The 46,392-nt window shown below is 64.0% G+C and carries 45 protein-coding genes and 1 riboswitch; of the genes, 29 read left to right on the forward strand and 16 right to left on the reverse strand.

Features of this window, described 5'->3' with window-relative positions:
• Positions 1-128: 128 nt before the first annotated feature.
• From ABWV23_RS21105 to ABWV23_RS21130, 6 genes are all read right to left on the reverse strand, one after another.
• The gene (locus tag ABWV23_RS21105) at positions 129-869 is read right to left on the reverse strand and encodes a TSUP family transporter (RefSeq protein ID WP_353351529.1); all 741 of its coding nucleotides are present in this window, start codon (positions 867-869) and stop codon (positions 129-131) included.
• 5 nt (positions 870-874) lie between these two features.
• The gene (locus ABWV23_RS21110) at positions 875-1,900 is read right to left on the reverse strand and encodes a carbon-nitrogen hydrolase family protein (RefSeq protein WP_353351442.1); all 1,026 of its coding nucleotides are present in this window, start codon (positions 1,898-1,900) and stop codon (positions 875-877) included.
• 38 nt (positions 1,901-1,938) lie between these two features.
• Positions 1,939-3,837, reverse strand: a complete 1,899-nt coding sequence (locus ABWV23_RS21115; RefSeq protein WP_353351444.1) for a TRAP transporter permease — start codon at positions 3,835-3,837, stop codon at positions 1,939-1,941.
• Between the two features lie 33 nt (positions 3,838-3,870).
• Positions 3,871-4,947 (reverse strand): TAXI family TRAP transporter solute-binding subunit, encoded by a 1,077-nt coding sequence (locus ABWV23_RS21120; protein WP_353351446.1) that lies wholly within the window; start codon positions 4,945-4,947, stop codon positions 3,871-3,873.
• A 223-nt stretch (positions 4,948-5,170) separates the two neighbouring features.
• A complete protein-coding gene (locus tag ABWV23_RS21125; protein ID WP_353351448.1) occupies positions 5,171-6,136 on the reverse strand; it encodes a pyridoxamine 5'-phosphate oxidase in 966 nt (321 codons plus the stop codon).
• A 4-nt stretch (positions 6,137-6,140) separates the two neighbouring features.
• Positions 6,141-6,743 (reverse strand): glutathione S-transferase family protein, encoded by a 603-nt coding sequence (locus tag ABWV23_RS21130; protein WP_353351450.1) that lies wholly within the window; start codon positions 6,741-6,743, stop codon positions 6,141-6,143.
• 130 nt (positions 6,744-6,873) lie between these two features.
• Here ABWV23_RS21130 and ABWV23_RS21135 point away from each other — a divergent pair, with 130 nt between their 5' ends.
• The gene (locus ABWV23_RS21135) at positions 6,874-7,791 is read left to right on the forward strand and encodes a LysR family transcriptional regulator (RefSeq protein WP_353351452.1); all 918 of its coding nucleotides are present in this window, start codon (positions 6,874-6,876) and stop codon (positions 7,789-7,791) included.
• A 28-nt stretch (positions 7,792-7,819) separates the two neighbouring features.
• Here the strand turns inward: ABWV23_RS21135 and ABWV23_RS21140 are convergent, their stop codons facing one another.
• Positions 7,820-8,716, reverse strand: coding sequence for a LysR family transcriptional regulator (locus ABWV23_RS21140; RefSeq protein ID WP_353351454.1), 897 nt, complete (start codon positions 8,714-8,716; stop codon positions 7,820-7,822).
• Between the two features lie 154 nt (positions 8,717-8,870).
• Between ABWV23_RS21140 and ABWV23_RS21145 the strand changes: the two genes are divergently transcribed.
• From ABWV23_RS21145 to ABWV23_RS21175, 7 genes are all read left to right on the forward strand, one after another.
• Complete coding sequence (locus ABWV23_RS21145; RefSeq protein ID WP_353351456.1) at positions 8,871-9,944, forward strand: phenylacetaldoxime dehydratase family protein; 1,074 nt, start codon at positions 8,871-8,873, stop codon at positions 9,942-9,944.
• A 96-nt stretch (positions 9,945-10,040) separates the two neighbouring features.
• A complete protein-coding gene (locus ABWV23_RS21150; RefSeq protein ID WP_353351458.1) occupies positions 10,041-11,102 on the forward strand; it encodes a TRAP transporter substrate-binding protein in 1,062 nt (353 codons plus the stop codon).
• 95 nt (positions 11,103-11,197) lie between these two features.
• The gene (locus tag ABWV23_RS21155) at positions 11,198-11,719 is read left to right on the forward strand and encodes a TRAP transporter small permease (protein WP_353351460.1); all 522 of its coding nucleotides are present in this window, start codon (positions 11,198-11,200) and stop codon (positions 11,717-11,719) included.
• Positions 11,712-12,995, forward strand: coding sequence for a TRAP transporter large permease (locus tag ABWV23_RS21160; RefSeq protein ID WP_353351462.1), 1,284 nt, complete (start codon positions 11,712-11,714; stop codon positions 12,993-12,995). Before ABWV23_RS21155 ends, ABWV23_RS21160 begins: the two co-directional genes overlap by 8 nt.
• A 679-nt stretch (positions 12,996-13,674) precedes the next feature.
• Positions 13,675-14,538, forward strand: a complete 864-nt coding sequence (gene yghU / locus ABWV23_RS21165; protein ID WP_353351464.1) for a glutathione-dependent disulfide-bond oxidoreductase — start codon at positions 13,675-13,677, stop codon at positions 14,536-14,538.
• 32 nt (positions 14,539-14,570) lie between these two features.
• Complete coding sequence (locus ABWV23_RS21170) at positions 14,571-15,248, forward strand: glutathione S-transferase family protein (protein WP_353351467.1); 678 nt, start codon at positions 14,571-14,573, stop codon at positions 15,246-15,248.
• Positions 15,249-15,366: 118 nt separating this feature from the next.
• Positions 15,367-16,605 (forward strand): YbfB/YjiJ family MFS transporter, encoded by a 1,239-nt coding sequence (locus ABWV23_RS21175; protein ID WP_353351469.1) that lies wholly within the window; start codon positions 15,367-15,369, stop codon positions 16,603-16,605.
• A 266-nt stretch (positions 16,606-16,871) separates the two neighbouring features.
• Here ABWV23_RS21175 and ABWV23_RS21180 read toward each other — a convergent pair whose 3' ends face one another.
• The 7 genes from ABWV23_RS21180 to ABWV23_RS21210 all read right to left on the reverse strand — a co-directional run bounded on the left by ABWV23_RS21180 (position 16,872) and on the right by ABWV23_RS21210 (position 23,097).
• A complete protein-coding gene (locus tag ABWV23_RS21180) occupies positions 16,872-17,456 on the reverse strand; it encodes a HutD/Ves family protein (RefSeq protein ID WP_353351471.1) in 585 nt (194 codons plus the stop codon).
• 164 nt (positions 17,457-17,620) lie between these two features.
• Positions 17,621-17,746: a hypothetical protein gene (locus ABWV23_RS21185; RefSeq protein ID WP_353351473.1), complete on the reverse strand. Its 126-nt coding sequence runs from the start codon at positions 17,744-17,746 to the stop codon at positions 17,621-17,623.
• A 63-nt stretch (positions 17,747-17,809) separates the two neighbouring features.
• Entirely contained in the window at positions 17,810-19,198 is a 1,389-nt protein-coding gene (lpdA, locus tag ABWV23_RS21190) for a dihydrolipoyl dehydrogenase (protein ID WP_353351475.1), read from the reverse strand.
• Between the two features lies 1 nt (position 19,199).
• Positions 19,200-20,459 (reverse strand): dihydrolipoamide acetyltransferase family protein, encoded by a 1,260-nt coding sequence (locus ABWV23_RS21195; protein WP_353351477.1) that lies wholly within the window; start codon positions 20,457-20,459, stop codon positions 19,200-19,202.
• Position 20,460: 1 nt separating this feature from the next.
• A complete protein-coding gene (locus ABWV23_RS21200) occupies positions 20,461-21,477 on the reverse strand; it encodes an alpha-ketoacid dehydrogenase subunit beta (RefSeq protein WP_353351479.1) in 1,017 nt (338 codons plus the stop codon).
• Between the two features lies 1 nt (position 21,478).
• Positions 21,479-22,732 (reverse strand): 3-methyl-2-oxobutanoate dehydrogenase (2-methylpropanoyl-transferring) subunit alpha, encoded by a 1,254-nt coding sequence (locus ABWV23_RS21205; RefSeq protein WP_353351481.1) that lies wholly within the window; start codon positions 22,730-22,732, stop codon positions 21,479-21,481.
• 56 nt (positions 22,733-22,788) lie between these two features.
• Positions 22,789-23,097 carry a hypothetical protein gene (locus ABWV23_RS21210; RefSeq protein ID WP_353351483.1) on the reverse strand — a complete coding sequence of 103 codons (309 nt, stop codon included), beginning with the start codon at positions 23,095-23,097 and terminating at the stop codon, positions 22,789-22,791.
• A 102-nt stretch (positions 23,098-23,199) separates the two neighbouring features.
• Between ABWV23_RS21210 and ABWV23_RS21215 the strand changes: the two genes are divergently transcribed.
• The 8 genes from ABWV23_RS21215 to cobJ all read left to right on the forward strand — a co-directional run bounded on the left by ABWV23_RS21215 (position 23,200) and on the right by cobJ (position 32,525).
• Positions 23,200-23,670, forward strand: coding sequence for an Lrp/AsnC family transcriptional regulator (locus tag ABWV23_RS21215; protein WP_353351485.1), 471 nt, complete (start codon positions 23,200-23,202; stop codon positions 23,668-23,670).
• A gap of 486 nt (positions 23,671-24,156) precedes the next feature.
• Positions 24,157-24,381: riboswitch (cobalamin riboswitch) on the forward strand.
• Positions 24,382-24,471: 90 nt separating this feature from the next.
• Positions 24,472-24,879, forward strand: a complete 408-nt coding sequence (locus ABWV23_RS21220; protein ID WP_353351487.1) for a DUF1636 family protein — start codon at positions 24,472-24,474, stop codon at positions 24,877-24,879.
• 3 nt (positions 24,880-24,882) lie between these two features.
• Positions 24,883-25,941 (forward strand): cobalamin biosynthesis protein CobW, encoded by a 1,059-nt coding sequence (gene cobW / locus ABWV23_RS21225; RefSeq protein ID WP_353351489.1) that lies wholly within the window; start codon positions 24,883-24,885, stop codon positions 25,939-25,941.
• Between the two features lie 8 nt (positions 25,942-25,949).
• Entirely contained in the window at positions 25,950-29,252 is a 3,303-nt protein-coding gene (cobN, locus tag ABWV23_RS21230; protein ID WP_353351491.1) for a cobaltochelatase subunit CobN, read from the forward strand.
• The gene (locus ABWV23_RS21235; RefSeq protein WP_353351493.1) at positions 29,249-30,382 is read left to right on the forward strand and encodes a ferredoxin-like domain-containing protein; all 1,134 of its coding nucleotides are present in this window, start codon (positions 29,249-29,251) and stop codon (positions 30,380-30,382) included. Before cobN ends, ABWV23_RS21235 begins: the two co-directional genes overlap by 4 nt.
• The gene (locus ABWV23_RS21240; protein ID WP_353351495.1) at positions 30,383-31,012 is read left to right on the forward strand and encodes a precorrin-8X methylmutase; all 630 of its coding nucleotides are present in this window, start codon (positions 30,383-30,385) and stop codon (positions 31,010-31,012) included.
• Complete coding sequence (cobI, locus tag ABWV23_RS21245; RefSeq protein WP_353351497.1) at positions 31,009-31,776, forward strand: precorrin-2 C(20)-methyltransferase; 768 nt, start codon at positions 31,009-31,011, stop codon at positions 31,774-31,776. Before ABWV23_RS21240 ends, cobI begins: the two co-directional genes overlap by 4 nt.
• Entirely contained in the window at positions 31,773-32,525 is a 753-nt protein-coding gene (gene cobJ, locus ABWV23_RS21250) for a precorrin-3B C(17)-methyltransferase (protein WP_353351499.1), read from the forward strand. Before cobI ends, cobJ begins: the two co-directional genes overlap by 4 nt.
• On the opposite strand, the gene ABWV23_RS21255 is transcribed toward cobJ, so the two are convergent.
• A complete protein-coding gene (locus ABWV23_RS21255; RefSeq protein WP_353351501.1) occupies positions 32,498-33,253 on the reverse strand; it encodes a cobalt-precorrin-6A reductase in 756 nt (251 codons plus the stop codon). The two genes, cobJ and ABWV23_RS21255, sit on opposite strands and share 28 nt — an antisense overlap.
• Between ABWV23_RS21255 and cbiE the strand changes: the two genes are divergently transcribed.
• The 11 genes from cbiE (at position 33,252) to ABWV23_RS21310 (ending at position 44,113) form a co-directional block, all read left to right on the forward strand.
• A complete protein-coding gene (cbiE, locus tag ABWV23_RS21260) occupies positions 33,252-34,448 on the forward strand; it encodes a precorrin-6y C5,15-methyltransferase (decarboxylating) subunit CbiE (RefSeq protein WP_353351503.1) in 1,197 nt (398 codons plus the stop codon). The genes ABWV23_RS21255 and cbiE overlap by 2 nt on opposite strands.
• Positions 34,445-34,825 carry a cobalamin biosynthesis protein gene (locus ABWV23_RS21265; protein ID WP_353351505.1) on the forward strand — a complete coding sequence of 127 codons (381 nt, stop codon included), beginning with the start codon at positions 34,445-34,447 and terminating at the stop codon, positions 34,823-34,825. The genes cbiE and ABWV23_RS21265 overlap by 4 nt, the downstream gene beginning before the upstream one ends.
• The gene (gene cobM / locus ABWV23_RS21270) at positions 34,822-35,631 is read left to right on the forward strand and encodes a precorrin-4 C(11)-methyltransferase (protein ID WP_353351507.1); all 810 of its coding nucleotides are present in this window, start codon (positions 34,822-34,824) and stop codon (positions 35,629-35,631) included. Before ABWV23_RS21265 ends, cobM begins: the two co-directional genes overlap by 4 nt.
• A complete protein-coding gene (locus tag ABWV23_RS21275; RefSeq protein WP_353351509.1) occupies positions 35,624-36,940 on the forward strand; it encodes a cobyrinic acid a,c-diamide synthase CobB in 1,317 nt (438 codons plus the stop codon). The genes cobM and ABWV23_RS21275 overlap by 8 nt, the downstream gene beginning before the upstream one ends.
• The gene (gene cobA, locus ABWV23_RS21280; protein WP_353351531.1) at positions 36,940-37,659 is read left to right on the forward strand and encodes a uroporphyrinogen-III C-methyltransferase; all 720 of its coding nucleotides are present in this window, start codon (positions 36,940-36,942) and stop codon (positions 37,657-37,659) included. The genes ABWV23_RS21275 and cobA overlap by 1 nt, the downstream gene beginning before the upstream one ends.
• Before the next feature lie 133 nt (positions 37,660-37,792).
• Positions 37,793-38,470, forward strand: coding sequence for an energy-coupling factor ABC transporter permease (locus ABWV23_RS21285; RefSeq protein ID WP_353351511.1), 678 nt, complete (start codon positions 37,793-37,795; stop codon positions 38,468-38,470).
• Between the two features lie 75 nt (positions 38,471-38,545).
• Positions 38,546-39,310, forward strand: coding sequence for a precorrin-6A synthase (deacetylating) (cobF, locus tag ABWV23_RS21290; protein ID WP_353351513.1), 765 nt, complete (start codon positions 38,546-38,548; stop codon positions 39,308-39,310).
• Positions 39,311-39,548: 238 nt separating this feature from the next.
• Positions 39,549-40,556 carry an ABC transporter substrate-binding protein gene (locus ABWV23_RS21295; RefSeq protein ID WP_353351515.1) on the forward strand — a complete coding sequence of 336 codons (1,008 nt, stop codon included), beginning with the start codon at positions 39,549-39,551 and terminating at the stop codon, positions 40,554-40,556.
• Positions 40,557-40,641: 85 nt separating this feature from the next.
• A complete protein-coding gene (locus ABWV23_RS21300) occupies positions 40,642-41,682 on the forward strand; it encodes an ABC transporter ATP-binding protein (protein ID WP_353351517.1) in 1,041 nt (346 codons plus the stop codon).
• Positions 41,679-43,361, forward strand: a complete 1,683-nt coding sequence (locus ABWV23_RS21305; RefSeq protein WP_353351519.1) for an ABC transporter permease subunit — start codon at positions 41,679-41,681, stop codon at positions 43,359-43,361. Before ABWV23_RS21300 ends, ABWV23_RS21305 begins: the two co-directional genes overlap by 4 nt.
• The gene (locus tag ABWV23_RS21310) at positions 43,361-44,113 is read left to right on the forward strand and encodes a DeoR/GlpR family DNA-binding transcription regulator (protein WP_353351521.1); all 753 of its coding nucleotides are present in this window, start codon (positions 43,361-43,363) and stop codon (positions 44,111-44,113) included. Before ABWV23_RS21305 ends, ABWV23_RS21310 begins: the two co-directional genes overlap by 1 nt.
• A gap of 303 nt (positions 44,114-44,416) precedes the next feature.
• Here the strand turns inward: ABWV23_RS21310 and ABWV23_RS21315 are convergent, their stop codons facing one another.
• Positions 44,417-45,466, reverse strand: a complete 1,050-nt coding sequence (locus ABWV23_RS21315; RefSeq protein WP_353351523.1) for an ABC transporter substrate-binding protein — start codon at positions 45,464-45,466, stop codon at positions 44,417-44,419.
• A gap of 177 nt (positions 45,467-45,643) precedes the next feature.
• Here ABWV23_RS21315 and ABWV23_RS21320 point away from each other — a divergent pair, with 177 nt between their 5' ends.
• Together ABWV23_RS21320 and ABWV23_RS21325 are read left to right on the forward strand one after the other, a co-directional pair.
• Positions 45,644-45,931 (forward strand): hypothetical protein, encoded by a 288-nt coding sequence (locus ABWV23_RS21320; RefSeq protein WP_353351525.1) that lies wholly within the window; start codon positions 45,644-45,646, stop codon positions 45,929-45,931.
• Positions 45,928-46,371: a DUF1636 family protein gene (locus ABWV23_RS21325; protein WP_353351527.1), complete on the forward strand. Its 444-nt coding sequence runs from the start codon at positions 45,928-45,930 to the stop codon at positions 46,369-46,371. Before ABWV23_RS21320 ends, ABWV23_RS21325 begins: the two co-directional genes overlap by 4 nt.
• Positions 46,372-46,392 lie beyond the last annotated feature (21 nt).

Raw genomic sequence — 46,392 nt, forward strand, 5'->3', positions numbered from 1 at the left:
GCTTTTCCCGGGCTGGTCATCGGTTGAGTTCGACTTCAACCTCTTCGGTTAGGGGACAACGCCTTTCATGATGCCGGAAAAAATCCGCGGCGGCCGGTTTGGTCGCCGCAGGTTGACAGCGGTCGCTTTCAGAAGGCGCGCACCAGACACACCACCCCTGACAGGATAACCAGGGACAGGGCAATTCGCTGGCCGAATTGAGCATTGATATGCTTGTGCAGTTGCTCGCCAAGATGCCCCCCGAGCAGAACCGGCGGCAGCAGGAGGGCGGACAACCAGAAAAGATCCGCACTGACCTGCCCTTTGGGGATCGCGACGGCAAGCGAGACACAGGCCAACGCCGAAAAGGTGATGATCAGCATGGCGCGGCGGGTTGCGGCGGTCAGGTCGGCCTGACCGAGGAAGTAGATCGCCACGGGCGGCCCGGGCATGCCGACGCTGCTGCTCAGGGCACCGGCGACCATGCCGCAGGCGACATTTGCCGGGCGGCTGGCCCTGAAGCTGAGCATGTTCGGCGCAAACCCCAGGATCCCCGCAGCCGCTATGACAACAAGGCCCAGCACGAACAGGACCAGATCAGGATCGGCACGCATCAGCATCCATGCCCCCAGCGGGGCGGTGACCACCCCGCCAAGTGCCAGTTGCCCAAGCATTGGCCACTCGATCCTCTCACGGAATTCAACCACCGCAGGCACGCCAAGCGCGACCTGAAGCAGCAGAATGATGATCACCAGCTGTTGCGGCGACAGGACCAGCGACAGGAGCGGCGCGCCGAGCAAAGCGAAGCCGAACCCTGTCAACCGTCTCGCAGCCGCCGCAACCAGCACGGCCAGCGCGGCGAAGGCAAGTTCGGGTGCAGGCAAGAGCATTGAACTCACTCGGCCGCTTCGAATTGCTGAACGGGTTGGATGTCCTCGTTGCGCTCGGTCCTTGGTCGGCCCGTGATGTGCAAAGGTGCCTGACGATCCTGGTTGAGCTCGACGCGAAACACGTCGTGGCGGTTGTAGTAGCCCGCCATGTCGTGATGTTGTTTCAACTCGGTCAGCGCGGCGATGTCGACATCGGCCATTACGAGGCCCTCGGAGCTGCCCAGTACGCCGCCGGGGGTCGAGCCATCGGGGGCCACGATCATCGACGACGCGCCAGAGCATTTTCGGATCAGTGCCTCGGCATCCGCGTCACCGTCACAAATCGCCGCGATCCCCGCGTCGTCCAGCAGCGCAGAGGACACGACCGTGAATGTCTTGGCCTCAAAGCTATGGGCGGCGGCGCGAATGCGGATCGCTTCGGCAAGATCATAGGGCGCGCCATTGCCCGGATCGCGAAACGGCCAGACCGAGGGGTAGCAGGCGCAGTGGACCTGCTCGCCCTGCGCCATCAACGCATAGCGGGCCAGCGGATTTCCGTTTTCACCGCAGATCAGCCCGCCGACACGGCCAAAGGGCAGTTCCTCGACATGCAGGCCATTGCCGTCGCCCCGGCTCCAGACCAGCTTTTCGTAGAAGGTCGGCACCAGCTTGCGGTGGTGGATACGGATCGCACCGTCGGAACCAATGAGGACCGCGCTGTTCCACAGACAGCCTTCGGAATAGCTGGCGCGTTCGGAGAAGCCCATCCAGACGGCAATGCCCGCGTTGCGCGCCGCATCCTGAAGCCGGGCGATCTCCGGGCCGTCGATACGCAGCGAGGCGGCGGCGAAGCGGGCGAATTTCGCATGGGCATCAATGGGCCGCAGGAAGGCGTGCCAGATCGGGAACCCGGGCAGGAAGCTTTCGGGGAAAGCGACCAGTTCGGCCCCATCCTTTGCCGCCAGATTGATGTAACGGATAGCTTTCTGTACGCCGGCTTCGATATCGAAAAAGGTCGAAGCGACGTGCGCCGCTGCGAGACGGGTGGTCATGGGTTTAGCCCCTTGTTCAAGTTATGATTATGGAAGTTTCAGACAGTGTAGGTCAGGCCACGACGGCGCAAACCGCGTAGACCCCAACCGAAAAGAACCACGACGGGAAGCATCCCGATGACGGTCCAGCCCGTGGCGGCATAGGCCACAAGCGCCCCGGGGCCGGCCAGCAGGAAGAGCCGCCGCACCGCCGCATCCAGCGGGCGGGAGAGCGCGCCGTAAAGCGCCCCGGCGCCCAGCACCGTCGCGGCGAGGTAACACAGGATCGCCACCCAGCCCTGCGCAGTCAGCGTGGCAGGGTCAAGCAGGCTGGGGAACGCCACGAACAGGAAGGGCAGCAGGAGTGCCATGGCGCCGATCCGCGCGGCCTCGAACGCTGTGGACAGGAAACCAGCCCCGGCGATGCGGGCACCGACCAGAACGCCGACGGCCACAGGCGGAGTCAGGGCCGAGAAGATGGCGAAGTAGAAGCCGAACATGTTGGCCGCCAGCGGCGAGATGCCGGCGTCGATCAGGCTCGGAACCACGATGATCGCAATCAGCGCATAGGCGGCGGGCGTGGGCAGGCCCATTCCGACAAGCATGCAGACAACCATTCCGATCAGGAGGGTTACAACCATGTTGCCAGCGCCCAGGTCCGCGATCAATGCACCGGCGCTCACGCCAAGACCGGTGCTTGTCAGCGTCTGCACGACCAGACCGATCGCGGCCAGGATGATGGTCAGTTGCGACGCCGTATCAAACCCGGCGCGCAACCCGTCGCGGATGTTGGTCAGCACAGGGCGCAGCATGGCGGGGCGGACAAAGGCCAACCCGGCCGCCACGACCGATCCCCAGAACCCGGCCATGGCAGGCGAATAGCGCAGGACGAGCAACGTGATCAGCACGGCAAAGGATGCGACAAAGGCGGGCACGACCCAGAGAATGCGCGTCACGTCAATTTCCTGGCGCAGTTGTTGCAGGCCCTTGTGGCCGCCGATCATCGCATAGATGCTGACGATGATGGCGAACATGTAGAGCAGGCCGGGGATCAGCCCCGCCATGACGATATCGAGATAGGAAACCCCGAGGATCACCGCCATCATGAAGGCCCCAAGCCCCATGATGGGCGGCAAGAGCTGGCTCCCGGTCGAAGCCATGATCTCGATCGCGGCAGCCTCTTCGCCGGAAAACCGGCTTTTCTTCATCGCCGGGATGGTCATCACGCCCGACAGGGCAATGTTGCTGACGGCCTGACCGGTGACCATGCCGATAAAGGTGCTGGCCAGCACGGCGCTGTAGGCCATGCCGCCGCGCAGACGGTTGCCGATCAGCGCGCCGATTTCGCCAAAGATCTCGATAACGCCGATGGCATGCAGCACCCCGCCATAGATCAGCAGCATGAAGATCATGTCGGCCGAGAGCGGCGCATAGGACAGGACGCCGCGCGGCCCGCCAATACCGGACAGGAAGCTGACCGAGACGTTGAAGGGCTGCATCCGCGCCTGCATCACCTCGGGAAACATGCGACCGAACAGCATGTAGACGGTCATCGCCAGACAGATCAGCGCAATCGCCGCGCCCCAGACCCGCCATGCCGCCAACAGCACCGAAAAGATCATCACCAGCCCCATGTTCAGCGCGGCTTTCGACACGAAAGGCTGCGTGATTTCAAGGGTTTCGGCATTAATGAAGAAGTAGCTTCCCGCCGACACGCCGCCCAGCATCACCACCGTCCCGACGACCCTGTCGGTCAGGGTGCCGAGAGCTGTGTCGCGTTCCGGTGCCCGGGCGATGAGGCGCAGGGCGGTGTAACCAAGGATGGCGGTGGTGAAGAGCGTATAATGCTGCATCGCGCCGAAGGAATTGCTCCAGACGGACAGCGCGACATAGCAGAGCAACATCGCCCCGAAGAGAAATGACAAGCGTTGCAGGAACGTATTTTCAGGAACTGTCATGACAGGCCTCTCCGTGGCGATGGACGCGTGAAATCAGTCGGTGACCAGACCGAATTCGCGATAGGCGCGCATGGCGCCGGGGTGGATCAGGTCGGGGTTGGTACGTGCGACCTCGGAGATGGTCTCCGGCTCCCAGATCTTGGCGATGGCGCTGTACTCGCCGATGGTCGGACCGGATTCGATCCAGAGCTTGGTGAACTCATAGGCCAGTTCTTCGGGGAAATCCTTGTGAGCCGAGATCAGCGCGACGTTGCCAAAGCTGGTCAGTTCTTCGGTCTGACCGGAGAAGGTGCCGGGCTCGACCGTCTGGATCTTGAACGGTGCGCCCGTCTCGTCAATGTAGGCTTGGATCAGCTCGGGATCGATGTCGACGTAGTGATAATCGCGCCCGGAGCTTTGGAGCGTTTTGAACGGACCGGCCTCCAGCGTATAGCTGAAATCAAAGTTGGAATGCGCGGCCAGCGTGCCGATGTCAGCCCGCCCGTCGAGCAGGGCGTCGATGTTCTGGCTCGGACCCAGCGCATCAAAGGACTTCAGCTTTTCCGTGGTGCCCCATGAATCGAGCATCATTTTCTGGTGCATGCCCCATTCATTCATGGTCAGCAGGCCGACGGCGACACGCTTGCCCTCGAAATCGTCGACGCTCTGAATGTCTTCATCGAAGGTGACGAAAACATTGGTTGTATTGCTCAGCGCACCGATGATGCGGAAATCGCGCACCGCCTCGATCGGGGCCGCAAAGAAGGGCGCGATGCCCTCGGCGGCGGCCCACTCCACCACCATGCCCGAACCGATCAGGGTGTTTTCCCAAAGGTCGGGTTGCGACGCTAGATAGCGCACGTTGTAGGTGAAGCCGGGAGTTTCCACCGCCTGAGGCAGGACCTTGTCGGTAAAGTCGGCGGCATAATTCTGCATCGTCGCAAAGGCCAGATAGGGTCCGGCTCCGGTCGGGGCCAGCAGGATATCCACCTCGGTGGGATCTGCGATTGCTACGCTGCCAAGACCGACCAGGAGAGCTGTCAAAGCGGAGGCTGAGTGAAGGTGCAAGTGGCGCATGAGGGGCGATCCTTTTGAAGTGAGATGCAGGAACAGCATAAGGACCGGCGCCATAGTCAAAAAGAATATATTAACTGTGAAGCATATAGGTTAAATCTATTTTGTATAAGCCGCTGGATTGTCGCGTATTTTCTCCACGCTCACTGAATCGGGCAAGCCACCTGTTGGTAGAATTGGGCTTCTCGGGGGGGCGGACGACCTGACTGAACGGGAGCCGGGACCGCGCGTTTCAGCGGCGGAGCACAGCTGGCGCTGCAACGCGACCCGCAACGCCGGGTCAGCGCAGTGGGACGTTCGCGGCGGCTCCGGGCAGTGGTGTGTCACGTGACATCTCGACCCTGTCGTAGCGCAGCGGCAGGGCTTGCCTGGCGCGAAGGACGCGAAGTGGTGTCACCTTCACGCCCCGTTCGGCCCCGAACAGCGCCCGCTGGTTCCCGGTCTCCAGTACCACCTCGGCAAGACCCGCAATGGTCAGCATGTCGCCAGTGACAAAATCCGAAAGCAAAAGGGTCACCCTTGGGTCGAAAAGGATGTTGCCAAGCGTGTTGAAGAACTTGTTGCCGTCGTAATCCGGAAAGATCAGCGTGCCATCATCCAGAACCTTGACGAACCCCGGTTGTCCGCCGCGATGGTTGACATCGACCCCGGCCCTTGGGTCGTCGCCCATTCGCGGCGCACGCGAGGCGATGAAGAACATGTCGGCCGTCTTGATCTGGGCGATGTCTTCCGCCGAGAAATCCTTGCCCTGGCTGCGCCGGGCCTGGACATCGATGTCGGCTGCCGTCGTGACATGGCGCAGGCCGTCGCGCAGATGGATATAGCGCGGGCAGTTGCCAAAACTCTGGTCCACCCTGACCGCCAGCCCATCGCCGCTTGCCGCGTCGATGGTCCCGTTCATCCGGTTTCGGCGGCGGGTTTCCAGTTCGATCCCGAGAACACTGATCTTGCCACCCGCGCCGAGGCAAAGATCGGGCGGTTCCGACACCATGGGGCGTGACGCGATGTTCAGAACCTTCGCATCAGGCGAAGTCAGAAACCCCGGCCTCCCGGTGCGCAGAAATGGCCAGGGCTGACCGGTGTTATCCAGAGCGCTCAGCACTACGAACCGCAGGCCCGCAAAGAAATCGCGGTGCTGGTCCGGCATGGCGTCGCGCAACACGGCGGCACCGCGCGTGCGCAACTTCTCCTCGACTCCGAATGCCGCCTGCATCCGGCGCTCCCCCTCGTGCCAGACATTACGCATGGCTTCAGGATCGTGGGATATCGACAAAACCATCCAGACCCTGCACGCGCCCCAGCCAGGCGGCAATATGCGGATAAGGGGTCAGGTCGAGATCGCCTTCACCGGCCACGGCAACATAGGAATAGCAGGCGATATCGGCCAATGTGGCACGCGACCCGACCAGCCAATCGCGATCTTGCAGGTGCGCCTCCATCAGGTCGAACAGCTTGTGGCTTTGCGCGACGGCGGCCACATGATCCCCCGGCATGTTGAACAGCTTGATCAGGCGCGCCATGTTCGGGCCGTGGAACATCACCCCGACGGCAATGGCGAACCATTCGTCCACCTGCGCGCGCTCCCACGCATCTGTGGGCATCCAACCCTGACCTGGCGCATGCACCCGTTCCAGGTGCTGAAGGATCGCAATGGAATCGCGCAGAGTGACATCGCCGTCCACCATGGCCGGCACCTGCCCCAGCGGGTTGATGGCAAGATAGGCAGCCCCCTGTCGTTGACCCTCCATATCCATCACGGGCACAAGGTCCAGATCCACCCCCATAAGGCTCGCGCCAAGGCGGACGCGGTGGCAGTGGCCGGATTTCGGTACGTCATAAAGCTGAAGCGGCATCGGAAGTTCTCTTTCGGTCCTGGCAATGGATGCCCTCGGCACCCGGTCGCCACAGCCTAGAGGGCCGCAATACTGGTGGACCATTCCGAAAATTTCGGGCACGTCTGTGCAAAATTCAACAGAGTTGCCGATGCCAACACCGGATCACAATTGGGAAGACCTGCGCCTGATCCTCGCCATCACCCAAGGGCGGGGCCTGTCGGGGGCGTCTCGCATCCTGCGGCTGCATCATGCCACAGTGCTGCGCCGATTGAACCTGTTCGAGGCCCGGATGGGCGTCGTGCTGTTTCACCGCGGCGCGCGCGGCTATGAGCCGACGGAAGCCGGCGAAGAGCTGGCCCACATGGCGCTGTCGATCAATCAAAGCGTGGAAGAGGCCTATCGTCGCCTGGCAGGTCAGGACCTGCGCTTGTCGGGAACCATCCGGTTGGCCACATCGGACTTCATTGCGCAAAGCCTGTTGGGTCCGGTGCTGCGCGAGTTCCGGGATCGCCAGCCCAGTATCGAGATCGAAGTGTCGATTTCCCCGCAGTTCGCCTCTTTGACCAAGCGCGACGCGGATGTGGCGCTCCGCGCTGCCAACGCCCCTCCCGACAACCTTGTCGGTTGCAAGATTGCCAACCTGAAATACGGCGTCTACGGCCACGCTGCCTACCTGGAACGCCACGGCGGCGGTGGTGACCTGGAACAGATGAACTGGGTCGGGGACGATCATTCCATCGCACATGTAACGACCAACACCTGGCGCATGCAGGCGTTTCCAAGCGCGAAGATGCCCAACAGATATGACAACCTGGTCGGCAAATTCACCGCGATCCGAAATCAGATGGGAATCGGGTTCCTGCCGCATTTCCTGGCCGGCACCGCGCCCAATCTTGTCTGCCTGCGGACAAATCCAGAGCATTGGAACCTGGATCTGTGGCTACTGACCCACCCGGATCTGCAACACATGAACCGCATCAAGGCCTTCATGACATGCTCGCAAGAGGTCTTGTCGCGGCTGAACCTCTCCGAAATCGACGAGCACGCGCCGCCGCTCGCGATCTAGCGGCCGTTTCCCACCCCCAGCCCTGTCGTCATGTCCGTCGAGGTGCGACCAATGCGGGGATAAGCCTTGTGGCCATATCCGCAAACAAACTCAGCGCCGGGCGCATCCGCAATCGATTGTTGCGCAACAACACAATCTGCAAGGGCCGCATCGGTTCAGCGATCGGGCGCGTTACAACAGAACGCCCACTATAGGTCAGCTGGGTAGACGGGCGAATGTTGAGCAACGACACACCAAGCCCGCTCGCAACGAAGGAGCGTACCGCCTCCAGGGAATGACAGCGAAAATCAATACGTGGCACGATCTTCTGGTCGGAGAACAACCTGTGGAAATAGTCACGCGTGTGCGGCAGATCCATCAGGATGAAGGGCCGTGTTGCGACATCGTGCAAGGAGACCGTGTCTTCCTGGGCCAGCGGATCTTCAGACGGAAAGACCGCGAGCGGCGGCAGCGTCGCCAGAACAGAAGAGCTGAACCCGCTTTGCAAGGCCAGATCGAAGGTGATCGCCAACTCGATCTTGCCCGCGGCCAGGCCGCTCAGGATATCGTGCTGATCCAGGTCGAGAATATGGACCTGGATATTGGGGTGTTTTTCGTGGAATGCGCCGACCAACTCGGCGATGATGGTCGGCGTCAGGTTGACGAATGAAGCCACCGTGATTTCGCCGCCAAGGGTGTGCGAGATCGCATCCACGTCATGGCGGAACTGATCGGACTGCGACAACAGCAGCCGGGCGCGTTCGAGAAACCCAAGCCCCTCGGCGGTCAGCTCGATTCCCTTGGTCGGCACGCGCAGGAATAGCTGCACGTTGTACAGGTCTTCCAGTTGCTGAATCGCCGCCGACACGCTTGGCTGCGAGATATTCAACCGCCGCGCAGCTTCCGAAATCGTGCCGGTTTCCGCGCACATCACGAAGTAGCGCAAAGCGCGTAGATTAACGTCCATCCGGGCCTCGGCGATTTCCAGTATAGGACAACCCTATACTCTCAAGAGCATTTATATGTTTTTCCTGACTGCGCGAAAGGCCTTATGTTGGTCCGCGATATGAATTCCCACGGCCCCCCGGACGGAGACTCTCGTGCCCCAGACCACCATGCCTCGCACTTTTCCGATGAAAAAGCCGGACGGGCACAAAGCCGTCATTCAACGATATTCCTCACGGGTCGACGCCAGCGTTGATTCCATCCGGATGACGATCCTGGGATACCAGGAAGCGCCCGGTGCAACCACTGGCCCGGAAGGGTTCCTGGCCCATCTGGACGACCTGTTTTCGCATGCGGGGCACCCCTTGCACCACGACATCGCAAGCTTTGTCGACGACCAGGGTTTCACCAACACGATTGCGGTCTGTTACTGGCAGGACGAAGCCGGATATGCGGCTTGGCGCCAGGGTTTCGACCAATGGTGGCACGATCAGGACCCCACCACCTTGCCGGTGGGGTTGTGGATCGAAACCTTCTCCGTCGCGCCGGCCTATCGCGAAACCAATGCGTTCCAGGAATACATTCGCGGGCTGTCTGCCTGCCCGATGTCGAAGATCGAGCCGATGTCGGAAAGCGGCTACTGGGGCGCGGCACGAGATCGTTTCGAGGCCTCCGCCTTTGATGATTTTCGACCGGATGTCGCACAGGATCTGCGTTTCGACTCCGAGCGCGAGACCCTCGGCAAACGTATCGTCGTGTCGGACATCCCCAACCGCCTGTGCGTGATCCGCTCCGGCGTGACCTGGGCCAATTGCGGCGACGAGCAACTGTCGAGCTACGAGAAAAACCTAAAGCCCAAGCTGGACGCGGGCATGGCATACTTGCGGGCAAACCCCAAAGAAACCGGCTGTTGCAGCCTGCGGCAGGTAACCTGCCTGGACAGCGATGGCTCGGACCAGAAAGAGGCCTATTCCCTCGGGATTTTCCTAACCTATGGCCATCTGGAAAAATGGGCGCACGACCATCCGACGCATCTGGCGATCTATACCCGCGCCCTGGCGGAGCGCAAGAAATACCAAGAAAACCTCGAACTGCTGACCTATCACGAGATCTACGTGCTCGATGACGATGTCAGCTGCGAATATCTGAACTGCCACCCGCGCACCGGGCTATTGCCCTGTTTCACCAACGAAGTGAAATCCCGTTCGGAAAACAGCCCCCTCCCCTAGGGGGAAACGCCCCTCCAACCCCTCGCAATCACAAAATCCCGAAGCAACCTGCCTGCCCCGATGGGGCAATCCCTGAACCATGCCTGGAGATCGACAATGACCAAACTTGTCACGACACGACGCAATTTTCTGAAGCAATCGGCAACGGCGCTGGGTGCCGTCACCCTGGCCTCCCCCGCTTTGATCACCCCGCTTTCGGCGGGGGCCAAGCACACGCTCACGTTCGGCCACACCTTTGGCGCGGCAAGCGACAAATACATGATCACCGGCCTGACGCAGTTCAAGGAAGCCGCCGAGAAATACTCGGAGGGCGAACTGCTGGTGGATATCCACGAAGCCGGCAGCCTCGGCGGGCAGAACGTTTTGCCGCAGAAAGTGCTCACCGGGGCCATCCAGGGCTGCCAGCTGTCGACCGGCAACTTCGTGAACTACTCCGAAGTCTACAACGTGCTGGATTTTCCCTATCTCTTCTCCTCAAACGAAGCCTTCGAAAGTACCATCGAACAGGACGGATTCAGCAACTCCGACTTCCTGGAGAAACCTGCGACCAACGGATTTCAGGTCGTGCCGGGGATGTGGGCCAATGCCGGCTTCCGCGTGCTGGGGATCAGCAAGAAGGTCGACCGCGTGGTCACCACCCCCGAAGACCTTGCCGGTTTGAAAGTGCGCACCAACGGCACGCGGGTCGAGGACGTGATGTTCAAACTGACCTCGGCAAGCCCGGTGTCCATCGCCTGGGGCGAGGCCTATCAGGCGATGCAGCAGGGCGCGGCCGATGCCCTGAGCGTCGGACTGGGGCCGCTGACCGCCACCAAGATCCACGAAACCCTGTCCAGCGCCACGCTCTATGAGCTGAACTTCAACTGCCACATCACCACCCTCAGCAAGCGTTGGTTCGACGGGCTGCCACCCCATGTGCAAGAGGCGATCATGCAGGCGGGCCGTGAAAGCTATGCCTTCCAGAAGGCCGAGCAGAAAAAGGCCAACGACATGATGCTGCAGCAATGGCAGGAGGCCGGCATCGAGATCACCCGCCTGACCCAAAGCCAGAAGGATGTCTGGGTCGAGGCCATCGGCCACCAGCGCAGCGATTACGACGGCCTGAAAGATGCCTTTGGTCGCGCTGCCTTCGACACGGTTGTCGGACTGCAAGGATAGCCTCCAGCGGGCGTGCGACCTCTGTCGCGCGCCCGATCAGATCCTTCCCCATGAACCTCAGGTGCCCCATGCATTCCCACCCATCGATCCGACGCGTGGTCCGTTTTCTGGACGGGCCGCTCGTGCGTTATATCGTCATCGCGGCCTACGCCTATTTCTTCCTCATCATCCTCAGCGAAGTCGCGATGCGCTATTTCTTCGCGCATTCCACCACATGGGGTGAGATGACAGCGCGCTATGCCTTCGTCTATTTTGCCTATGTCGCCATGGCCGAGGCCTTTCGCCATGACGAACACATCCGGATCGATCTGATCCCCAACCGGCTTGGCCCCAGGGCACGCAAGGCTCTGGAAACCTATATTGATCTCCTCTGCGTCGCCATTTCCGTGGCCGTGATCTGGTATTCGATCCAGTTGATGCAGATCCAGCAGATGGCCAACATCCGCATGCACGCCCTGCCGCTGAACCTGTCCTGGGCACAGGCGGCGCTGCCGCTGGGCTGGGCCCTGATGATCATTCGCATCGCGCAACGCATGACCCGCCGGTTTGCCCCGACACCCTCGGCCACCGGCATGATCCACACCGCCACAAGCCAGGGAGCCGTGTACCATGGATAATTCTCAAATCGCCTTTGTGGTCGTCACCTTGATGGTGGTGCACCTGGTGATCGGACTGCCGCTCTTCGTCGTGCTTGCCGTCGGATCGCTGTCGTTGATGGTGCTGACCGGGGCCTATTCGCTCAGCAGTCTCGGCACCACGCTCTTCGCCTCACTGGACAGTTGGGCCTTGCTGGCCATGCCTCTGTTCATCCTCGCGGGCGAGGTCATCTCGCGCGGTCGCATTGCCCGGGATCTGATCGGCCTCGGCGAAGCGCTTGTCGGCTGGCTGCGCGGCGGGCTCGGGATGGCGACGATCTTTGGCTGTTTCTTCTTCGCCGGCACCAGCGGGTCCAGCTCGGCCGATACCGCGACAATCGGCAAGATCATGGTCCCGGCGCTGAAAGGGAAGGGCTATGATCCCAGCTATGCCGCGTCCCTTGCCGCGTCGGGTGGCATTCTGGGCGTTATCGTGCCGCCCAGCCTGATCTTCATCATCTACGGCATCGCCACGGCGACCTCGGTCGGCGATCTCTTTGTCGCCGGCATCGTTCCCGGCTTCATGGTCGCATTCGGGCTGTGCATCGCCAATTACCTTGTCTGCCGTTTCGGGACATGGGGTGCGAGCGAGAAGACCGCCTTTTCCGGCAAGGCCGCGCTCGAGGCGCTCTGGCAGGCACGATACGGCTTTGGTGCTCCGGTGGTGATCCTCGGCGGAATCTACGGCGGCTTCTTCACCCCGACCGAGGCGGCGGCGGTGGCGGTGGGCTATGTCTTTCTTGTCGAACTGGTGCTGGTGCGTGAGGTCCGCTTCAGCGACCTTGGCGATATCTTTTTGACCGCGTCCCGCACCACCGGCATCCTCGCGCCGATCATCGCCTTTTCGATCCTTTTCGCGGAGGTCTTGGCCATCCTGCGGGTGCCGGGGATGATCGTCGAGGGGTTCACCTCCTTCGAGGTCGGCTTTGCCCTTTCGGTCGCGCTCATCGTGGTCATGCTGTTGGTCATCGGCTGCCTGCTGGAACCGATTGCCGCGATCCTGGTGATCATGCCGATCCTGTTCCCGATCGGTCAGCAACTTGGCTTTGACCCGGTGCATTTCGGTGTCTTCGTGGTCACCACGCTGTCGGTCGGCTTCATCACGCCGCCGGTGGGCATCAACCTTTTTGCCGCCGCCGCGGTGAGCGGAGAACCCTTCACGCGGATCGCAACCCGGGCCCTGCCGGCCTTCCTGGCCCTGATCCTGATCTGCTTCGCGATCGCCTTCATGCCGTCGATGATCCTGTGGTTCCGCTAGGGGCTCGGTGATACAAATTCGGTGCGGGGCCACCTGGTGAAACCCGCGTTGGCGCAGGAGCCTGCTACGTCAAAGACAGGCTCCTGCGATTCAAAAGCCGTTCTGTTGGCCCGCAAAATAAGATGACCCCGCTATCGCGGGGTCATCTTATGCAATTTGTTCAGGGCACCGTTTCCCTCCCTGATCCATCTCGAACGGTTGCCCAGGACCACCGAGCGCACCCAACTCGCGGAAGACACGGGCCACGGAGAGATTGGTGTCGGCCAGCCGTGGGCCGGCAGGCGGATTCGCAGCAATCTGCCGAGAGGCAGGCACAGGATTGCACGGCAACAATTTTCGAGCGCCGCCAAGATGAAGGATTTCGCGGTGAGGGCACGTCAACTTGCCCATTTCATTAGCGAAACATGTCTCGAACGCCCACGACCTCACAAGTCTGTGAACGCGATGTAAGTTCTTGAGCGATTGCTCAAGAATGCGTATGCAGTGAAAGAGAACCGGAGAAACAGGCCACCATGCGACATCCCAGACAGATTGAGAGGGTGGGCACGACGACGCCAACGTGCTTGTGCGTTGCATTTTCGGGCAAGCCTCACCTCTACCTAGACACGCTTGATCCGTGTTGAGCGCACATCTCCGCGCGAAATCAGGCACTCGATCCAAATGAAAAGGAACACGGGCTATGGCCGACTATACCCCCCCCAAAGTCTGGACATGGGATGCCGAGAACGGCGGCGATTGGTCCAAGATCAACCGTCCGATCGCAGGCGCCACGTTTGATGCGGAACTGCCTGTCGGAAAGCATCCGCTTCAGCTCTATTCGATGGGCACGCCCAATGGCCAGAAGATCACGATCATGCTGGAAGAGCTACTGGCGATTGGCACAACGGGGGCGGAATATGACGCCCACCTGATCAGAATTGGTGAAGGTGATCAGTTTTCCTCGGGTTTTGTGGCGCTCAATCCGAACTCCAAGATCCCGGCACTTCTGGATCGGGATACGGGCGCCCGAGTGTTCGAAAGCGGCTCGATCCTGCTATATCTGGCCGAGAAGTTCGGGGCGTTTCTGCCGGCCGATTTCGGGCAACGCACCGAGATCATGAACTGGGTGTTCTGGCTGCAAGGCTCTGCGCCCTACCTGGGTGGCGGGTTCGGTCATTTTTATGCCTATGCACCCGAAAAATTCGAATACCCGATCAACCGTTTCACGATGGAGGTCAAACGCCAGATGGATGTGCTGGACCGGGAACTGGCCGAGCATCGGTATCTGGGCGGCGACGACTACACCATCGCAGATATGCTGACCTGGCCCTGGTACGGCAATCTGGTTCTGGGCGAAGCCTATGACGCGGGCGAGTTCCTTGATGTGGAAAGCTACACCAACCTGCGTCGCTGGGCGCAAGAGATCCTTGCCCGCCCTGCCGTGCAACGTGGCCGCATCGTGAATCGCACCCGTGGTCCGTTGAACGAGCAACTGCACGAGCGCCACGATGCGTCGGATTTCGAAACGAAGACCCAAGACAAGATTGCAAACGCGACTGAATAAGCCCTGCTTTTCTCAAACCCACAGGAACCGAAATGCTGAAATTTTACTATCACCCGACGCCGAACCCGCTGAAAATCGCCCTATTCCTGGCGGAAACCGATCTGCCCTACGAATTGGTGCCGGTCGACACCGCCGAGGGCCAGCAGCACACGCCGGAATTTCGCGCCATCAACCCCAATGGCAAAGTGCCGGCCATCGATGATGATGGCACCATTGTCTTCGACAGCACGGCGATTCTGCTCTACCTGTCGGACAAGACGGGCAAGCTGGGCGTCACACCCGAAGAGCGTGGCGCATTGCTGTCTTGGCTGATGTTCATTGCTTCGGGCCTGGGGCCGTTTTCGGGGCAGAGCGTTCACTTTCACCACAGCGCGCCCGAAGACCTGCCCTATGCCAAGAACCGCTACATGCGCGAGACGGAGCGCCACTACCAGGTGCTGAACGACCACCTGAAAGGGCGTGAGTTCATCGTCGGCGACAGCTATTCCATTGCCGATATCTCTGCGTGGGGCTGGGCCATCCGGGGCGAGCGTGTGCTGGGCGGCGAAGGGCTGGAGCGTTTCCCCGAGGTCGCGCGCTGGTTCAAGGCGATCAACGCACGCCCCGCTGTCGAGAAAGCGCAGCAGATCGGCAAGAGCGAGACCTTCAAAACGCCCGGCGACGAACCCTCGTTTCGCGCATTGTTCCCAAGCAACTACGTAGACGCGTGACACCCTCCCGCCCCAGGATGAAACTCCTGGGGCGGGCCTTCTGGCCTAATGTTGGTGCAGTGGACCCGGCCGGCTTCGGGTGACCTTGCCAAGACGTCGCCCTCATTCACGGAAAGACATGATCATGCGCAGCACTGGCAAGACGTTGCAGGTCCACTACGCATGGACTGTCGCCGCGATTTGCGGGCTTTCGGTGCTGTGTGGTCTGGGGTTTGGGCGCTTTGCCTTCGGCATGCTGCTGCCGTCGATCTCGCAGGATCTGGGCCTGAACTACAGCCAGGGCGGGATGCTGGGGTTTGGAAATCTGACCGGATATCTGGCCTCGGTGCTTTCGGTTCCGTTTGCCTTGGCCAGGATCGGCACGCGCAGCACGGTCACCCTGGGCTTGCTCGTCATGGCCCTGTCGATGTTTGCAATGGCCACCACCCACAGTTTTTTCTGGCTGACTTGGTTTTACTTTCTCACCGGGCTTAGCAGCGGCGCGGTGGTGCTGCCCTCGATGAGTGTCATGGCCAAATGGTTCGCCCCCTCACATCGCGGTTTGTCGTCCGGCCTCGTGATGGCTGGCCCCGGTTTTGGCATCATCCTGAGCGGCTTTGCCGTGCCGCGATTGGTGCCGCTTGGCACGATGCCCGCGTGGCAGGTGGGATGGCTGATCTTTGGCGGCCTCACGGCATTGGTCGCCCTTGTCGCCTTTCTCTACATCCGTAACACGCCAGGCGAGACTGGCCTGCGCCCCTATGGCCGCGCCGCGAGCCAATCGGGCATCGTCTCGCAGCCCCTTGCCCGATCGGCCAAATTCAAGCTCTTGGTCCACCTTGGGGTCATCTTTGGAATCTACGGCGCGACCTACATGCTGTATGTGACCTTCATCGTCACCAGCATGGTCGACAGCTATGGCATGAGCAAAGCGCAGGCCGGTGTCCTGTGGTCCTGGTTCGGGTTTCTGAGCATCTTTTCCGGGCTTCTCTTTGGCGCGCTCTCGGACAAGATCGGGCGCAGGGCGGGAATGGCCGTGGCCTTTGGTGTTCTGGCGCTCTCATTCGGTCTCGTCGGATTTGGAACGTCGAGCTTTGGTCTTTACCTTTCAGTGATGTTGTTCGGCATCTCGGCATGGAGCATTCCGGTCATCATGTCCGCGTCAGCAGGCGACTATTTCGGCGCGGGCGGGGCGGCGGGCGCCTTGGCCGCCTTGATGCTGGTTTTCTCCGCAGGACAGGCTGTCGGCCCGATCATTGCCGGTGTCTTGGCCGAGATGCTGGGAGATTTCTCATTGAGCTACGCCGTTTCAGCGGCGGCTTCAGTCCTCGCGATTGGGATGGTTTGGGCTGTGCGACCCCCGAGCGTGATCGATTGACCTAACAATGACGGACTATCCCGTCTCCGGAGCCATGACGTTAACCGAAGGAGTTGCGGTCTGCGCCATTGATGCAGGCCGGACACCCGATGCGGGGAATCCCACGAATGATGCGATTGCGCCGGCCCGTACCGTCTGCCGCCTATGTATTTCCGGGTCAGACCAAGCGCGCGCGGCATCTTGCGTGGCGCCGCGCCGTGCCTCTTCGGGTATCATCCGGTGCAATCGTCCCGCCATGTCAAGCACGACGACATCGCGTCAGACTATCACGAGGCGATGCAAAGTCTGATGGCGTCGCTTTGATCAAGGTAACTGACGCGAAGCTCCAGCAGGGCATCGCCCTTGGCCAAACGGACCTCTGCGCCAGCATCGCTGACGATCGCCGTGTCGCCCGTGCTCAGGGGCACAGCATTGATCGCTGGCGATCCCGACAGAACGTGAAACGCAAGAACCCCATGACCGGGGGCGGCAATATCCTGTTGCAACGGGCCCTGTCGCGTCAGAACGTCGCCTTCGCAGAACCGGGGATCAAACATCAGGTTCAGGTCGGTCAGAGGGCCGTCCCTTAGGCGCGACTGGATTTTCCAACCGCCGTCAAAGCGCGTCGGCTGCCACAAACCGGCCTCCAGCGATCCGTTCGGGGTGTCCAGTGTCATCCCCCTGCCCGACACCACGGTCAGCACGCGCATCATGCCGGTGAAATCGGAAAACGGACCGTCGCAGGCCACATCGGCGCGGCTGAGCGTCCAGGCCGGGTTCTCCGCGACCTTGCCCTTGGCGATGCGGCGCGTGATGCCACCCCCGTTCTTCCACGGCATCTCGACAAGATCGCCATGTTTCAGAACCTGCATGAACCCATTCCCTGAACCTTTGCGACGGGCCGCTTGGCCCGGTTTCCACTGCCCCATGACTTCCAAGCATAGCCATATAAGTCTATACATAAAACAGCAAGGGCACCCAGGATGAGACCCGGTGCCGCCATCGCGCTTGCCGATATCAACGCCATGGCCCCGAACTATCGCAAGGGGCAACACGCGCCGTTCGGCACCAAAGGCTCGGCCGTGCCGTCCAGACCGACGAAGGTGAAGTTGTTCCAGATCTCGGCCTGCAGCCTGAGCAGGCTGCCTTTGGCCATTTTCATCAGCGGCGCGGTCTTGAGCGTGCCATCGCGCAGGACGTCGATAAACGGAGCCTGTCCCCCCCCTCAGATATGCAGCGCCCGTCCCAGCGCGCGCAGACAGGCTTCGTGCAACGCCTCGCCACGGGTGGGGTGGGCGTGGATGGTGCCGGTCAGATCCCCGATCAGCGAACCGCTTTCCAGCGCCAACGCGAAGCCCGCCGCAAGTTCCGAGACGCCAGCACCGACCGCTTGGATGCCAAGGATTTCTTGCGTGTCGGCCCGGGCGGTCACCCGGATGAAGCCGTCCTCGCGCCCTGCCGTCATCGCCCGTCCATTTGCAGCGAAGGGAAAGAGGCCGGTGATCGCCTCCGTGCCGTCGGCCTGTGCCTGCTCCGGCGACAGGCCGACCGTGACGATTTCGGGGTCAGTGAAACAAACCGCCGGGATCGCCCGGTGATCCCAGACGCGCCGTTCCCCGGCGATCAGCTCCGCGACCATCTCGCCCTGCGCCATGGCGCGGTGGGCGAGCATCGGCTCTCCGGTTACATCTCCAATGGCATAGACACCGCGCATCGAGGTGCGGCAGCGCTCGTCGATCCGAATGAAGGGCCCTTGTCTGTCAAGCTGAAGCTCGGCGATTCCCGCTGCCTCGCTGCGGGGACGGCGGCCGATTGTGACCAGGATCTTCTCGGCCTCGATCTCCTCTGCGCCGTCGTCGCCCGCGATGCGCAGCGCGCCCTCCGGTGACAGCCCGCCAGCGCGCACCCCGGTCCGCACCCGCACATCCAGCTCGGCCAGCCGCGCCGTGACCGGTCGGGTCAGATCGGCGTCGTATTGCGGCAAGATGCAGTCAGCCGCCTCGACCACGGTGACCCGGCTCCCGAGCTTGGCAAAGGCGGTGCCCAGTTCCAAACCGATGTAGCCGCCGCCCACCACCGCAAGGCTCTCGGGCAAGGTTTCCAACGCAAGCGCCCCGGTCGAGGAAATCACCGGTCCGCCGAAGGGCAGCGCCGACAATTCCACCGGCTCCGACCCTGTGGCGATCACCAGCACCTCGGCCCGGATCATCACCGGCCCTTCCGGGGTGTCCACCACCGCCGTCTTGCCGTCGCGCAACCGGGCCTCCCCTGTCACCAGCCGGACCTTGGCCTTGCGCAGAAGCGCCGCGACCCCGCCGGTGAGGCGACTGACGATCCCTTCACTCCAGCGCCGGGTCTGCGCCAAATCAAGCCTCGCCCCACCCGCCGAGATTCCCATCTCGGGCTGTTCCGATAGCGCGGTAATGCGGTGAAACTCCTCTGCCGCATGGATCAGCGCCTTTGACGGGATACAGCCGACGTTCAGGCATGTGCCGCCCGGCGGGGCACGGTCCACCACCACGGTGTCGATCCCGAGCTGTCCGGCCCGGATCGCGCAAACATAGCCACCGGGACCGGCCCCGAGGATCAGAAGCTTGCAATTCAACTCGCGCATGTCAGCTCTCCACGAAGATCAGGGCGGGGGTTTCAAGCAACGTCTTCAGCCGTTGCACGAAGACTGCGGCATCCCAGCCGTCAATCACCCGGTGATCGAAACTGCAGGAAATGTTCATCATCTTGCGCGGCTCGAAAGCGCTGCCATTCCAGAAGGGGCGCACCTCCATCCGGTTGACGCCCACGATTGCGACTTCCGGTGCGTTCAGGATCGGCGTGGTGGCCAGCGCCCCCAGTTTTCCAAGCGAGGTGATGGTGATGGTCGATCCGGTCAGCTCCTCGCGCCGGGCCGAGCCGTCGCGTACGGCATCGGCCAATCGGGCGATCTCTGCCCCCGCCTCGCGCAGGGTCAGGGCCTCCGCATGGCGCAACACCGGCACCATCAGGCCGCCATCGGTCTGTGCGGCGATACCCACATGCACCCCGCCGAACCGCCGGACGACCCCGGCGGCGGTGTCGTAGTGCGCGTTGAGCATCGGCTGATCGCGCAGCGCCCGCACCATGGCACGGACAAGAAAGGGCAGGACGGTCAGTTTCGATCCGCCCTCGGCGTTCATCCTGCCGCGCAGATCTTCAAGCGCCGTCGTATCCACCTCCTCGACGATGGTGATATGCGGAATCCTGTTGGCGGTTTCCATCCTCTCGGAAATCCGGCGGCGCAGGCCGATCACCTTGATTTCCTCAACGCTCTCGTCGGGCCTCGCCCCCGAAGGCACCGGCACCCCGCCAGAGGCGATATAGGCGGAAAGATCATCCTGGGTGATCCGCCCGGCGGGCCCGCTGCCGCGCACCTGCCGCAGGTCCACCCCGGCCTCCCGCGCGCGGGCACGGACAGAGGGCGGCGCCAGCGGGCGTTCGCCCTCGGGGCGCAGCGGGGCGGCAGGCACGACCGGCGGTTCGGTCGGGGCTTCGGCACGCGCCGGAACCTCAACAACCTCGGGGGGCGTTTCCGCTTGCGCCGCGTCCTCGGCTGGGGCTGGCGCATCGTCGGCCAAGTCTTCTTCGGTCACATTGCCTGCGCCATCGACCTCGAGCCGGATCAGCTCGGCACCGACGGCAAGGGTGTCGCCCTCTGCCGCGGCAAGCCAGATCACCTTGCCGGAGACCGGCGACGGCACCTCGACCGTGGCCTTGTCGGTCATCAACGCCGCCAGCGGATCATCTTCGCGCACCTGCTGGCCGATGGAGACCAGCCATTCAGCGACCTCCGTTTCGGCGATGCCTTCTCCGATATCGGGAACGCGGATCGAGTGAATACCCATGTCAGTCCTCCTCAACCAGCTTGCGCAGGGCCTCGCCGACCCTCTGCGGGCCGGGAAAATAGCGCCATTCGTGAACATGCGGATAGGGTGTATCCCAGCCCGCGACCCGCACCACCGGCGCCTCGAGATGGTAAAAACACTCCGCCTGGACCAGCGCCGCCAGTTCCGCCCCGAACCCCGAGGTCAGTGTCGCCTCGTGCAGCACCAGGCAGCGCCCGGTCTTTTTCACCGAGGCGGTGATCGCCTCGAAGTCCAGCGGCAACAGCGTGCGCAGGTCGATCACCTCGGCGTCGATGCCGACCTCTTCGACGGCGGCCAACGCCACATGCACCATGGTGCCATAGGTCAGGATCGTCGCCGTTTGACCCGCCCGCCGCGTCACCGCTTTCCCGAGCGGAACCACGTGCCGGCCTTCGGGAACCTCGCCCAGGTCATGTGATTTCCACGCCGTGACCGGACGGTCGTGATGACCATCGAACGGACCGTTGTAGAGACGCTTGGGCTCCAGGAAGATCACCGGATCGGGATCCTCGATCGCGGCCATCAGCAGACCCTTGGCATCCTGCGGATTCGACGGCACCACCGTCTTCAGCCCGGTGACATGGGTGAACAGCGCCTCCGGACTCTGGCTGTGGGTCTGGGCCCCGAATATCCCGCCGCCGGTGGGCATCCGCACCACCATCGGGCAGGTGAACTCGCCCGCCGACCGATACCGTAGCCGGGCCGCCTCGGACACGATCTGGTCATAGCCCGGATACATGTAATCGGCGAACTGGATCTCGACCACCGGGCGCAACCCGTAGGCCGCCATGCCGACGCCGGCCCCGACAATGCCCAGCTCGGAAATCGGCGTGTCGAAACAGCGGGTCGGCCCATAGGTCTTTTGCAATTCGGCGGTACAGCGGAACACCCCACCGAAATAGCCCACGTCCTCGCCGAACACGACGACACGCTCGTCCGCGCCCATGGCCACATCCAAGGCATCGCGGATCGCCTCGATCATCGTCATGCGTGCCATATCAGAACCCCGCTTCCTGGCGTTGCCGCTGCAGATGCAACGGCATCTCGGCATAGACATCTTCGAACATGTCGCGCGGGCTGGGGTGCAGCCCCTGGTGCAAGGTGCCGATCTCCTCGGCTTCCTTCTGCGCGGAGGTCACCTCGGCCATGACCTCGGCCTCGGCCTGGGCATGGCGCTCTTCGCTCCATTCTCCCAACGCGATCAGATGGTTTTTCAGCCGCAGGATCGGATCGCCCAACGGCCAGGCGTTGCTTTCCTCTGCCGGGCGATAGGCCGACGGATCGTCCGAGGTCGAATGCCCGCCGGCGCGGTAGGTGACATATTCCACGATCGTCGGGCCGAGATTGCGGCGCGCCCGCTCGGCGGCCCATTGCGCCACGGCACAGACGGCCAGGTAATCGTTTCCATCGACCCGCAGCGAGGGGATGCCGAACCCGTGCCCGCGCGCCGCAAAGGTGCCCGACCCGCCCCGCGCGATGCCCTGGAATGTCGAGATCGCCCACTGATTGTTGACGATATTGAGCACCACCGGCGCCTTGTAGGTCGAGGCAAAGACGAGGCCCGCGTGAAAATCGCTCTCTGCTGTCGACCCGTCGCCGATCCAAGCCGCCGCGATCTTGCGGTCGCCGGAAATCGCCGAGGCCATCGCCCAGCCGACCGCCTGGATATACTGGGTCGCCAGGTTGCCCGAGATCGAGAAGAACCCGTGTTCCTTTGACGAATAGAACACCGGCAACTGCCGCCCGCGAACCGGGTCGCCATCGTTGGAATAAACCTGGCACATCATGGTTTTCAGCGGATAGCCCGAGGCGACCAACAGCCCCGCCTGGCGATAGGTGGGGAAGTTCATGTCGCCGGGGGCAAGCGCGCGCTGGAACGCGCAGGAAATCGCCTCCTCGCCCAGGTGCTGCATGTAGAACGAGGTTTTCTGCTGCCGCTGCGCCGTCAGCATTCGGGCATCATAGGCGCGCAGGGTCAACATGTGGCGCAGCCCGTCCTTCAGCGCCGCAGCATCGAGATCAAGCGCCTCGGCCCAGGGGCCGACCGCCGCGCCGTCGCGATTCAACACGCGGATGATGGTAAAGGCGAGATCCCGGATCTCTTCTGGGTGAACATCCACCGGCGGACGCCGGACCGATCCCGCGCGCGGAATTTCCACATGCGAGAAATCGGGCTGGCCGCCCGGACGTACCTCGGGCTCCGGCACTCTCAACCGGAGCGGCGGCAAGGTCTGGTCGCTGTCTTGGTCCATTGAACGTCCTCTCTTTCGGATCTGCCCACGCGATCCCGCGCAGGGGCGGGCGCGGATCAGCTCGGGTCCGGGTGCGGGCCGCCCCGCAAATCCTGCACGCCGGGTATCCGGGCGATGCGCGCCAGGTAGTTATCGACGGCGAAACTGTTCCGGGCGTCGAAATCGATCCGGATGTCGGCCGGGGCCCCGTCGCCCGCGGTCACGATCGACTGCCCGTCAGCTTCGACCGAGACCGCCACGCCGCAGAGCTGAAATCCCCGGCGCCGCAACTCGTCCAGCGCCCTGCCGAGATGGTCCAACGGAACCGCCGATGTGAAATGCGCGTAATGCACAGCCTGTCCCCCCTGCGTGCAGATGAAGACCATTCTGCCGAGTATAGCGCGAAATTTGCTTTCGTAATTTTTCTCGCTCAACTATCTTTCGAAAGATATTTTTGCGTACAGCCGATATCGAAAGAATTTCCATCCATGGAACCTCGCCCTCTCGACAATATTGACCGCCGCATCCTGCGCGCCCTGCGCCGTGACGGGCGCCTTAGCAACAACCAGCTCGCCGAGGAAATCGGCCTGTCCCCCAGCCCCTGCTGGCAACGGACCCGTCGGTTGGAGGCCGATGGATATATCAAGGGCTACACTGCGGTGCTGGACCAGGAGATGCTGGGCGCGCCCGAAACGGTCATCATCGAGGTCACCCTGAACCGCCATGACGATAGCGTTCTGGAAACCTTCGGCCGGGCCATGGCCGATTTGCCCGAAGTGCTGGAGGTGTATCTGACCACGGGCGAATACGACTATTACATCAAGGTCGCCGTCGACGGCACCAAGGGCTATGAGGAGTTCCTCCGCAGCAAGCTCTACCGCGTGCCTGGCATCCAGCACTCAAGGTCGATCTTTACCCTTCGCTGCCTGAAACAGGGCGGCATCTCGGTGCCGACCTGACAAGGGCTCTTTCCTGTCGGAATACCAAGCGGCCCAAACACCAGACCCATCACCGCAAGTTCCCCGTTGCGCATAACAGAGGCGCTTCGGCTTTGAGGAAGTATCGAGGAGCAATAAACGCTGACCACAGGCGGACGCCGCCAACATGATTCACGGTCACGGGAAAAGAAAACGGCGGCATCCGGGAGGAGGTGGATGCCGCCGATAACAATGGATCAGTTCAGGGAGGAGGAGAGAACCGATCACATGAATGAAGATAGGGTAAATGCTGCACTTGCACAATAGGCTGACGAAAATTTTTTGCGCTGCAGCATTACATCCCGATAGCTCTTGATCCCCCGCAGGTGTTGCGGGGCGATTCACGCAGCATTCCGGCTGCGACTGGATGATCCCGAGGGACTGCTTGCGCAGACAGCGGCTGCCCACAAATGGCAATGCCCTGGGCATCAACGTCATCTTCTCCCTTGACTAGCAAATGGAATTCGCCCCATCTGGCGAAACGCTGGTGCCTGTGCAAGCAGGTGAAAAGGGAATGTGGAACCAGGGCGCTCCGGACGGGGTGTCGTGGTCAACCTCAGCCGCCCCCGCGACCGTGAACGGAAAAGGGCGCTCGATGCCACTGGCCGCAAAGGCTGGGAAGGCAGAGCGCTCGCTGGGCCCGATGCCCTGAATTTCGTGAGCCGGGAGACCTGCCAGCCCGACTGTTTCGACCGGACGGGGTGTGCCGGTGTCGGAGTGCGTCCGATGCTGGTCGCCATTCCGCCGTTGCCCCTGTTCGCCAAACCGATGGGGCACGAGAGAATGAAAGACGCTGCACACGCGCAGGAGCACATCACCACCGAGTTGCTGGTCTGCGTGACCTGCCGCCGCAAAGGTGCTGCGCCCGAGGACGAGCGCCGTCCCGGCCGGATCCTTTATGAGCGTATTCTCGCGGGAGAGCCGCCAGAGGGGCTGAGCGTCACCCCCGTGGAATGCCTTCAGAACTGCTCGAACGCCTGCACCGTCGCCCTGCGCGGCGGCGATGCGAAGTGGACCTATGTTTTCTCCGACGTGGACGAAACGGCCCATGCCCCGATGCTGCTGGCCGGGGCCGCGCAATACCACGCCGCGCAAGACGGCGTGATCCCCTGGCGCGAGCGGCCCGAGCATTTCAAGCGCAATTGCCTTGTCCGCATTCCCCCGATCAAACCGACCTCAAAGGACGCCTGAGTCATGACCGATCTTTCCAAGCTTCCCGTGACCGTGGTGACCGGCTTTCTTGGGTCCGGCAAGACCACGCTTATCGCGCACCTGATGCGCAATCCCGGCGGACGACGCCTCGCGGTGCTGGTCAACGAGTTCGGCGATGTCGGTGTTGACGGAGAGGTCCTGAAAGGCTGCGCGATCCCCGACTGCCCCGCCGAGAATATCGTGGAACTGGCCAACGGCTGCATCTGTTGCACCGTGGCCGATGACTTCATCCCCACCATCGAGGCGCTGATGGCGCTTGAGCCGCGCCCCGATCACATCCTGATCGAGACCTCGGGACTGGCGCTGCCCAAGCCGCTGCTCAAGGCCTTTGACTGGCCGGAGATCAGGGCCCGCATCACCGTGGACGGGGTGATCGCGCTGGCCGATGCCGAAGCCGTGGCCGCAGGTCGCTTTGCGCCCGACGTGGTGGCAGTGGATGCGCAACGGCTCGCCGATGACAGCCTTGATCACGAGACGCCGCTTTCGGAGGTGTTCGAGGACCAAATCTCCTGCGCCGACATCGTGCTGCTAACCAAGCCGGACCTCGTAGGCCCCGAGGGTGTTGCCAAGGCGAAAGAGATCATCGCCGCGGAGGCGCCCCGCCCCCTTCCGGTGGTCGAGGTCGCCGAGGGCGCGGTGGACCCGCGCATCATCCTCGGGCTAGGCGCGGCGGCCGAAGACGATCTGGATGCCCGGCCCAGCCATCACGACGAGGCGCATGACCACGATCACGAGGATTTCGAGAGCATCGTGGTGGATATCCCCGAGCTGGCCGCCGCTTCGGATCTCGTCGCCGCCATCGAGGGATTGGCGACCAGCCACAACATCCTGCGGGTCAAGGGCTATGCCTCGGTCACGGGCAAGCCGATGCGGCTGTTGGTGCAGGCGGTCGGCGCGCGGGTGCGCCACCAGTTCGACCGCATGTGGGCACCGGGCGAGGCGCGGCAGGGGCGGCTCGTCGTCATCGCCGAGCATGACGACATCCGCCCGGACGAAATCCGCGCGGCGCTGAACGCCGTGACGCCGGCCGCTGCGGAGTAACCGGAACGATGCACGTCGTCTTTCGCGAAAGCCACGGGTTGGAGGAGACCGCCACGCCGGTGGACCTGGGTCAGGATCCCGCCGATCTGGTGGTGCTGTCCTTCTCGGACAGCGACCTCGGCGCCTTCGCGGAAGCCTGGCACAGAGGGGGCGGGCCCGACGGCGCGCTGCCGACGCTGCGGCTGGCGAACCTCACCGCGCTCCAGCATCCATTGTCGGTCGATACCTACGTCGAACAAACGCTTGCGGGCGCGCGGGGCATCCTCGTGCGGCTGATCGGCGGCATGCCCTACTGGGACTACGGGCTGGCCCAGGTTCGGTCGCTGGCCGAGGCAAAGGGCATCGCGCTGGCGGTGCTGCCTGCGGACGGGCGCGAAGACACACGGCTGGACGCGGTCTCGACCCTGCCGGTCTCGACCCTGCGGCGCCTGTCGCAGCTGTGCGATACGGGCGGGGTGGTCGCGGCACAGGCGGCACTGGCACAGATGGCGCTGGCCTCGGGGCTTTACGCTGCGCCGGTGCCAGGGTCGAAGGCGCTGCCGCCGATGGGGTTCTGGACGCCGGAGGACGGTGTGATCAGCTCTGCGGAGGAGCTTCCCTCCCCTCCCAGACCCTCCGGCAAGATGGACGGACAAAGGATCCTCGTCGTCTTCTATCGCTCGCATCTTGTCGCGGCGGACATGGCGCCGGTCGAGGCCCTGTTCGCGGCCTTCCGCGCCGAGGGGGCCGAGGTCATGGGCCTCTACGCGCCCTCGCTCAAGGCGCCGGAGCTTGCCGCGGATCTGCGGGCGGCGGTCGAGGCACAGGCGCCCGACGCCATCGTCAACCTGACCGCCTTTTCCGGGCGGGGTGCGGCTGGGGCCTCGGTGCTCGACGCGGGCGGCGTTCCCGTGTTCCAGGCGGCGCTGGCGACGTCGACGCGCGAGGCCTGGGCCGAGGCCGAACGCGGCCTCTCCCCCGCCGATCTGGCGATGCACGTGGTGCTGCCCGAGGTGGACGGCCGTATTCTGGGCGGCGCGATCTCGTTCAAGGAAGCAGCTGCGCGCGATCCGCAATTGCAGTTCGTCCGGATGGTGCACCGCCCCGAACCCGGGCGGCTGGCCGCGCTGGTGGCGCGGGTCAGCGGCTGGCTGGCGGTCGCGGCGCGCCCGGTGGCCGAGCGACGAGTGGCGCTGGTGCTCTCGACCTATCCCGGCAAGGGTTGGAACCTCGGCCACGCGGTGGGGCTGGACGCCCCCGCGTCGGCGCGGGCGATCCTGTCGGACTTGCGGGCGGCAGGTTACGACGTGCCAGAAAGTGGCGACGATCTCGAGCGCCGCCTGCAAGAGCGCACCTTCGCGCTGCCGCTCGCGCACTACAAGGCCGCGCTTGCCACCCTGCCGCAGGTGCTGCGCGATCAGTTGACCGCCGCCTGGGGCAGCCCCGAGGAGGACGCGCTCTGCACGAATGGCATGTTCCGCTTCGCCGCCGTGACCCTTGCCAACGTGCTGGTGGCGTTGCAGCCCGAACGCGGCACGGTGGCGGCGCGCGATGACGCCTACCACGACCTGTCGCGGGTGCCCTGCCATGGCTATGTCGCCTTCTACCTGATGCTGCAAAGCCGAGTCGACGCGCTGATCCACGTCGGGGCGCACGGCACGCTGGAATGGTTGCCGGGCAAATCCGTGGCCCTTTCGGACAGCTGCTGGCCCGAGGTTCTGACCGGTGCCCTGCCGGTGATCTACCCCTTCATCGTCAATGACCCCGGCGAGGCGGCGCAGGCGAAACGGCGCATCGGCGCGGTGACGCTGGGCCATGTTCCGCCGCCGCTTGCAGAGAGCGAAACCCCCGACCGGCTGGTCCATCTCGAGGCTCTGCTCGACGAGTTCTCCAACGCCGACGGGCTTGACCCGCGCCGCCGTGACCGGCTGCAGGCCGACATCCGCGCCGAGGCACAGGCACGCGGGGTCGAGGGGGATCTCGGCCTTGATCGCGCCAGTTCGACCGCTGAGGCGATCACCCGCATCGACCGTTTTGTCTGCGACATCAAGGAAAGCCAATTCGGCGAGGGCCTGCACATCTGGGGCCGCTCCACCCGGCCCGAGTTGGCCGCCTCGGTGACGCAGGAAAGGGCGGCGCTGGTTCAGGCGCTTGACGGCCGACGCATTGACGCCGGGCCATCGGGATCGCCGTATCGCGGGCGCCGCGACGTGCTGCCAACCGGGCGGAACCTCTTTACCACCGATCCCCGCTCCGTCCCGACGCGGTCGGCCCATGCGCAGGGCGTGAAACTTGCCGAGGAGTTGATGCGGCGGCACCTTCAGGACGAGGGCGACTGGCCGCGCGGACTGATCGTGGACCTGTGGGGCTCGGCCACCATGCGGACGGCGGGCGAGGAGTTCGCCATGGCCCTGCACCTGCTCGGGGTGCGCCCGGTCTGGGATGCGGGCACGGAACGGGTCTCGGGGGTCGAGGTGCTTCCGGTGACGGAGCTCGACCGGCCCCGCATCGACGTCACGCTGCGGGTCTCGGGCCTGTTCCGCGACGTGTTCCCGACCCTCTCGGCGCTGTTTGCGCAGGCGGTGCGGGCACTTGCAGCGCGGGACGAGGCGCCGGACTGGAACCCCTATGCGGGGAAAGACATCGGGTCGCGTGTCTATGGGCCCGCGCCCGGCAGCTTCGGGTTGGGTATGGGGGATCTGCTCGACTCCCATGGCGACGAGGCCCGCGCGGCGGCTGGCGAGGCCTGGCTTGCCGCGTCGAGCTGGGCGCTTGATGGCGAGCGGGCCACGCCCGACAGCAGCGGCATCCGCGCGCGGGTCGCGCAAGCCGACAGTTTCGTGCATCTTCAGGACCTGCCGGAAACCGACCTGCTGCTTGCCGCCGACTATGCTGCGCACGAGGCAGGGTTTGCCGCCGCGAAAGGCGTTGCCGGGGGCGATGCGCAGATCTACCACCTCGACAGCACACGGCCCGACCGGCCCCGCGCCCGCGCGCTCCCCGAGGAAATCGCCCGGGTGGTGCAGGCCCGCGCCGCCAATCCGCGCTGGATCGCGGGAATGCGCACCCACGGCTTTCGGGGCGCCGCCGAGATCGCCGCCACGCTGGAACACATGGCCGCCTTCGCGCAGCTTGCCGGGGCGGTGGGGCCGCATCTCTTCGACCTCTACCACGAGGCAACGCTGGGCGACCCCGAGACCGAGGCCTTTCTGAGAGAGGCGAACCCGGGCGCCCATGCGGCGATGCAGGACAGATTCCGCGCCCTTCTTGCCGCCGGGCTGTGGCAGACGCGGCGCAATTCGACGCTGGCAATCGCGGGGGCGGCGTCATGACCGCGCCGCTGGTCAAGGGCTGGTGCCCCGGCGCCCACCGTCCGATGCTGTCCGGTGACGGGCTGGTGGTGCGGGTCCGCCCGTTTCGCGGCGAATTGACCGCCGTGCAGGTGCTGGCGCTTTGCGATCTGGCCGGGCGCTTCGGCAACGGCACGCTCGACCTGACCTCGCGCGGGAACATCCAGATCCGGGGCGTGACCGGGGTCGGGCATCCGCAACTGCTCAAAGCGCTCGACGGGCTGGGGCTGATCGACGCCGATCCCGCCGTCGAAGCGCGCCGCAACATTCTCGTGGCGCCGGACCGCAGGGCGGGGGATCTGACCGACAGGCTCTGCGCGGAGCTGCTCCGCGCCTTGCCTGCGTTTCCCGCGCTACCGGAAAAAATGGGGGTCGTGCTGGACACCGGGGCCGAGGCTGTGCTGAGCGCGGGGTCGGGCGATTTCCGTTTCGAACTGGCCGAAGATGGCGGCCTGATCCTGCGCGCCGATGGCGCCGCGATGGGATGGCCCATCAGCGAAAGTAGCGCGGTGGAAGCGTCGGTCGAACTGGCCGACTGGTTCATCGCCACCGGGGGACGCGCCGCCGGGCGGATGGCGCGGCATCTGCGCCGCGAACCGCTCCCGCCCGACTGGCGGCGCGTTGCGCCGCGCACGCAGGGTCCGGCCCCGGAACCCGGCCGCATCGGCGCGGACCTCATCCTCGGCGCCCCTTTCGGCAGCCTGCGCGCGCAGGCGCTTGCGATACTCATGCAGGAGAGCGACGCAAGCGCGCTGCGTCCGATGCTCGGGCGGCTCTTTCGCCTGACCGGAGCGCGCGACTGCACCGCACCGGAATTCGTCACCGCGCCGGGGTCGCGCCTGCTGGACGTGCACGCCTGTCCCGGCGCGCCGTTCTGCCCCCAGGCCACGGTGGAGACCCGCTCGCTGGCCACCCGGCTTGCGCCCCTAACGCAAGGCAGCCTCCATGTCTCGGGTTGCGCCAAGGGTTGCGCCCTGCAACGGGCCGCCGAGATCACCCTTGTGGGACGCGACGGCGCCTTCGACCTTATCCGCAACGGACCTCCTGCCGATCCGCCCCTGCGGCGCGGTATCGCCCCCTCACATATCACTGACCTGACCGGGATGATCTGAATGCCCTATGATTACGAAAAGGATGGCGCGGCCATCTACAGGCAAAGCTTCGCGACCATCCGCAGCGAGGCCGATCTCGACCGGTTCGACGCCGAGGAAGAGCCCATCGCGGTGCGCATGATCCACGCCGCCGGAATGGTCGGTCTCGAAAAACACATCCAGTTTTCGCCGCGTTTCGCGACGGTCGCGCGGGCAGCGCTTACCCGGGGGGCGCCGATCCTGTGCGACGCACATATGGTCTCCGAGGGCGTGACGCGCCCGCGCCTGCCCGCCGGCAACGAGGTGATCTGCACCCTCCGGGACCCCACGGTCCCCGGCCTCGCGAAGGAGATGGGCAACACCCGCTCGGTCGCCGCGCTGGAGCTGTGGCGCCCGAAACTGGCCGGGGCGCTGGTGGCCATCGGCAATGCCCCCACGGCGCTGTTTCACCTGCTCAACATGCTGGAGGATCCCGATTGCCCGCGCCCTTCGGCGATCATCGGCTGCCCCGTGGGTTTTGTCGGTGCGAGCGAGAGCAAGGAGGCGCTGTGGCAGGCTCAACCCGTGCCCTGCTGCATCGTCGAGGGCCGCCTTGGCGGCAGCGCGATCACCGTCGCGGCCATCAACGCCATCGCGAGCCGCGCGGAATGAACGCGCGCACGGAAATTTCCGCCGTGGGCGATGGCAAGGTTCAGGGCACGATCTGGGGCGTCGGCCTTGGTCCCGGCGACCCCGAGTTGATGTCGGTGCGCGCCGACCGCCTGCTGCGCGGGGCAAGCCATGTCGCCTATTTTCGCAAGGCCGGGCGCGCCGGGCAGGCGCGGCGCATCGTCGAGGGGATGCTGCCCGAGGGCGTGGTCGAGATCGCCATGGAATATCCCGTCACCACGGAAATCCCGCTCACGGATCCGCGCTACAACGAGATCCTGTCGCGGTTCTATGCCGAGTGCACCAAGCGGCTGCGCGAGGTGTCCGACGCGGGGCACGAGGTGCTGGTGCTGGCCGAGGGCGATCCGTTCTTCTACGGCTCCTTCATGCATCTCTACACGCGCCTGCGCGACGTGGCGCCGGTGCGCGTGGTGCCCGCCATCACCGGCATGACCGCCGCCTGGGCGGCCACCGAAGCGCCGATCACCTGGGGCGACGACGTGCTCAGCACGCTGATGGGGACCCTGCCCGAGGATGTGCTGGTCGCGCAGATGCGAAATGCCGATGCGCTGGTGATCATGAAGATCGGCCGCAACATCGACAAGATCCGCCGCGCCCTGCAACGGGCCGGTCGCTATGACGCGGCCTGGCTGGTGGAATATGCGGCGATGCCCGACCAGACCGTGCAGCGGCTGTCCGAGGCTGAGGGTCGCATCACCCCCTATTTCTCGATCATCATCGTGCATGGACAGGGGCGCAGACCATGAGCGGACGCGTGATCATCGCGGGGCTCGGCCCCGGCGCCGACAATCTGGTGACCCCCGAAGTCAGCGCCGCGCTGGCGCAGGCCACCGATGTGGTGGGCTATATTCCCTATGTCGCGCGGGTTAGCCCCCGCCCCGGCCTGACGCTGCACCCGTCCGACAACCGCGTCGAGCTTGACCGCGCGCGCCACGCGCTCGAAATGGCACATGCTGGTCGCACGGTCGTGGTGGTCTCCTCTGGCGATCCGGGCGTCTTTGCCATGGCCTCGGCGGTGTTCGAGGCGGTCGAGGCCGGTCCGCCAGAGTGGCGCGCGCTGGATATCCGCGTGCTGCCCGGCATCACCGCGATGCTGGCCGCCGCGGCCCGGGCCGGCGCGCCGCTCGGACATGATTTCTGTGCCATCAACCTCAGCGACAACCTCAAGCCCTGGGCGTTGATCGAGCGGCGGCTGCGGCTTGCCGCCGAAGCGGATTTCGCCATGGCCTTTTACAACCCGCGCTCGAAATCGCGGCCCGAAGGCTTTGCCCGCACGCTGACCGTTCTGAAGGAGGCCTGTGGCGATACCCGCCCGGTGATCTTTGCCCGCGCCGTCTCGACCCCTCAGGAAGAGATCCGCGTCGTGCTGCTGCCCGATACCACGCCCGAGATGGCCGACATGCGGACCGTGGTGATCGTCGGCTCCTCGACCACCCGCCTAATCGCGCGCAGCGGCGCGCCGATCGTCTATACCCCCCGTTCGGTGCCCGCATGAGAGAGCCATCGCAACACGTCTTCGTCGATATGCGTCTCGGGACGCGGCGGGATATGTGGCCGGTCAATCATGACCACCGGCAGGCCAAGCGCCCGGGCCGCCGCGATCTTGGCAAAGGCGCCTGTGCCGCCGGAGTTTTTCGAGACAACAACATCAATGCGATGCTCCTGCAGCAGGGCCGTGTCGTCCTCGAGTCCGAAGGGGCCACGGTCGACGATCACGTGATGATCGGGAAATCCGGGCTGTTCGGCGGGCGGGTCGACGAGACGGAGCAGGTAGAAATGCTGCGGGTTCACGGTGAACTCCGGCAGGTGCATACGGCCCACGGCCAACATCACCCGACGCGGCGCACCTGCCAGCGCGGCCACCGCCCCGGCGATGTCCGGCACGCGTTGCCAACGGTCGGCGGCGGTCTCCTGCCACGGGGCGCGGGTCAGCGCGATCAGGGGTACGCCTTGTTCCGCGCAGGCCTGCACCGCATTGGCGCTCATCTGCGCGGCAAAGGGGTGGGTGGCGTCGATCACATGGGTGATGCGCTCGGTGGCGAGGTACTTTGCAAGCCCCGGCGTCCCACCAAAGCCGCCGACCCGCAGCGGCAACGCCTGTGCGGCCGGTTTTGCCACGCGTCCGGCCAGGGACACGGTGCCCCGTACGCCCGCCTCGCTCAGCAAGCGACACAACCGCGTCGCCTCGAGCGTACCGCCCAGCACGAGCAGGTTCGGTTCCATGTCTGAGGCTCCCTGGCTGACCATCATCGGCGTGGGCGAAGATGGCCCGGATGGGCTCTGCGCCGCAAGCCGATCGGCGCTGGCGCAGGCGGAAATCGTCATGGGCCCGGCGCGGCACCTGTCGCTGATCCCGAGCGATAGCGTGGAGCGGATCGAATGGCCGGTGCCCTTCGCCGAGGGCGTCGAGCGGCTCATGGGCCTGCGCGGGCGGCATGTCGTGGCGCTGGCCTCGGGCGATCCTTTCTGGTTCGGCGCCGGCGCGGTGCTGGCGCGCCGACTGGCGCGGAACGAATGGCAGGCGTTTCCCGGACGGTCCACCTTTTCGCTGGCGGCGGCACGGATGGGCTGGCCGCTGGAACAAACCGACTGTCTCGGGCTGCACGCCGCCCCGCTTTCGCGCCTGCGTCCCCATCTCGCACCGGGGCGGCGGTTAATCGTGCTGCTGCGCAACGGCGATGCAGTGACGGAGCTTTGCGATTACCTCTGCGCAGAGGGTTTCGGTGCCTCGGAGCTGAGCATCATGGAATGTCTTGGCGGCCCGCGTGAGCGGATCACCGACGTCCGCGCCGATGCCTTTCCCGACGGGTGCTTTGCCGCGCCGGTCTGCGTCGCGGTGGCGGTTGCGGGCGAGGGGGCGGTCCTGCCGCTGGCTTCCGGGCGCGGCGACGCGTGGTTCGAGAACGACGGCCAGATCACCAAGCGCCCGGTGCGCGCGCTGACACTGTCCGCGCTCGCGCCCCGCCCGTTCGAGCACCTGTGGGACATCGGCGGAGGGTCCGGCTCCATCGGCATCGAATGGCTGCTCTCCGACCCGACCTTGACCGCGACGACCATCGAGCCGCGCGCCGACCGTGCCGAACGCATCGTACAGAATGCCGCACGGCTGGGCGTTGACCGGTTGCGCGTCGTGACAGGATCCGCGCCGCAGGCGTTGGCGGGGCTCGATGCGCCCGATGCGGTCTTTGTCGGCGGCGGGCTGGGGCCGGAGCTGCTCGACCATCTCACCACCCTGCCCTCCGCCCCGCGCATCGTCGCCAACGCGGTGACGTTCGAGACCGAGGCGCTGCTGTTCGCCGCTCAGGCCCGACACGGCGGCGAGCTTCTGCGCGTCGAGCTGTCCTCGGTCGCGCCCATCGGCCCGAAGCGAGGATGGAAGGCAGCCTTTCCCATCGTGCAATGGAGGCGGGAGGGATGATCGTCGCAGGCTTCGGATTCCGACGCGGTGCCAGCGATGCGAGCCTGCGCGATGCCTATGACAAGGCGCGCGCGTCGAACCACGCGACCCACCTTGCCACCGCCGCCGACAAGGCCGAGGCGCCGGCCTTCAAGGTTCTCGCCGAAGCCCTGAACCTGCCGGCCATCGCCCTGACCCCGGCCGCTCTGACCGATACCGATACGCCGACACAATCGCCCCGCGTACAGGCCGAACGTGGCACCGGGTCCGTCGCCGAGGCCTCGGCCCTAGCCGCCGCCGGTTCCGCTGCAAGGCTCATCAGCCCGCGCATGATTTCCACTGACCGCATGGCCAGCTGCGCGCTGGCGGTGTCCCTGACCGAAGGACAAGATCCATGACCGTTCATTTCATCGGCGCCGGACCCGGCGCGCCCGACCTGCTGACCCTGCGCGGCCGCGACATCATCGCCTCCTGCCCTGTCTGTCTCTATGCCGGGTCGCTGGTGCCCGAGGCGATCCTGCAGCACTGTCCGGAGGGCGCGCGGATCGTGAACACCGCACCGATGGGCCTCGACCAGATCATCGCCGAGATCCGCGCCGCGCATGAGGCCGGCCATGACATCGCCCGGCTGCACTCCGGCGATCTGTCGGTCTGGTCCGCGCTTGGCGAACAGCTGCGCCGCCTCAAGGCGATCGGCATCCCCGTCTCGGTGACCCCCGGTGTCCCCGCCTTTGCCGCCGCCGCCGCCGCGCTGGGTGCCGAGTTGACGCTGCCGGGCCTCGCGCAATCGGTGGTGCTGACCCGCACGCCGGGGCGGGCCTCGTCCATGCCCGAGGGCGAAACGCTGCGCAATTTCGCTGCCACCGGGGCGACCCTGGCCATTCACCTGTCGATCCAAAACATCGCCACCGTGGTGGCCGACCTGTCGCCCGCCTATGGCGCCGACTGTCCCGTCGCCGTGGTCTATCGCGCAAGCTGGCCGGATCAGAAGATCATTCGCGGCACGCTCGGAGACATCGAGGGCAGGCTGGGTGGGGGCATTACTCGCACCGCGCTGATCCTCGTGGGCCCGGCTCTGGCGGGGGACGGCTTTGACGAAAGCTGCCTCTACGCGGCGGAATACGATCGCCGCTATCGCCCGCAATCCGCCGGCAGCCCGTGGTCGGGCTGGACGCCCGAGGCAGAGGCGACCTCCAATGACTGAGGCGCCCGGGCTCCTGATATCTGCGCCGTCCTCGGGCACCGGCAAGACCACAGTCATGCTCGGGCTGCTGCGCGCGCTGACCGAGGACGGGTTGCGGGTGCAGCCCTTCAAGTCCGGCCCGGATTACATCGACCCGGCCTTTCACCGCGCCGCAAGCGGGCGGCACAGCTTCAACCTCGACGGCTGGGCCATGGGGCCAGGACTGTGGCAGGCGGTGACGGCGCAGGCCAAGGGGGCGGACATCTGCGTCGCGGAGGGCTCGATGGGGCTCTATGACGGGGTCGCCACGCGCGGGCAGCAGGGCTTTGGGTCCAGCGCCGAAACCGCGCGGGCGATGGGCTGGCCGGTGGTGCTGGTTCTTGACGTGAGCGGCCAGGCGCAGAGCGCCGCCGCCACCGCGCTGGGGTTCAAGCAGTATATGCCCGACCTGCCCTTTGCCGGGGTCATCCTGAACCGCGTCGCCTCGCCACGGCACGAACGCCTCGCGCGTTTGGGGATGGAGCGGGCAGGGCTGCCGGTGCTTGGTGTGCTGCCAAGGCGCGGTGATCTTGCCCTGCCCGAACGGCACCTGGGCCTCATCCAGGCGGTCGAGCATCCCGACCTTGAGGCCGCCATCGCGGGTTATGCCACCTTCCTGCGCGAACACGTGGATCTGACGGCCATCCGCGCCGCCGCACGGGGGCATCCGCTGCCCGCAGCGTCCCCCCTGCCCCGCCCCCCGGCGCAGCGGATTGCCATCGCCCGCGATGCGGCGTTCTCCTTTACCTATCCCCACCTTCTCGAGGGCTGGCACGCCGCCGGCGCCGAGATCCTGCCGTTCTCGCCACTGGCGGACGAGACCCCCGACCCGAAGGCCGACCTCGTGTGGCTGCCCGGTGGCTACCCCGAGTTGCATGCCGGACGGCTGGCCTCGGCAGAACACTTCCGCGAAGGTTTGCGGGCCCACGCGCAGACCCGCCCGGTGCATGGCGAATGCGGCGGCTACATGGCATTGGGCGAGGCGCTGATCGACAAGGAGGGCACCCGGCACCGCATGGCGGGGCTGCTGGGCCTCGTGACCAGCTATGAAAAACGCAGGTTCCACCTTGGCTACCGGCGTGCGGTCCTTAAGGCGCCGATGGCGGGTCACGCCCCGGGCACCGCGCTGCGGGGGCATGAGTTCCACTATTCCACCATCCTCGAACAGCCGGATGCGCCGCTGGCGGCGGTCGCGGACGCGGACGGGACGCCGGTTCCCGAAACCGGTTCACTGCGCGGTCCTGTTTCGGGAACCTTCTTTCATCTCATCTCGGCGGAGGAGACCGCATGATCACCGGTTTCGTCAGTTTCGTGAGTTCCGGCCCGGGCGACCCCGAGCTGCTGACGCTGAAGGCCGTGGACCGGCTGGGCCGTGCCGATGCGGTGCTTTATGATGATTTGTCCTCGGGGCCGATCCTTGAACACGCGCGCAAGGACGCCGACCTTGTCGGCGTAGGCAAGCGCGCCGGGCGCCCCTCGCCCCGACAAGACCACGTGAGCCGCCTGTTGGTGGACTACGCGAAGACCGGGCAGCGCGTGGTGCGGTTGAAGTCCGGCGACAGCGGCATTTTCGGTCGGCTCGAGGAAGAGATCACCGCGCTCAAGGCGGCGGGCATCCCCTATGAGATCATCCCCGGCGTGCCCTCCGCCTGCGCCGCCGCCGCCGCTGCCGGCATCCCGCTGACCCGCCGCCTGACCGCGCGACGCGTGCAATTCGCCACCGGCCACGATGTCACCGGCGCCCTGCCCGAGGATGCCAACCTTGCGGCGCTTGCCGATCCCAGCGCCTCGACCGTCATCTTCATGGGCAAGCGCACCTTTCCCGATCTTGCCGACAAGCTCATCGCGCAGGGCCTGCCGCCGGACACACCGGCGCTGCTGGCCGAGTCGGTGAGCCGCCCCGATCAGACGCTGTCGCGCCACACCGTCGCCAGCCTTGCCGAGGCGCTGTCCTCGGCACCGGGCGACAAGGCGGGGCTCATCCTATTCGGTCCACTGGCAGAGGAGTGACGCAACCGGATCACAAGCCGGAGAGATACCAAACGAGCCACGAGTCAGGGGGCCTGCCCCGCACCCCCCTTTTTTCTGCCCGCAAGGGTGCAATAGGCTGCCGGAAGGGCAGCACAACGAGAGAGGAACTGTCATGCATATCGAACCGGGCGTCGTCGACGGCGCCAAGATGGTCTTTGCCTACGCCACCGCCGCAGGCGCGGCCACCTATACCGCGAAGGAAACCGTTTCCGACCTGTCGCACAGCAACGCGGGCTCGCTTGCACTGCGCACGGTGCTGGCTGCGGTCGGAACCTTTGTCTTTTTCGAGGTGCTGCCGCATTTCCCGGTCGGAGTTTCCGAGGTGCACTTCATCTTCGGCTCAACCCTGTTCCTGCTGTTGGGCACGGCCCCCGCAGCGATGGGTCTGGCGCTCGGGTTGCTGCTGCAGGGCATGTTCTTTGCGCCGACGGATATGCCGATGTATTTCGTCAACGTCACCACGCTTCTGGTGCCGCTCTTTGCTGCCTCGGCCCTCGCGCGGCGGATTGTTCCGAAAGGCACCGCCTATGTCGATCTGAAATATGCCGACGTGCTGAAGCTGTCGGCCGTCTTTCAGGGTGGCGTGGTTGCCTGGGTGGCATTCTGGGCCTTTTACGGCCAGGGCGTCAGCGCCGCGACCTTCCAGTCGGTGATGACCTTCGGTGGCGCCTACATGCTGGTGGTGCTGGTTGAACCCCTCGCCGACCTTGCCGCGCTGGCCGGGGCCAAGGCGCTGCGCAACACCGGGATCGCGCGGGTCTTTACCCCGCAGCTCTACACCACGGCCTGACCCGCCCGCAGAGCAGGACCGGCCCGGGGCGCACAATCAGGCGCGGCCCGGGCCAATCGTCAAAGGAATGCCCCCATGATCGAAGATCTCTGGCTGATCGGGATCGGCACCGGCAGCCCGGCCCATGTCACGCTTGAGGGCATGCAGGCCCTACGCGATGCCGCCGTGATCCTTCTGCCGCTGAAGGGCGAAGACAAGGACGCGCTTGCCGCCCTGCGCTATGGCATCCTCGAGGCGGCGGAAACGACTGCCGAGATCCGCACCTTCGAGTATCCCCAGCGTGATCCCGCCCTGCCCTATGCCGAACGCGTCAGCGCATGGCATGACGAGATCGCCCGTCGCTGGGCCGCCGCGCTTGGTCTCGAAAAACCATCCGGCCCGGTCGCCTTGCTGGTCTGGGGCGACCCGTCTCTTTACGACAGCACCATTCGCATCGCGGCGCGGCTTGATCCGCATCCGCGCCTGCGCGTCGTGCCCGGCATCACCGCCATCCAGGCCCTCACCGCCGCGCATGCCATCCCGCTCAACACCGTGGGGGGCACCGTCCGCATCACAACCGGGCGTCAGTTGCGCAACACCGGTTTTCCCCAGGACGAAGAGACGCTTGTCGTCATGCTGGACGGCGAATGCAGCTTTCGTGGGCTCGACCCCGAGGGCTTGCAGATATGGTGGGGCGCTTATCTTGGCAGCGAAGCGCAGGTGCTGCGCTCCGGACCACTGGCCGAGGTCGCCGAGGACATCGCCGCGACCCGCGCCGAGGCCCGGGCCCGCCACGGATGGATCATGGACACCTACCTGCTGCGTCGGCGAGGCCATCGGCGAGCCGCGTCAGCCCCTTGATCCCATGTGATCCCGGGGTGCTCTGCATGAATTTTCCTCAGGTGCAGGGCCCGGCATGTCCAGAAGCTGCGCTGTTCAAATTAAAAATGGACAAAGCGCACAAAAGTGCAAGACTACACAAATAACCCCAAGTCCACATGCAGTGGCCGCGGCTCTCAGTACGGGGCATGGCGAAGGCCTGCTCCGATCCGGGCGGGCGCCGGGTCGAGAACGCGTGGACCAACAAGGAGAGACGAAGATGACAACCTGGACCAAACTCACCGCGGCGACGATGGCCGCCCTCGGCATGGCGGCAACGGCCTATGCGGACGAGCTCACCGTTTATACCGCGCTCGAAGAAGAAGAGATCGCGGCCTATGTCGACGCGGCCCAAAAGGCGATGCCCGATACCGAGATCAACGTGCTGCGCCTGTCCACCGGAAAGCTGGGCGCGCGGCTGCTGGCCGAGGCGGGCAACCCACAGGCCGACGTGATCTGGGGATGGGCCGTCAGTGCCATGATGGACCCCCAGATCCTCGAGATGCTGGAACCCTATTCGGCGGCACGGGTCGATATCCTGCCCGCCACCTTCCGCGATGAAGGCGGAAAATGGTTCGCGCCGATTGGTTACATGGGCGCGTTCTGCGTCAACACGGCTCGGCTGGAGGAAAAAGGCCTCCCGATGCCGACAAGCTGGAAAGACCTGGAGAACCCGGCCTTTCAGGGCGAAGTGTTGATGCCCGATCCGAATTCCTCCGGTACTGGCTACCTGCACGTGAACGCCGTTCTGCAAAGCATGGGTGAAGAGGCCGGCTGGGCACAACTCGAGGCGGTCGATCCGAACATGGCGCAGTACACCTCGTCGGGGTCAAAGCCCTGCAAATCCGCCCGTGTCGGCGAATACACCGTCGGGATTTCCCTGGCCTTTACCGCGATGCAATCTGTCGCAGAGGGCTATCCGCTGGCGATGGTCTTTCCCGAGGGCGGCGTCGGCTATGAGCTTGAGGCCTCTGCCCTCATGAGCAGTTCCGACAACAAGGATGCGGCGAAAGCCTTCCTTGACTGGACGATGTCGGACGAGGCAATCGGCCTTTACCAGCAGTACAAGGCTCTCATCACCGTGCCGGGTGTCGATGCCTCGCAGGCGGCACAGGACGCAGGCCTGCCGGCAGACATCTCGACAATCCTTGCGGATATCGACTTTGTCCAGGCTGCTCAGAACCAGACAGCCGTAAAGGCGACCTGGAAGGAAAAGCTGGGTCGCTGAATGACGTCAGGCGGCACGGGCCGCCGTTCCTTGCGCGCGGGTCCCCTTGGGGCCCGCGCCTCACTCCGAAGAAGACGTGACCACCATGTACCTGACCGTTCGCGATGCGACCAAGACCTTCGGCACCTTCACCGCGCTCGACCGGGTGTCGATCGAGATCGAACGCGGCGAATTCGTCTGTTTGCTGGGGCCGTCCGGCTGCGGAAAAACGACGCTGCTGCGGCTGATCGCCGGGCTGGCAGAGCCCGATGGCGGCGAGATCCTGCTGGAAGGCGAGAGCCTGTCCAACCTGCCGGCGCGCAAGCGCGGCTTCGGGATCGTGTTTCAGTCCTACTCGCTCTTTCCGAACATGACCGTGGCCGAAAACATAGGTTACGGCCTCAAGATCCGCGGCACTGCCCGGTCCGAGATGTCGCAACGCGTATCGGAACTGCTGGACCTGGTGAAGCTGCCGCATGTGGCCGACAATTTTCCCGGCCAGTTGTCAGGCGGCCAGCAACAGCGGATTGCCCTGGCAAGGGCCATCGCCGTCGATCCGCGCGTGCTGTTGCTGGACGAACCGCTGTCGGCGCTCGACGCCAAGGTCCGGACGGAATTGCGGGCCGAGATCCGTCATGTCCAGAGGTCGCTAGGCATTCCCACGCTGATGGTCACACATGACCAGGAAGAGGCGCTGGCGCTGGCCGACAAGATCATCTGCATGAACCACGGCATCGTGGTGCAGGCCGGGACACCGGAAGACCTGTATCACCGTCCAAAGACGCGTTTCGTCGCGGAATTCATGGGGATCAGCAACCTGCTGTCCTGCGATGCGATCCGACGCGCCTTTCCACATCTTTTGACCATGCGGCCAGAGGGGGCGGACGACTCGCTTGTCGCCTGCATCCGCCCCGAGCAGATCGACGTGACCCCGGCGCAGGACGGCAACGCGACGGTGCGCGCCATCAGCTTTCTTGGCAACCTGCGGCGGCTGGAGGTGGACAGCGTGGCCGGGCCCCTGGTGGTCGAAACCCACGGGACGAACTCCTGTCGCGAAGGCGATTGCGTTTCCCTTGGCATCGCGCCCGAGGCCTGCACCTGGCTGGCTGACGACATCGCCCGACCGATGGCCGAGACCCCTGCATGAGCGTCACACAAACAACACCCGCCGCCACCCGCCAACGGCTCGACGCAGACCGGTTGCTGGCCCTTGTCTGTGTCGGGCTGCCGCTGCTTGGTCTCGTGCTGTTCTTCCTTTACCCGATGGTGATCGTGTTCCTGCGATCGGTGACGGTCGAGGGCGGTTATGGGCTTGCCAACTACACGCAGGTCCTGGGCTCTTCCGGGTTCTGGCGGGCCACTCTGCATTCGCTCCTCATGGGCGGCGCGACCACGGCGCTGAGCGTCTTTCTCGGCTTCATCATCGCGCACGGGCTTCATCGCTGCGCCTTCCCGGGCAAGTGGTTGATCCGCGGCGTGATCATCTTGCCGCTGCTCGCGCCCTCGCTGGTGCAGGCCCTTGGCCTGATATTCCTGCTGGGACGCAACGGCGTGATCAGTCGGGCCCTTGGCGTCGAGATCGAGATCTATGGCTTTACCGGCCTGCTGATCGCCAACACCCTTTATGCCGTGCCGCAGGCGGTGATGATCATTGGCGCGGCACTGGTCCTGCTGGACGCTCGGGTTTACGAGGCGGCCGAGGTCTTGGGGGCCTCTCCATCGCGCCAGTTTCGCGACCTGACCCTGCCTGCCGCGCGCTTTGGCATCCTGAACGCAGCCTTCGTGTGCTTCACGATCACGATCACCGATTTTGGCAACGCGGCCGTGATCGGCGGAGATTATTCCGTGCTCGCGACGGAAATCTACTCACAGGTGATCGGTCAGCGGAACTTCAACATGGGGGCCGTCGTTGGGATCATGCTGCTCCTGCCGACGGTGATTTCCTATGCAATCGAGCGGCAGGCCATGAAACGGCAGCAAACCGGGCAAAGTGCCGGACAGGTGCTGTATCGGCCGAGCTTTGCACCGCTGCGCGACCTGATCATGGCCGCGCTGTCATTGCTGATCTGTGCGGCCATCGTCGCGGTCATCGGCATCGTGGTCTATGCCAGCTTTGTCACCCTGTGGCCCTACAACATGTCGTTGTCGACAAAGCATTACAACATCACGCTGGCCGGTGGGTATTCCTCGCTCTGGATGACCATCGTGATATCGCTGATGGCGGCGGCGGGGGGCACGCTGGCGCTGTTTCTGCTGGGCATTGGGCTGCGCCGCATGCCTCGTGCCGTGGCGCAGCCGATCCAGATGCTGGCCGCCATGCCGGCGGCCGTGCCGGGAATGGTCCTGGGCCTCGCCTATATCCTGACTTTCAATTCCACTGCGACGCCGCTGTATCTGCTCTATGGCACGGCGGCTCTGATCGCGATCATCAACTTCTACCACTATCACACACAGGGTTTCCTGGCCCTGATGACCGGCTTCCGACAGTTGCCACCCGCCTTGGAGGAGGCCGCAGGAAGCCTTGGCGCCGGATTGCGACGGACGGCCATCGATATCGTCGCGCCGTTCATTGCGCCGATGCTTGTGTCCGTCTTCTTTTTCCTCTTCATGCGCTCCATGGTGACGCTGTCGGCGGTCATCTTCCTGACCACGCCGAAGCTGAGCGTCGCGGCCGTGACGATCATGCGGCTCGATGACGCCGGCCTGACCTCGCAGGCGGCGGCGTTTTCCACCTGTGTCATGGCGGTCGTCTGCCTGGCCTTGCTGGCCATGAAGCTCTCGATGATCGTGATGGGGCATCGCCGTCGACCAAAGGGGGCGTCCTGATGTGGGCACAGGAACGTCACCAACGGATCCTGTCCATGCTGGCAGCCAGCCGACGGGTGAACGCCAACGACCTTGCCGAAATCTTGAAAGTCTCCAGAGAGACGGTCCGACGCGACCTGCTGGATCTTGAAAAGACCGGGCAGGTCAATCGGGTTCACGGCGGTGCCGTTCTGCCCGAGCCACGGACCGAAGAGCCGTTTCGCCAGCGCATGACAGACCAGCTCCGCGCCAAATCCCAGATTGCGCGCAAGGCCGCGGGGCTGATCCAGCCCGGGCAGACGATCCTTGTGGATGCCGGCACGACCACGGCCATCTTCGCGCGCGAACTGGCGAAACTGTCGGACATGTCCGTGATCACCAACTCGTTGGACGTGGCAACCACACTCCAGGGGGCCGGTAGAGAGGTTCTGTTGCTGGGGGGGCGGATGCTCGCCGATGTCCCCGCCACGGTGGGAGAGATCACCCTGTCCGAGATCCGCCGGTTCACCGTGGATCTTTGTTTTTCCGCCCCGGTCGCGGTTCACCCGACCCAGGGCGCATTCTTCTACGACCTGAAAGAGGCCGAGATCGCCATCGCAATGGCGGCGCAGGCGCCGCGTTCCGTCATCCTGGCCCACCACAGCAAGCTTGGCGAAACGAGCAGGGTCCGGTCCCTGGAAACGCGCGAGATCGGCACCCTCGTGACGAACAGGGCGGCGACCGCAGAGCAGATCACGGCCTTTCGGGAGGCCGGTGTAGATGTCATGATCTGAGGGCCGATAAGCGGCGGAAAAGCTTCTACAGCTTCTCCGATGTGATGCTCCCCTTAACATGGACCGTTCGCAGTGACGAAATTGGCAGGGTCCTGGTCCGGAAAAGAAGGGACCACGACGAAACCTCATCCTCCGCAAGTCACAGGGCCCCTGCCCCACCCTATGCACGCCGATTCGGGGCTTGGGTGGTCGTCACAGGTTTTGTGGAACACCGGATTTGTGCAACAAAGCCTCGTGATGTCATGAGTCACGCAACGCGCCTGAACTCAATGGGTCCTGACCCTGGAGGACCGAGTTTTTCGTTCAGAAATTTTCTATGACACTGAAATTATTACCTAGAGCCTGCGCAATATAAACCGATTGGCGCTGCCCTATGCTTGCGATCCGCGAGTCCTGGCGCGCGGAACGATATCGGACTTCCCCCGTGGGAACACCATCAAGCCGAGAAATACCCAGCCGCTGAGCAGCATCTGCCATCCCTACTGCACAATGGACACCTTCGTAACAGGACTGTCCATAAGTGTTAGGCATCGGCGCATATTCACCAAAGGCTGTCCAATAGTGTTCCATGAAACTTCTATTTGCACTGACGCGAGAGGACGCGAAGTAATTCGCACAGGCAAAGATGGCTTCCGACTCGTTCTGTGTTAACGAGAGCAGGGCCGACTCTTCGGTCGCAATGCAGCAGCGAGGAATGTGCGAGGCCAAACCGACCTTCTCAAAGCTGCGAAAAAATGGAATTCCCTGATCTCCGACCAGAAATGACAATAGTATATCGGGTTTAGATCTTTTTATTCTTTCTATCGCGCGATTGTCCCAATCTTCATTGGCGTTCATCGGGCGCAAGATAATATCTTCCACGCAATTTCCCATCCCGGCAATCATGGTGGCCGCCATCGGCATGGATCTTCTTGGCCAGCGGTAATCACTCCCGATTAGAGAAAATCGCCGAGCATGGAAGCGGCTTTCAATCCACTCAAGAAAGGGGCGCACAAGCAAATCATCCGTCGAACCCACGGAAATGGTTGGCTCCGGCAAATCCATCTCGAAATTCGGAGTGTAAATAAAGGGAACCCGCCCCGACAATGCAAAAGAAACTTCCCTGCGGGAGTTCGAAGCAAGCATGCCGACCACTGCCGAAACCCCGGCGTCAACCAGACTATTCGCGGCGTGGACAACATTATCTGTTTCCCAACCGGCATCACGTACGACGAGTTCAATCTCGTGTCCCGCAACTCCACCTGCCAAATTTGCTTCAGCGGCGGCTAACATTGCCGCATTCACCGCAGAAGGAGCCCAAATTCCCGTGGGCCCACTCTTAGACAGCAGCAATCCGACTTTTATTCTTGTCATCGATCACCCTCGCAACCCTTCATGCCGTTGCTGCAAGAGCCATGCATGGACCTATTCAATCCAACGGTTTTTCGCGATCGGTGTCAATGTCACTGTGTTTTTTCAAAGCATCCAGGGACTGGCCCCGTTGATTTCAACTGATTACCATGATTCACCTGCCGGAAATTAAGCCGTGACATGGACGATGTTGCGCAACTCAAATTTGAAATGGCATCCCCCCTTCCCTTTCTGCGGTCATGCCGCGCGCACGATCTCAGCGGCACCGAGGCCTGGAATACGATTCGTGACTGCGCCGCGGATGTCGATTTCGGCGGCCTGACCATCACACCATCAACCTTTCCGCGGATGTCTAATTCCGGGGCGACCAACCATTCTGAAACGAAGAAAGAGAATAAAACGAAAAACCCCCAAAACTCGGCCCTTGCCTCACCTCAAATCTGCCGCATAATCAAACCAACCAAATGAGCCTGACCTTCTCTACGATCACGCTACCATCTGGCCCAGAACACGTGATGATGGACACGGAAAACAAATTGGAAAACATGGCAAAAACGAGTTCTAACACCATCCGAATACTGGTGTGCTCTACATGTACTGGTAACCGAGACAGAAACACAGAAACCATAGCACTGTATCAGGCCATCAAGAACGAAGGTTTGGACAAAACGGTTCTAGCTGAGTTCGGCGGGTGCCTGAACGCGTGCAGTGAGCCCATTGCCATGGGCCTTCAAGGTTCGGGGCGAGCAAGTTACGTGTTTTCGGGAATCGATCTGGTAAAGGATGCAGAAGATATCGCCCGCACCTGCAAAACGTATCTTGAACTCCGGAAAGGCTGGATCGTCGATGCCCAAGATTGCGGACGCTTGCGGCACTGCCTGCATGCCAGGCTTCCAGCTTGGCCCTGACAGTTAATTGGTTCCCTTTAC

Source organism: Aquicoccus sp. SU-CL01552, assembly GCF_040365005.1.
GTDB lineage: Bacteria > Pseudomonadota > Alphaproteobacteria > Rhodobacterales > Rhodobacteraceae > Antarcticimicrobium.

Coding starts and splice junctions, on each gene's coding strand:
- ABWV23_RS21105 (WP_353351529.1), bottom strand. CDS start 869: ATGCTCTTGCCTGCACCCGAACTTGCCTTCGCCGCGCTGGCCGTGCTG.
- ABWV23_RS21110 (WP_353351442.1), bottom strand. CDS start 1,900: ATGACCACCCGTCTCGCAGCGGCGCACGTCGCTTCGACCTTTTTCGAT.
- ABWV23_RS21115 (WP_353351444.1), bottom strand. CDS start 3,837: ATGACAGTTCCTGAAAATACGTTCCTGCAACGCTTGTCATTTCTCTTC.
- ABWV23_RS21120 (WP_353351446.1), bottom strand. CDS start 4,947: ATGGCGCCGGTCCTTATGCTGTTCCTGCATCTCACTTCAAAAGGATCG.
- ABWV23_RS21125 (WP_353351448.1), bottom strand. CDS start 6,136: ATGCGTAATGTCTGGCACGAGGGGGAGCGCCGGATGCAGGCGGCATTC.
- ABWV23_RS21130 (WP_353351450.1), bottom strand. CDS start 6,743: ATGCCGCTTCAGCTTTATGACGTACCGAAATCCGGCCACTGCCACCGC.
- ABWV23_RS21135 (WP_353351452.1), top strand. CDS start 6,874: ATGCCAACACCGGATCACAATTGGGAAGACCTGCGCCTGATCCTCGCC.
- ABWV23_RS21150 (WP_353351458.1), top strand. CDS start 10,041: ATGACCAAACTTGTCACGACACGACGCAATTTTCTGAAGCAATCGGCA.
- ABWV23_RS21160 (WP_353351462.1), top strand. CDS start 11,712: ATGGATAATTCTCAAATCGCCTTTGTGGTCGTCACCTTGATGGTGGTG.
- yghU (WP_353351464.1), top strand. CDS start 13,675: ATGGCCGACTATACCCCCCCCAAAGTCTGGACATGGGATGCCGAGAAC.
- ABWV23_RS21170 (WP_353351467.1), top strand. CDS start 14,571: ATGCTGAAATTTTACTATCACCCGACGCCGAACCCGCTGAAAATCGCC.
- ABWV23_RS21175 (WP_353351469.1), top strand. CDS start 15,367: ATGATCATGCGCAGCACTGGCAAGACGTTGCAGGTCCACTACGCATGG.
- ABWV23_RS21180 (WP_353351471.1), bottom strand. CDS start 17,456: ATGCAGGTTCTGAAACATGGCGATCTTGTCGAGATGCCGTGGAAGAAC.
- ABWV23_RS21185 (WP_353351473.1), bottom strand. CDS start 17,746: ATGAAAATGGCCAAAGGCAGCCTGCTCAGGCTGCAGGCCGAGATCTGG.
- lpdA (WP_353351475.1), bottom strand. CDS start 19,198: ATGCGCGAGTTGAATTGCAAGCTTCTGATCCTCGGGGCCGGTCCCGGT.
- ABWV23_RS21195 (WP_353351477.1), bottom strand. CDS start 20,459: ATGGGTATTCACTCGATCCGCGTTCCCGATATCGGAGAAGGCATCGCC.
- ABWV23_RS21200 (WP_353351479.1), bottom strand. CDS start 21,477: ATGGCACGCATGACGATGATCGAGGCGATCCGCGATGCCTTGGATGTG.
- ABWV23_RS21205 (WP_353351481.1), bottom strand. CDS start 22,732: ATGGACCAAGACAGCGACCAGACCTTGCCGCCGCTCCGGTTGAGAGTG.
- ABWV23_RS21210 (WP_353351483.1), bottom strand. CDS start 23,097: ATGGTCTTCATCTGCACGCAGGGGGGACAGGCTGTGCATTACGCGCAT.
- ABWV23_RS21215 (WP_353351485.1), top strand. CDS start 23,200: ATGGAACCTCGCCCTCTCGACAATATTGACCGCCGCATCCTGCGCGCC.
- ABWV23_RS21220 (WP_353351487.1), top strand. CDS start 24,472: ATGAAAGACGCTGCACACGCGCAGGAGCACATCACCACCGAGTTGCTG.
- cobW (WP_353351489.1), top strand. CDS start 24,883: ATGACCGATCTTTCCAAGCTTCCCGTGACCGTGGTGACCGGCTTTCTT.
- cobN (WP_353351491.1), top strand. CDS start 25,950: ATGCACGTCGTCTTTCGCGAAAGCCACGGGTTGGAGGAGACCGCCACG.
- ABWV23_RS21235 (WP_353351493.1), top strand. CDS start 29,249: ATGACCGCGCCGCTGGTCAAGGGCTGGTGCCCCGGCGCCCACCGTCCG.
- ABWV23_RS21240 (WP_353351495.1), top strand. CDS start 30,383: ATGCCCTATGATTACGAAAAGGATGGCGCGGCCATCTACAGGCAAAGC.
- cobI (WP_353351497.1), top strand. CDS start 31,009: ATGAACGCGCGCACGGAAATTTCCGCCGTGGGCGATGGCAAGGTTCAG.
- cobJ (WP_353351499.1), top strand. CDS start 31,773: ATGAGCGGACGCGTGATCATCGCGGGGCTCGGCCCCGGCGCCGACAAT.
- cbiE (WP_353351503.1), top strand. CDS start 33,252: ATGTCTGAGGCTCCCTGGCTGACCATCATCGGCGTGGGCGAAGATGGC.
- ABWV23_RS21255 (WP_353351501.1), bottom strand. CDS start 33,253: ATGGAACCGAACCTGCTCGTGCTGGGCGGTACGCTCGAGGCGACGCGG.
- ABWV23_RS21265 (WP_353351505.1), top strand. CDS start 34,445: ATGATCGTCGCAGGCTTCGGATTCCGACGCGGTGCCAGCGATGCGAGC.
- cobM (WP_353351507.1), top strand. CDS start 34,822: ATGACCGTTCATTTCATCGGCGCCGGACCCGGCGCGCCCGACCTGCTG.
- ABWV23_RS21275 (WP_353351509.1), top strand. CDS start 35,624: ATGACTGAGGCGCCCGGGCTCCTGATATCTGCGCCGTCCTCGGGCACC.
- ABWV23_RS21285 (WP_353351511.1), top strand. CDS start 37,793: ATGCATATCGAACCGGGCGTCGTCGACGGCGCCAAGATGGTCTTTGCC.
- cobF (WP_353351513.1), top strand. CDS start 38,546: ATGATCGAAGATCTCTGGCTGATCGGGATCGGCACCGGCAGCCCGGCC.
- ABWV23_RS21295 (WP_353351515.1), top strand. CDS start 39,549: ATGACAACCTGGACCAAACTCACCGCGGCGACGATGGCCGCCCTCGGC.
- ABWV23_RS21300 (WP_353351517.1), top strand. CDS start 40,642: ATGTACCTGACCGTTCGCGATGCGACCAAGACCTTCGGCACCTTCACC.
- ABWV23_RS21305 (WP_353351519.1), top strand. CDS start 41,679: ATGAGCGTCACACAAACAACACCCGCCGCCACCCGCCAACGGCTCGAC.
- ABWV23_RS21310 (WP_353351521.1), top strand. CDS start 43,361: ATGTGGGCACAGGAACGTCACCAACGGATCCTGTCCATGCTGGCAGCC.
- ABWV23_RS21315 (WP_353351523.1), bottom strand. CDS start 45,466: ATGACAAGAATAAAAGTCGGATTGCTGCTGTCTAAGAGTGGGCCCACG.
- ABWV23_RS21320 (WP_353351525.1), top strand. CDS start 45,644: ATGGACGATGTTGCGCAACTCAAATTTGAAATGGCATCCCCCCTTCCC.
- ABWV23_RS21325 (WP_353351527.1), top strand. CDS start 45,928: ATGAGCCTGACCTTCTCTACGATCACGCTACCATCTGGCCCAGAACAC.